The sequence below is a fragment of the Variovorax sp. CF079 genome (genome assembly GCF_900101545.1).
In the GTDB taxonomy this organism is placed as follows: Bacteria; Pseudomonadota; Gammaproteobacteria; order Burkholderiales; family Burkholderiaceae_C; genus Variovorax.
Genome location: NZ_FMZU01000003.1, coordinates 1 through 55,358, shown reverse-complemented (window position 1 = coordinate 55,358; position 55,358 = coordinate 1). Strand labels below are relative to the sequence as shown.

Here is a 55,358-nt window from a genome sequence, read left to right as displayed (position 1 = left end):
TCAGGCGCGCGACCCGCTGCTGGCCGATACGCTGGAGCGGCAGCTCAGGGCGGCGGATCTGGTGGTGATCAACAAGGTCGACAGCGTGACGGCGGAGGAGCTGGCGCGCATGCGCGAATGGGTGTCGTCGGTTGCGGGGCGGACGCCGCAGTACGAGACCTCGCAGGCGGAGTTGCCGAGGGTGTTGCGCGAGGGCTTGTCGTTGGCTGAGGCGCGCGAACGGCGTGGCTGCGTGCACGCGGGCTGCGGCCACGAGGATCATGCGCACCACGAGGCGCACGACCACGGCGAGATCTTCGACACCTGGTCCTGCCGGCCGGGGCAGGTCTTCGACGCGGGCGCGCTGCGCGCCTGGCTGCGCGATACGCCGCCCGGATTGCTGCGGCTCAAGGGGCTGCTGCGAACCGGCGAGGCCGAATGGTCGGAGATCCAGTTCGCGGGGCGGCACGGGGCGCTGCGCAAGGCTGACGCGCCGTTGGATGGGGCGGCTTTGGTGGCGATCGGCTTGCGGGGGCGCTTGGACGCGGCGGCGTTGGAGGCGGTTTTCGTTCGAGATACAACCCGCCGGCAGCGGCGCTTGATCTCAGGCGTGTTCGAGGGCTAATGCATTCTCTTCGCGCGATCGATTCGAGCGCGAGCAAATCGGGCGATCTGGCTGATATCACGATTTGGGATATTTCCAATTCAGATGCACTTTCGCCCGCGTGTTGCGCAGGCCCCTCACGCCACCGAGCATCGCGCAGCTGCATCGCATCGCGCTCGAACGCCTCCCCTTGATGAAGGCGCACTTGCGCGAAGAGATCAAGCGGTTGTTCGGCAGGAGGCCCAAAAACGGCCTGCCGTAGAAGAAGGCAAATCCGATACTGGCCACGAGGTCCGCTTGCCTCTGGCGGCTGCTCTCGGAGTCACAGATTTGCCGTCGCACGAAGGAAAGTCAATCTGTTACTTCGCAGCCATGCGAAGCAAATTCGATACTTCGCGAATCCAAAGCTCCGTGGGATGCGTAAGGGAGATGCTGATCAATGAACGACGCTGTGGGATCTGAGATCAACTCGAAGCGATGCGGTCGCGATTCCGGTCGACTTCGCGCCGAGCGGCTTGTCCGCCGCGCGCTTTGCGCCTATTGCGAGGCCACTTCAGATGTTCAAGACGAACCTCGACCATGAGCGGCCAGCAACGCTCTCTTGGCGATGACCAGATTGGCTAGCAGACTGAACAGCTGTGTCTGGTTCTTAATCAGGCCCTTGTAGCGGGTCTTACTGTGACGAAACAAGTTCTTGACCACGCGGAACGGGTGCTCGACCTTGGCCCGGACACTCGCCTTCAGCTGCTCGGCCTTCTCCAGCAGGCGCGCCCACTTGCGCTTCGGATCCAGCTGCCGGCGCTTGCCCGGCTGCATCACCACGTGCCACTGCGGACCTTGCGCTTCTTCGCGCTTGTGCACGCCCCGGCAGCCGGCATCGCCGAAGGCCCCCGACTCCTGGCTGCGCAGCAGCGCGCCGGCATGCGTCACATCGCTGACGTTGGCCGCGGTGCCCACCACTGTGGCACGAGCCCCGATTGCGCTTCAACGCCCACATGGGCCTTCATGCCAAAGTGCCATGCGTTGCCCTTCTTGGTCTGGTGCATCTCGGGATCGCGCGTGTTGCCCGCATTCTTGGTCGAGCTGGGCGCGGCGATGATGGTCGCGTCCACGATGGTGCCCGCGCGCATCAGAAGGCCTTGCTCGGCAAGATGGGCGTTGATCTCCTCGAACAGGGCCTTGGTGAGGTCGTTGTCCAGCAGCAGTCGCCTGAACTTCAGCAGCGTGGTGGCGTCGGGCACCGACTCGCGCGACAGATCAATGCCCACGAAGTCGCGCAATGCCTGGCTGTCATACAGCGCGTCCTCCAGCGCTTCGTCGGCCAGGCCGTACCACTGCTGGAGGCAGTACATGCGCAACATCCTGGGAACGCCGACCGGTTGTCGGCCGACGCGCCCGCTCGTGGGGTACAGCGGCTCGATCACGGCAATCAAGCGCGCCCAAGGCACGACGCGCTCCATGTCGGCCAAGAACTTCTCGCGCCGCGTGCGCTTCTTCTTCATCGCGTACTCAGCACTGGCAAAACTGCGTTGGTTCATCTCGGTGGTGCTGCGATTTGTGGTGTCTTCACGCATGCACGGGCCGTGCCCGCTGCAACCTATTGATCAGCATTTCCCTAGCACCTGCTCGTTCGCATGCAGCCAGTCCAGGATCCGGGCGGCCTTGAGTTCGCCCACACCCGTCACCTGCACCCACCAGCGCGCACCGATGCCGTTGATGCGGTCGACCAGGGCGACAAGCGTCGGCACGCCGGCGCGCTCGAGCCGGGCGGCGAGCGAAGGATGGAGCCAGGCCGCCACGCTGTCACTGGGCCGCGGATCCTGCACCACCAGGCCCTCGATCCATCGCAGCGCCTGCAGCTGGTGGTCGATGACGCGGGCGCGACGCGAGGGCCGTGCATCGCCACGCCCTCCCCCGCCACCAGCCGGGTAAGCCGCCTCATAGGCCTCGATTTGCTCGGCTTCGGAGAAGTCCTCCATGCCCCGGACGGCCGCGAATTCGGCCAGGCTCGGCAGCGCCGGCGCAGACGCGAAGCGATCGGGGTCCAGCAGGATCAGCCGTGCGGTGCCCGGCCTGTGCTCGCGTCTGGCGGCCGGCAATGCCCACACGCGACATTGAATGGCACGGAGCAAACATCGCCTGTGAAACTTCAACGACTGCTGACGCATCCAGTGCAATGCCAGTACCGCCTGCTGCGCTTTGGACCTGATTGCAGCGAAGCACTCGAGGAACCTATTGCGCCTGATGGCCCTTGTTGGTGATCTCACCGATTTCCCTGTCAACCCAATGAACCTGGATGACGCGGATATCAGCAAGGGTAATGTCCGTTGAGGGAGATACCGACATCGATGTTGGCGTCATGGAGTTCGCAACGGGCATGTTCGAACGGAACAAGGGCTTCTCCAGCAATGGGTTTTCCTATGTGCCCTTGCAGGCGTCCCGATACATGGCCATTGCGATGCTCACATCGGTCTTCTTCTCTTGCGCCGGAAGAACGTTTCCAAATTACCTGATTGACATAGTCGATAGGTCTATCTATAATCGGTGCTTTCTGGTCATCGATTTAGCAAACGGAGACGACACATGTGGAAACTCGCATTCACTTTGGCGGCAGCTGTGGGGCTACTGGCTCCCGCATTTGCGGACACCTTTCCCACGAAGCCGGTTCGCCTGATCGTGCCCTTCCAGGCCGGTGGCTCGGATCAGCTCTACCGGGCCCTGGCAATCGAACTGTCCGACAAGTGGAAGCAGCCGGTGATCGTCGAAAACCGGCCGGGTGCAGATTCGCTGATCGGTGCCGAGTTCGTCGCCCGCTCCCCAGCTGACGGCTACACGCTGCTCGCGACCGTCGACACAACCACGGTCATCAACCGGTTTCTCTTCAAGAAACTGCCCTACGATCCCGACAAGAGCTTCGCGCCGATTTCACTCCTGGCGCAGACCGACTTTTTCATCGTGGCGCACCCGAAGTTTCCGGCTTCGAACCTGCGCGAACTGATCGCCTACGCAAAGGCGAACCCCGGCAAGGTCTCGTTCGGCTCGTTCGCTCGCGGTAGCCAGGCCGATCTCATGATCCATGCCATCAACAAGCGTGAGCGGATCGACATCCTGACTGTTCCGTACAAGGGTGTTTCGCTCTCCATCGGCGCAGCGATCGCGGGCGACGTGCAGTTGGCAAGCGGGGGATATGGCGTCGTCGGCCAGCACTTCAAAGCCGGGAAGCTGAAACCTTTGGCGATGGCTGGCAAGGCCAGGGATAGCTTCTTCCCCGATGTCAGCACGACTGCGGAACAAGGCGCCCCGTATGCGCTCGCCAGCATCTGGTACGGCTTGTATGCTCCCGCCGGCACACCTGAAGTGGTCGTGCGCCAGATCAGCCAAGACGTCAGAGCTGTACTTCAAGACCGAGAGTTCGCGCAGAAGCACATGCTCGCCCACGGCCTGACTCCGGTCGCGAGCACGCCGCGGGAACTGGCCGACCGGATCGCGGCCGATGTCAAGCTCACTGCTGATCTGGTTGAGGCTGCCGGCATCAAGCCGGAATGAGAGCCGGACATTAGTTGGGCCTAGGCGCGACACCCACCACGCCTTCACCAGGAGACTTCCATGAGCACCCGTTTCGCAATGTGCGAGTCGATCGCAGACCTGTATGTGCGCAACTGCCGCTGGAAAGGACAGCGACAGTTTTTCGTCGATGACCAGGGCGGCAGCATCGGCGGCGCCCAGGCCCTCGACCAGTCGCTGCGATTCGCCTCCGCGTTGCGCGATGCGTCGCTTGCTCCGGGTGATGTGGTCGCCTTTCTCTGCCTGGGCTCGGTGTCGCACATGGTTGCCTGGTTCGGCACGTTCACCGGCGGCTACGTCGCTGCCAACCTGCACACGCGGAACAACTCTGTCGCGCAAATCGCCGAAGCGCTGCAATGGCTGGGCGCGAAGTTCGTCGTGCACGACGCCGAATTCACCTCGGCCGTCGCGGCAGCCGTGCATGAGAGCGGTCTTCCCATGCAGACGCTTGCACTCGACGACGGCACAAGCTGGAAGGCGCTCCTTGATGCCGCCACACCCCTGGATTACGGGCGCGAACGCCCCGACCCAGGCGCAGTGGCTGCAGTCATTCTTTCATCGGGCAGCACGGGAAAGCCCAAGGGTGTCATGCACAGCCAGGCCACGTTGCTGGCCTGCGCTCTAGCGGGTCAGGCACTCCTGGAGGGCATCCACAGGCACGACACGATCCTGATCCCCATGAACCCGTCATTTGCCGGTTGGGTCATGTTCATTCTGCCGGCCGTGGCCGGCCGCGCGAGGCTCGTGCTCGTTCGGCGCTTCGAAGCCGCCAGTGTCGTCGATCTTTCCGAGCGAGAGCGTGTCACCATCCTGAACATGGTGCCCACGATGTGGCGCATGGTATTCGACGTCATGACGCCGGAGCGGGACTTCACGTGCGTGCGACTGACCTGCGTGGGCGGAGAACTCCCGACCGCTGACGACATCTCCCGCATCACAGCACGCTTCTGCCCTCGGGTGACGACGATCTACATGGCAGGCGAATCAGGCAACGCCTGCGCAGTCACGGTCACGGCAGAAGACATGGCGGACGGCTCAAAGGTCGGTTCGACCGGTTTGCCCACCATAGGTGCCGACATGCGCATCGTGGACCTGGACGGTTCGATCGACGATATGCTGCCGCCCGGCCAGCGGGGTGAGGTCGTTGTCACCGGCTCCACTGTGGCGCTCGGCTACTGGCGCGAGCCAGCCTTGACCGCGAAGAAATTCGTGGATGGCTGGTGGCGCAGTGGCGACATGGGGCACCTGGACGAGGACGGCTACCTCTGGATGAGCGGCCGGGCCGACAACGTCATCAATACCGGCGGCATCAAGGTTCACGCGGAAGAAATCGAGGCCGCCATCATGTCCCTAGAGGGCGTGTCCTCCTGCGTGGTGGTCGGCTGCAAGGATGCGAAGTTCGGGCAGAGGGTCGAGGCGTATATCGTCGCGACCCGTCCGGACGTGACAGCCGATTCGGTCAGGGCTCACCTGAAGGACGTGCGGCAGTTGAGCGCATACAAGGTGCCGAAGGCCTTCCACTTCCTCACCACCATGCCCACCGGCCTGACCGGCAAGGTCGATCGCCGCGCGCTGCAACGTCGAAGCGAGTCGCAATGAGCGGGCCGTTGACCGACCTCACCATCGTCGAGTTCGCGGGGCTCGGCCCAGGCCCCTATGCGGCCATGCTGCTCGCGGACATGGGTGCAACCGTGATCCGGATCGAACGACCCGACGCGCAGCCCCCGCGAGCGACGGCGATCTCGCAGCGAGGCCGTGCGAAGCGCTATGCGGCAGACCTCAAGAACCCGGATGATCTCGCGTGCGTCCGTAAGCTCGTCAGCGGCGCCGACGCACTGATCGAAGGCTTTCGTCCGGGCACGATGGAGCGCTTGGGTCTGGGGCCCGAAGTCCTGATCGCGGACAACCCGCGTCTCGTGTACGGGAGGGTTACCGGCTGGGGACAGGCCGGCCCGCTCAGGTCGACCGCGGGTCACGACATCAACTTCATCGCCGTGACGGGTGCGCTCGCGGCAATCGGGCCACCAGAACGCCCCGTCCTGCCATTGAACCTGATCGGGGATTTTGCCGGTGGATCGATGTTCGTCGTCAGCGGCATCCTGGCAGCGCTGATGGCTGCGCGCCGCACCGGCAGGGGCCAAGTAGTCGATGCCGCAATGTGTGACGGGATCGTTTCGCTGATGACGGCGATCCATGAGCAGATCGCCGATGGCGAATGGACAGACGCGCGCGAATCGAACCTGTTCGATGGCGGCCTGCCCGACTACAGCGTCTACGAGTGCGCCGACGGCAAGTTCGTTGCTGTCGGTCCGCTGGAAGAGCCCTTCTACACCAGGCTCTGCGGCGCGGTGGGCCTTGCCTCGCCGCCGAAGCGTCATGCGCCGGCGGATCGCAAGATCCTGCGTGAGACGTTCTCACGAATTTTCAGGACGCGCACCCGCGACGAGTGGAGCGCGCTGCTCGAGCAGGGCGACCACTGCGTGTCGCCCGTCCTGAGTTATCGCGAGGCGCCGCGCCATGCGCATCTCGCCGCGCGCGGCTCGATGATCGAGATCGACGGTGTCTCCCAATCGGGTCCGGCGCCGCGTTTCTCCGTGGATGTCACCCATCCTTCATCGGGCACACGCCATCGAGTGCCCATCACGTCGGCATTGGTTGCCGATGTGACCGACTGAACTCCAGCGGCCGCAACCGGCCGCCATGTGTATTTCTTCAACCAAGCAGGAGCTGCAAATGAGCAAATCGCGCAACGCAAAATACTGGCACGACTTCGAAGTCGGAGAAGTGATCGAGACTGGGGGCCGCACGATCGAGAGCGGCGACGTGAACCTTTTTGCCGGGCTGTCCGGTGACTTCAACCCCGTCCACGTGAACCAGGTGTATGCAGAAAAAGGCATGTTCGGCGTGCGCATCGGCCACGGCCTCCTGACGCTCGCCGTCACCTCCGGCCAGATGAACCAGACCGGGATGTTCGAAGGAACGACCATCGGGTTCCTCGGCATGGACAACGTGCGCTTCTCCAGCCCGGTGCGATTTGGCGACACGGTGCTCACGACTGCCACCGTTACCAGCACGCGCGAGTCGAACAAGCCGGGCCGCGGTATCGTGGCAATGACCATCACCACAAAAAACCAGCGCGGCGAAACCGTGCTGACATACGACCAGGCACTGCTGATGGCAGGCAAGCCCGCCTGAGAGGTCCGGCCCCGATGACCACCGACCGCCCCCTGCCCGTACCCACGCCCGAAACCGCCCATTTCTGGGAAGGCACGCGCGTCGGTGAACTTCGGCTGCAAGCCTGCCGCGACTGCGGCAAGACCTACTTCCCTCCCAGGCCCTTCTGTCCCGCGTGCACGTCCAGGCACGTGGAAGTGGTCCGGGCCAGCGGGCGAGGAACGCTTCACAGCTACGTCATTTCCCACTTGCCGGCGCCCGGGTTCCAGCCCCCCTACACCATTGCAGTGGTCAAACTGGATGAAGGACCGAAGATGATGACCAACATCGTGGGAACTCCTTGTGACCCCGCGTTGTTGCCGCTGGACCACCCCGTGGAGGTCACCTTCGAGGCCTTCAACGACAAGATTTCCCTGCCGCTTTTCAAACTTGCCGGGGATGCGCGATGAACCGGGCCCGCGCAGCGGTCATCGGCGCCGCCGAAACGACCGAGATGGGAAAGCTGCCGCACATGTCGCAGCTCCAGCTGCATGCGGACGCTGCGTTGAACGCGCTCGCGGATGCGGGGCTGAAGCCGTCCGACATCGACGGGATTGCGACAGCGGGCGAAACCCCCGAGTCGCTCGCGCTCTACCTGGGTATCACCCCGACCTGGATCGACGCCACGGGCGTCGGCGGATGCTCCTTCATGATGCACGTGCGCCATGCGATGGCGGCCATCGAGTCGGGGCTGTGCCGCCACGTCCTGATCACCCACGGCGAGAGCGGACGCTCGCGCATCGCCGCAGCGGGGTTTCCCCACCCGATGCCAGGAAGCCTGCCGCAGCAGTTCGAGACCCCGTTCGGCACCTACGGCCCGCCAACGATGTTCACGCTCCCTGTGCTGCGCTACCTGAAGGACCGCGGCTACGAACAGGAAGACCTGGCCCGTGTCGCCGTCGTCCAGCGCGAATGGGCCGCCCTCAACCCGCGCGCCAGCCAGAAGGCGCCGATCACCGTCGACGACGTGATGGCCTCGAAGATGATCGCATACCCGTTCCGGATGCTGATGTGCTGCCTGGTCACCGACGGCGGCGGTGCGATCGTGCTGTCTTCCGCCGAGCGTGCGGCGGACCTTCACGACCGGCCCGTCTATGTGATCGGCACGGGCGAAAGCGTAGAGGGCAACATGATCAGCCAGATGGAGGACTTCAGCTCCTCCAAGGCGTTCCGCGTGTCGGGACGCAACGCATTCGCACATGCCGGTATCACTCATGCGGACGTGGACCACCTGATGATCTACGACGCGTTCGCTCATCTGCCGCTGTACGGACTGGAAGACCTTGGGTTCTGCCAACCCGGCGAGGCGGCCGCGTTCATTCGTGAAGAGCACACGCGCCCCGGCGGCAAGCTGCCGCTGAATACCAACGGCGGTGGCCTCAGCTACATGCATTCCGGCATGTATGGCATGTATGCACTGCAGGAAAGCATCCGACAAATGCGCGGCGTCGCGCCTGCGCAGGTTCAGGGCGCGAAGATTTCAGTGGCTCATGGCGTCGGCGGCATGTTTGCGGCGAGCTCGACGATCATCTTCTCCAACGAAAGCACCTGAACGATGTCTACCTTCGAGATGCGTTTCACCCGAGGCAAATTTCCTGCTGGCGGCGGCTACCCGGGTCGCCGGCCCGGGACGAGGACCGACGAGAAGCTCGGCATGGTTTGCGAATACGACGTGCCGGTCACGATGCGCGACGGCGTGAAGATCTACGTCGACATCTTTCGCCCCGCGAAGGAGGGACACTACCCCGTCGTCCTGGCCTGGGCGCCCTATGGCAAGCATGCCGCGGCGGAAGACTACTACGCGATGCTTCCTGGCTGCGGCCAGGCGAAGGTCCTGCACTCCGAATACGGCATGTTCGAAGGGCCGGACCCAGCGCACTGGTGCCCGCACGGTTATGTCATCGTGAAGGTCGACCCGCGCGGGGCGTGGGGATCGGAAGGCGACCTGACCTTCATGAGCCCGCAGGAGGCGCTGGATGGCTACGACGTTGTCGAATGGGCCGGCACGCAGGCATGGAGCAACGGCAAGGTGGGCATGAACGGTGTGTCCTACCTGGGCTGGACCCAGTGGAAGATCGCCTCCATGAACCCCCCGCACCTGGCGGCGATCAACCCATGGGAAGGTGCAAGCGACTTCTATCGTGAGCTGTGCTTCCACGGCGGGATCCGCAGCAACTTCACGGCAATGTTTCCGGGGACGATGTGCAGGCCGACAAGGCGCGCAGAAGACCTGCTCGCGATGTGCAAGGAACATCCGTTGTTCGATGACTACTGGGCCAGCAAGAATGCCGACCTCGAGAAGATCACGGTGCCTGCGTTCGTCGTGGCGAGCTGGTCCGACCACGGACTCCATACCCGCGGGACTTTCGAGGGCTACAAGAAGATCTCCTCGAAGGAAAAGTGGCTGCGGGTGCACGGCCGCAAGAAGTGGGTGGACTACTACGCGCACGTCGAGATGCAGCGGCAGTTCTACGACCGGTTCCTGAAGGGCATCGACAACGAGGTCAAGTATTGGCCCAGGGTCAACCTGGAGATCAGGGAGCGATCGCACGTCGGCAACTTTCGGCCGGAAAACGAGTGGCCCCTGGCGCGCACGGTCTATGCGCCATTGTTCCTCGGCGCGGCGCGCGGCGAACTCAGCACGGAGCCATTCGGGGAGGCGGGAACAGCCAGCTACTGCGTCGACAACCCGAAGGACAAGAGCCAGAACGCCACGTTCGGAATGACGTTCCCCCGGAAGACGGAGCTGACCGGCCACGCAAAGCTCAAGCTATGGGTCGAAGCCGAAGGCAGCGACGACATGGACTTGTATGTGGTGCTCGACAAGATCGACCGCAGCGGAAACAGGGTTCCGCTGCCCTCGCAGAGCGCGTATGACCTTGGGCCGGTCGCCTATGGCTGGTTGCGCGTGTCGCACCGCGAACTCGACGAAGAGCGCTCCACGCCCTTCCAGCCCGTGTTGCTGCACCGCCGGGAGATCAAGCTCGCGGCCGGCGAAATCGTCCCGGTGGAGATCGAACTGTGGGCCGCGAGCATGCTGTTCGAAGCCGGCGAGGGCTTGCGCGTCACGGTGATCGGCAGCGACCTGCACGCGCAGGAAGCCTGGGAGCATGACGCCGTGCGCACTGTCAACCGCGGCATGCACGTGATCCACGCGGGCGGCCCGTACGACTCGCACCTGCTCGTGCCGGTGATTCCGGCCCGGTAGCAGTTTCAGGGCCTGGGTTTCGCTTCCAGGCCCTTGAACAACACTTCGAGCAGGGTGTCGCTGAGCGAGGAAACGGCTTCCGGCGTCGTGGGCATTTCGCCATACACCTCGTTGAGCAACCGGCTCAGCGTAAAGGTGAGCACGCAAGCGCCGACAATGACGTTGGTGACGTCCCGCGGCGGCAGCTTGCGCACCACCCCCGCGGCGATCGCCGATTCGATGGCGGCGTTGAAAGTCGCGTAGCCGCGGACCATGAAGCGCTTCGCGAGCCACTTCAGGCGTGGCGAATCGTTCATGCCCTCATGAATGAGGATGCGAGTCAGGTCAGGGTCCGCCGCATTGGCGGAGATGAATCGGCGCAGCATCACCTTCAGACGTGAAAGATGATCCACGTCGCGCAGGTCTTCCATGTTCAAGGAAAACATGTTCCCGCGGGAATGCATGAGGTGCTCCACTGCCGCCTTCCAGAGCTTTTCCTTCGTCCCGAAATGGTAGTGCACCATCGACTGAGTGAGTCCGGCAGCGGCTGCCACTGCCCCCGTACTGACAGCATCGAAGCCGTGCTGCGCGAACAGCGCTACCGCAGCCTCGAGCAGGCGCTCGGCAGGCATCTCGGGCATGGGCGTCGCAGCAGGCGCGGCCCGGCGCGGTGCGGACTTCGGCTTAACGGGAACAGGTGCGTCAGGGATCCGTTTCATTGGTAGGTATTGTAGATTGGCAAATTGAAGTTCCAGATAGATCTATCTCGAGGTGCAAGCTTCCGAGTTCACCCTTTGCACATCCCGCGCTCCACTTCGCCGAAGCTTCGTCCGCAACGGCCCCCGCGCGCCAAGCACCGGTGAAACACGAAAGAAGGCATCGTCTTCGGCCGGCGCTTCACCTCGATAGGCTTGAGCATGAACCGCTCCCCCAGCGATGGAGCAAGGCACATGACTTGTTCGAGACGCATGAGAGGGTCGATGGCTTGCGACCGCATTTCCTTCAGCGGCTTGCGCCACGCGGCTGAGAGGCGAGCTGCCGGACAGCTGCAAGAACACTGCGGTTCTTGCACGGTGGCGCAGCAGGGCTTCTTAAAAGGTGGAGAAGAGCTGGCCGCCGTCGATCACGATGCTTTGTCCGATGATGAAGCTCGCGTACTGGCTGCACAACAGCGCGCAGAGTGCACCCACGTCCTTGGCGTCGCCAAGCTTGAGGGCCGGAATGCCCACCTGGGCGATCCACTTGTCCTCTTCTTGCTTGTATGTCGTTCCGTTCTTCTTGGACTGGGCCTCGAACCTTTGCTGCATGGCAGCGGTATCGAACATGCCAGGCAGAATGTTGTTGATGGCGACGTTGCTCTTCGCAAGCCCGCTGGAGATCGCGGCCGTATAGTTGCACAAGGCGGCGCGGGGCGGCCCTGAAAGAAGGCGGCTCTCGTGCGGCCGTTTTGCCGCAATCGTGCCGATGTTGACGACGCGGCCGAAGCCGCGTTTCGCCATACCACCGACAGTCGCCCGCATGAGTTCGACGGGGCCTAGCAACGTGGTCGAAAGCGCGTCCATCCATTCTTCGGGCTCTGGCTCCATATAGCTCTGTAGGAACCGCGGCGGCGAACAGGTGATGACGAGGATATCGGGCTCAGGGCATGCCGCGAGCAGGCGGGCGCGGCCCTCGGTGGTGCCATGGTCGGCTACAACGGGAACGACGCGGACGCCCGTCGTCTGCGCAAGTTCCTGAGCCGTCGCTTGCAGGCGCGCCTCGCCCCTCGCCGAGATGCAGACCTCTACGCCCTCCCTCGCAAGCGCCAGGGCGCTTTCTTTTCCCATCCCGGCACTGCCGCCCGCGACGATGGCCCTTTTTCCCTTGATCCCGAGTTCCATTTCCTATCCTTTTGGTGCGTTGCGTTGGGCCCTCGCTACTCAGGCTTGATGCCAGCTTCCTTGAAGGCCTGCTCGCCACGCGCTACGTCCTCCGCGATTCGCCTGGCGAGATCTTCCGCATTGCCGCTCAACGGCCTGATGCCGCGGGACGCGATTTTTGTTTCGACAAATTCCTTGTTGGCGAGGACCGCCTGGACGTCGGCACTGATCTTGTTCACGACGGCACTGGGCGTACCGGCAGGTGCAAAAACGCCGTACCACAGCCTCGAGATGAGATAGGGGAAACCTTGCTCCGTGGCCGTCTTGACATTGGGGAAATGCGGATGGCGTGAAGAGCCCGTCATGGCGAGCACCTTGAGCTTCTTCGCCTGGATGAGCGGTTCGGCGACGTTGGTGCCCCCCATCCCCAACTGGATTTCCCCGCCCGCCATCCCGGCCAACACGGGCCCGATGCCCTTATACGGAACGGCCAGCAAGTCGATTCCTTCCCGCTTGTTCAACATCAGAAAAGCAAGGTCGGCCTGGCTGCCCTTCGAAAACGAACCGAAGCTGAGCTGCTTCGGGTGCGCGCGAGCGTATGCCACGAGTTCCCGAAGGTCGTTCACCGGCAAGCTCTGGCTCGCGAGGAGGAACATCTCCGTCTGTGCCACGAGCGACACCGGCACAAAACTCTTGTCAGGGTCGTACGGCAGCTTCGCAAAGAGAAATCGATTGGCGACGAACGTAAAGTCGCCCGTTGCCAAAATCGTGTACCCGTCTGGCGCGGCGTTGGCCACTGCCTCGGCTCCTATCCGCGAATCCGCACCTGCACGGTTCTCCACGATGACTGGCTGCCCCCATTTGTTCGATAGCTCAACGGCCAGCGCTCGATACAGGATGTCCATGCCGCCGGGCGGATACGGCACGATGATCTTCACCGGCTTCTGGGGAAACCGTTGCGTCTGTGCCTGCGCGCCAACGCATGTAAACACCAACCCGATCAAGACAAGCATCCATTTCATATCGTCTCCTTGGTTCTCACACCGGTCAACTGGTCTTTGACTGGTGTCAATAGACTCTTGTTTCTGCAGCTCTCAGGTAGCTTTCCATCCAGCAGGGCCAAGATGTTGGCGACCGCGGTCCGCGGGATCTGCTCAATCATTTGCACCGTATGGCCGACCGAGTGCGGGGTCAGGATGACGTTGGGAAGCTGCCGGAACGGGTGCCTGGCGGGCAGCGGTTCAATTTCGAACACGTCGAGCGCGGCAGCGCCCACCTGGCCGGATTGCAAAGCTTCGACCAATGCGTCCTCGTCCACCAGGCCGCCCCGGGCTGTATTGACAAGGAGCACTCCACGCTTCATCAGTTGCATACGGCTTCTATCCAGCCAATGCCTGCTGCCATCGTCCAGCCGGGTCATCAGCAGCACCACGTCGCTGGCGGCCAGAAGATGTTCGCTCGAAACGAAAGAAATGCCTTCCTCGTTCTCCTGCGCCTGGCGGGTGTGCACCAGGATCGTGGCCTGCCAGCCCTTGAGGCGGTGAACGATCTCCCGCGCGATGCCGCCATAGCCCACGATGCCAACGGTGCGACCCTTCAGCATATTGCGATGCTGGACACGTTCGCCACCCACCCGAAGCTGGGCTTCCGTTTCACGCAACCGGTACAGCAACGCCAGCACGAGCATGATGGTGGCTTCGGCCATGCTCTCCCTGCTCTCGCGAATCTCCCCGTTGACCACGGGGATGGACCTGCGTGTGGCCTCCTCTACATCAATCCATTCGTAGCCGAGTAGCGGCGAAACGATTCCTCGCAGCTCCGGCATCGCCTCCATTTCCCTCGCCCCGCAGGGTGTCATCATGCAGACGAGTACGGTGGCTTGCGCCAACTGCGGGAAGTCCAGCAGTTGGTGGCCTTCGGTCGCAATCACGGACGCCGGACGACCGGCGTCCTCGAGCAAGGATGCGATCTTTTTCATGAGCGGCCCGGTCCGCGCCGGCCCAATGATGAAGAGCATAGGCTTGCCGGGTGGTGCTAATTTCGGAAAGAAGGATCGATCCGGTCCAGCATTCGCAGCAGGGGCGGCCAGTCGCGTTGATCGGCTTTTCCACGGTTCTCGTGAAACAGGTTCGAAGTCTTTTCGATCGCGTCGCGCGATGGCATCAATGGCTTGACACCGCCGCCGAGCGCCGCGACCTGTGCCTGGCAGGCACGTTCGAGGTAGTACATCGTTCCGAAGGCCTCGGCAACTGTGCGGCCGCAGGCCAGCAGACCGTGGTTCTCGAGAATCATGGCGTTATGCTCACCCAGGTCTCTCGCCAGTCGTTCCCGCTCGGCCAGATCGATGGCGATGCCCTCATACGCATGCCGCGCAATGCGATTGTGGAATCGCATCGCATGCTGGGTGATCGGCAGCAGGCCATCCGGGTGCGTCGACACGGCCATGCCGGCCGCGGTATGGGTGTGCATCACACATTTGATGTCCGGACGCGCGGCGTGCACCGCGCTGTGGATCACGAAGCCGGCGGCATTGATGCCGACGCCCGCCGGGTCGTCCAGGATTTCTCCGGAGGCGCTGACCTTGACCAGGTTGGAGGCGCAGACTTCTTCGAACAAGAGCCCGAAAGCGTTCAGCAAAAACTCTTCCCTGCCGTCAAGCCGCGCGGAGATGTGCGTGTAGGTCATGTCGGTCATGCGGAAATGCGCAGCCAACCGGTAGCACGCCGCCAGGTCCGTGCGTATGGCTTGTTCACTTGCCGCGTGGGACGGCGTCGAGTCGGCGTAGGAGGCAACTTCTTTCGGCATGTCTGGGTTCCTTGTCGCTGCGGGATTCGATCGCTCAGAGACCAAACAGGCGGCGCGCGTTCCCGGATGCCACCTGTCGCTTGTCGTTCGGGCTGATCGGGCAGTTGTCAAACCATTCGGTGATTTCGCTCATCGACTCGTAGGGATAGTCGACCGCGAAGAGCACGCGGTCGACGCCGATCTCGCTGATCGTATGGAGCAGCCCCTGGGTGCGAAACGTCCCGGAAGTCGTCACATAGAAGTTGTCGCAGAAGTACTGCATCGGCGTGCGCAGATGCGTGCCGTGCGAGCCCGGCAATTGGTGGCGAAACCGATGCTCGACCCGGGGCAGCGAGAGCGCCAGACCTTCGCCGAGGTGTCCAAGCACCACGTTCAGTTTCGGAAAACGGTCGAAAAGCCCGCTCAACATCAGCCGGAGCGCGTGGGTGGCAGTTTCGTGGCCGAATCCCCAGGCAGATCCGACGAGGCCCGGGTAGCCTTTGTAGGCTTTGCGCTGACTCGCGAGCGGCATGCGTGGATGGAGGTACACCGGCACGCCCAGCTCGCTGACGGCCTCCCAGAAGGTCAAGACTTCCGGCTCGTCCAGGTATCGCGCGTTGTCGTCGCCCAGGTCGGTGAATCCATTGACGAGAATTCCGATGCAACCCAATTCCCTGCACGCCCTCTGCGCTTCCAGTGCCGCCTGTTCGGGATCTTGCAGCGGGACGCAAGCAAAAGTCTTGAGGCGCGAAGGGTCCCTCCTCGCCAATGTCTCGGCCGCGTAGTCGTTCATGCGCCGCGCAAAGTCGACGGCCTTTCGCGTGTCCTGGATGCCTTGCGCGCCAGGCTGCGTCAGGGAGAGCACCGAGATGGAAATGCCGGCGGCATCCATTTCCTCCAGCCGGCGATCGACGTCCTGCAGCCGCTGGTTCAAGTGGGCCAGGTAGCCGGCGTCGATAAAACCAAAGGTGGCGGGCGTATCGGCTTCCGGCGATTCCCAATGCTCTTCTATCGCTATCTTTCCTTGCATCTCAGTCCTTCACTCAGGTTTGATTCCGGGGGGAGCGTATGAACTTCGCGGCTGCGTTGACGTCTATTGTGAATAGGTCAATCTATAATGTCAATCGATCTATCTATAAAGGCCTTGACGCCCGCGCGGAAACGCAGCCATGACAAGTTCTTCGCGCAGGCGACCATCGTTGGAAAATGATCAAGAAACAAGGAGCACCGCATGGCGGATGAGTTGAAATACCAATCGGGCTGGGGGAACGAGTTCGCAACCGAGAGCCTGCCGGGCGCGTTACCTGCCGGCCGCAACTCGCCTCAGCGCTGTCCCTATGGGCTCTACGCGGAGCAACTGTCCGGCACGGCGTTCGCTGCGCCGCGCGCCGACAACCGCCGCTCGTGGCTCTACCGCATGCGCCCTGCCGCGTGCACGCCGCGTCACTCTGTGCGCCAGGGTCGCCATTGCCCGCCATGATGACTAAGCCCTGCACGAGATACTTTGTGGAGATGTTCTATGCCTGTCGTCGCGTTCGACCACGTCGCTGTACCTTCGAGTCAGCCCGAGCAAATGCTGCGCTTCTATCGAGACCTGGGCTTTACAGCACCGACCCCGGAGGAGTGGCGCTCGCTGAATGTGCCGGTCTTTTCTGTCCACTTCGGTGACAACAAGATCAATTTCCACGCGCCGGCCTTGTGGGAAAGGGGTGACTTCACCCTGCGAGGCCATTCTGCGCGCCCTGGCTGTGGAGACTTCTGCTTCGTCTGGTCCGGTACCGTGGCGGAGTTGACCACCACATTGGAAGCGGCTGGAGCAACGGTCGAAGAGGGGCCTGTGCAACGGCTCGGTGGACGTCGGGGAGGCCTCGACGAAGGGGTTAGCTTGTACACCAGGGACCCCGATGCGAACTTGCTTGAGTTCATCGTGTACCCCCCAAAGGGTGAACAGGAGAGTCTTGTGACGATCGTGCAACGCTAGTCGTTACCGCCACAGCGTCGCTCCTCAGCGAGAGTTTGATCCAGCAGCTGACGAGCTCGGTTTCAGGTCACGACACTGATCTGCCAGGGCACGAATTCATTCTGGCCATAGCCATGCAGTTCGCTGCGCGAGCGCTGGCCCGAAGCGGTATCGAGCAGCAGCTGGAACAGTTCGGCGCCGAGTTCGTCGATGGTCTTGCTGCCGTCGAGAACCGCGCCGCAGTTCAGATCCATGTCGTCGGACTGACGTTGCCACAGCGCAGTGTTGGTCGCGAGCTTCACCGAAGGCGAAGGCGCGCAGCCGTAGGCCGACCCGCGTCCGGTGGTGAAGCAGATCAGGTTCGCGCCACCGGCCACTTGTCCCGTCGCAGAAACCGGGTCGTAGCCCGGTGTATCCATGAATACAAGGCCGGGCGTCTTGACCGGCCGCGCGTATTCATAGACTTCGGTCAGGTTGGTCGATCCTCCTTTGGCAATGCCGCCCAAGGACTTCTCCAACACCGTCGTCAGGCCGCCGGCCTTGTTGCCGGCCGACGGGTTGTTGTCCATCGAGGCGCCGTTGCGGGCACAGAAGTCCTCCCACCAGCGAATGCGCTGGACCAGCTTGCGGCCCACCTCCGGTGTGGCGGCCCGCCGCGTCAACAGGTGTTCGGCGCCGTAGATCTCGGGAGTTTCCGAGAGGATCGCGGTGCCGCCGTGCGCCACCAGCAAGTCCACCGCCGCGCCAAGCACCGGGTTCGCCGAGATACCCGAATAGCCGTCCGAGCCGCCGCACTGGAGGCCCACGACCAGATGGGCCGCCGGCACCCGCTTGCGCTCGACCTGGTTCGCACGCGGCAGCATTTGGCGGATCCGCTCGATGCCGCTGGCAATCGCCTTGGTTGTGCCGCCGCTGTCCTGGATCGTGTACGCCTGCAGGCCCGCGCTCTCGCTCAGGCCCTGGGTGGCGAGCAGCCTGGGGATCTGATTCGTTTCGCAGCCCAGGCCCACCATCAACACGCTGGCGAAGTTGGGATGGCACGCGTAACCTCCCAGCGTGCGCTGCAGGATCGCCAGGCCTTCGCCCTGGGGATCGACCGCACAGCCCGAACCGTGCGTCAGCGCCACAACGCCATCGACGTTCGGAAACGCGGCCAGGGCTTCGGGATGGATGTCGCGACGGAAGTGATCGGCAATCGCGCGCGCAACCGTCGCCGAGCAATTCACCGAGGTCAGTATGCCGATGTAGTTGCGCGTCGCGATGCGGCCGTCGGCGCGCACGATCCCGCTGAAGGTGGCCGGCCGCGTCACGGCCGGCGTCACGCGCGCGTCGGTGCCGAAGGCGTAGTCGCGCGTGAACTGGCCGATCGCCAGGTTGTGGGAGTGAACGTGCTGGCCGGCGCGGATCGACTGGCTGGCGAAGCCGATGATCTGGCCGTAGCGCCGGACCGGGCTGCCGGCCTCGATCGCGCGGGTCGCCATCTTGTGGCCGGGTGGGATCAGCCCCAGCGCGGTGACGTTCTCGCTCGCGATGAAAGCGCCCGACACGAGCTGGTCCAACGAGATCACTACATCGTCTTCAGGATGAAGGCGAATCACGCGTGCGCCGGTTGGCGCGAGCGATGTCGTAGCGGCTTCTTCGATCGGGCTCAGCATGGTCGTGACTCTTTTTCAGCAAGCAGGCCGCGCGTCGCAAGGTTGCGCATCAGCGCACCGATACCGAACTGCCACGGCGCGATGCGGTCACTCCGGTCCACGCGATTGACGAGCATGCCGAGCTTCGGGGTTGCGATGCTCACCACATCTCCCACTTCGTGCGTGAAGCCCAGTCCCGGGCCATGGCGGTCCTGGGTCGGTGCGAACATCGTGCCCAGGAACAGCATGAAGCCGTCTGGATACTGATGGTGCGCACCGATGGCCTGCGACACGATGTCCAGCGGGTCGCGGCTGATCTTCGCGAGCGAGCTGGAGCCGTGCATGGTGAAGCCTTCGAGACCTTCGACGCGCATCGCCAGCTCGACGCGCCGAACGTCGGCAATGCCGAACCCGGCGTCGAACAGCCGCACGAACGGCCCGATCGCGCACGAGCCGTTGTTGTCCTTGGCTTTGCCGAGCAGCAAGGCGCTGCGCCCTTCGAAGTCGCGCAGGTTGATGTCGTTGCCCAGAGATGCGCCCACGACCAGGCCTCGGCTGTTGACCGCCAGCACGACCTCGGGCTCGGGGTTGTTCCAGGACGATCCAGGGTGCAGGCCCACGGTGCTGCCGGTCCCCAGCGAGGACAGCACCGGCGCCTTGGTGAAGAGTTCGGCATCGGGGCCGATGCCGACTTCGAGGTACTGCGACCAGGCCCCTTGGGCGATTAGCACCCGCTTGACGCGCTCGGCTTCGGCCGAGCCCGGCACGATGCCGGCCAGGTTGGCGCCCAGGATGCCGGTGAGCGCCTGACGGATGCCTTCGGCCTTGCTCGCATCGCCGCGCGCCTGTTCTTCGATGACGCGTTCGAGCAGGCTTTCGATAAAGGTCACGCCGCTGGCCTTGACCACCTGCAAGTCGTTGGGCGCCAGCAGCCAGGCCTGGTCGGACTTGCGCAAGGCTTCGTCGCTGTTGGCAAGGACGGCAGCGAACTCCGCGACGCGGGGGGCGCCTGCCACCGCGGCATGGACCGCCGCGGCCGGGTCGTCCAGTTCGAACAGTTCGCTGGTGGTTGCCGCCAGGCGCGACAGGTCGTGCAGTGCGCCCGCGTGATAGGCCACCACGACCGGGCCGACGCCGGGTTGCCAGAGTCGGCCCACCAGCAGTGCGTTGTCGCTGTCCTCGGGCAGCGTGGCTGCCAGGTCAAGAATCTCGGTGCAGGCATTCATGGGCGGCATTCGATCGTTACATAGTCAGCAGGCATGTTGATCTCGATGAGCTCAAGGTCGTCGGACTGTCCGATGACGTTGTGCGCCACTCCAGCGGGCTGACTGAGACAGGAGCCGGCCACGACGGTCACCGGCTCGCTGATCCCGTCGAACCGGAATTGGACCCAGCCTCTCAACACATACACGAAATGCCCGGTCATGTCGTGCCAATGCCAACCGGTCTCTTCGCCGAAAGGCTGGATGGCGCGGATGTGCCTGGCGCTGATGCGACCGTCCGACGCATCCGCCATGCCGAGATCCCGATACTCGACATTGGCGCGAGGACCATCGCGGTGAAAACGGCTGTCTTCGAGGGGGGTGAGAACAAGCTTTGATTTCGCTTCGGCAAGCGACAACGGACCTGGGTATCGCGCGGATTTGCTCATGGATTGCTTTCAGCCGATCGGTACAAGTGTCTGTGGCGCGCCCCCTTGCCGGGCGGACGCGTAGGCCGCGTCCATGACCTGCATCATTGCCTCGGCATCGCGCAATGACGCGATCGGCTTTGCATCTGTGCGGCATTCAGCAAGCACCCGCTTGACGAACAAGGGGTAGTAGACGTCGGTTTCCAGCCGCAGACGAAGACTTCGGGTGCCGGCCGCCAGACTGTTCCGGTCCCGAATCTCGATACGGTCAGGGCCCGATTTCGCGTACATGCGATCCGATGAGAAGGTGAACGAGAACTCTCGCTGCTCGTCTGGCGTGCTGGGAAAGCTGTATCCGGTCTCCACGAGCCCGGTCACGCCATCTTCGGTTTGCATCGTCAGCAGGGAATAGTCCTCGACGGCACGTCGGTGCGTTCGCGAGTTCATGGTGGCCGAGACTCGAGCGATTTCCTTGCCGGTCAGCAACCTGAAGAGGTCGATGAAATGCGTGGCGACGTTGATCGTCGATCCCCCACCGGAGAACATCGGATCGAGCGCCCAGCCTGCGCCTGCAGCTTCATAGCGGTCCGGTGGACCCACAATGAAACGGAAGGACATGTAGTTGAAGTCCGAGGGGATGCGGCCCTCTGCACCTTCGAGGGCGCTGAGCAGGTCGCTCATGCGAAAGATGAACGGCACGGCGCAATAGACGTTGGCTTCCTCGGTCAGTTTCCGCAGTTCGGTGACTTGCGACATGCTGACCCCGCAGGGTTTTTCCAGCGCGAATGGAATCCTTCGTGCGATCACGGCTTCGGCGAGCGCCGGCATTTCAGAGTGCCGACCGAACACAAACGCAAAATCGACTTCTTCGCGATCGAGCAGATCATTGCTCGATGAATACAGCGTACTTCCGAACCGCGCTGCAATGGCCTGCCCCTTTGCTTGCTCCGCATCGGAAACGGCCACCACCTCGATCCCGCTCGCCTCGAGCGGGTCGAGATACAGGGGGACATGCCAATGGCTGGCCTCGAGCAACGCGATCTTCATCCGTTTTTCCCCATGTCTGGTGCGGACCTCCCCTCGGGGAGATAGTCGAAGCCCAAGAAGCGCAGAGCATGCACCGCCTGTCCTTCGTGCATCGGGCGGCCATCCTGAGTGCGACAACCACGCTCACTGGCGGCGCGGCAAAGCGGCGTCGGGTCCGGCGCATTGATGATGTCCACGACGATGCTGCCAGGCTCGAGCCGATCAGGATCGACGGGCATGGCGTCGGTGGGCTTCATGCCCAGCGCCGTGGCATTGATGACGATCTCGCATCCGCGTGGATCGGGTGCGCCAAAGCGTGTCGCGCAACCGGTCGCAGCGGCGACGGACTTGGCGAGTTCGTCGGCGCGACGCTCGTCGACGTCGAATATCGTCAGTGTCCGGGCACCCGCGGAAGCGACCGCGAACGCGATGGCTCTGCCTGCGCCTCCCGCTCCGACGAGAAGAACGGATTTGTTCGCCGGGTGATGGCCTTCCCATTGCATTCCCAGCACACAGCCGAGCCCGTCGAACATGGCACCGACCCAGCGTCCATCGTCATCGCAACGGATGACGTTGAGTGCGCCAACCTCACGAGCGGTCGGATGCAGTTCGTCGACAAATGCCAGCATCTTTTGCTTGTGAGGCATCGTGACCAGCATGCCCGAGAGATTGCCCATCGCGCGTGCACCGGTGACGAATGCGGACAGGTCATCCGGCTTCACCACAAACGGGACGCAAGCCGCATCTGCGCGCCCGTCCATAAAGATCCGGTTCAACAATTCGGGCGACTTGGCTTTGGTCAGTGGATCGCCCACCAACCCATAGAGTCGCGTTGTTCCTGTGATTTGCGGAGCAGGATGCATTGCGGCGCGATGTTGACGTGCGGGCAGCGTGCGCGTGGTCCAGCTGTGGCATCAGGCCTTGGCCAGCGCATCGGTGTAGCGGGTGCGCACCTCCTGCGCCACGGCCGCCGGCGCCAGGTCCTTCAGGATCATGCGCTGGAAGGCTTCGCCGCAGATCTGATTGAAGGTTGTCTGGATGATGGAGTAGTTCACCATGCGGCCGCGCTTTTCCACCAGCGACTTCCAGCCCAGCTGGTCCTCAGCTTCCGGCGTCTTGAAGTACGCGTCCTTGTACGCGCTGGCGCGCGCTACCACTTCGCCGCCGCGCGCGGCGAGCGCCTGCGCCGCCGGGCTGGTCATGAACTTGACCAGCTCCCATGCGCCGCCCTGGCGCGGCGAATGGCGGTTGATGCACAGCTGGAAGCCGTACACCGCGTGCTTGTCGCCAGGCTCCACCGAAGGCGCAGGTGCCCAGGCCAGGTCGTTGGCCACGGCCGCCTTCAGGCCGCGGTAGCGGTACAGCGCGAACGTGGCGGAGGCAACGGTGCCCGCGCGCAGCGCGTCCTGCAGCTCGTTGTAGGCGAACTGCAGGCTGACGGGTGTCGCGGCCTTCTTTTGGAACAATTCCTTGACGATGCTGGCCGCCAGCAGCAGCCGCTTCTCGCTGAAACCGATCTCGCGGCCGGTGGGCACGAAGAAGGGGTCGCTGTTGCCCGCGACGATGGAGCTCACGATGAATTCCATGAAGGCCTGCGCGCCGCCGATGCCGCCGCTCAGGCCGATAGGGATGGCGTAGGCCATCTGGTTCTGCTTGGTCAAGACGGGTCCGAGTGCGGCCACTTCCTGGTAAGTCCGCGGCGGTGTGGCGATTTTCGCCTCGTCGAACTTGCTCTTGCGGTAGACGAAGATCGGGATCCGATAGTCTTGCTGCAGCCCCCAGAGCTTGCCGTTGACGCGAGTCTGGTCCAGGCCGATCAGCCAGTCCGTGGTGTCCACCTTGTCGCGCGCGATCAACTCGTCGATGGCCAGCACGGAGCCGGTGGCCACGAACTCGGGCATCTGGAAGTTGTTCACGCGGATCACGTCGGGGCTGTCCGACTTGGCGCGTGCCGCGCGGACGCCGTTTTGGCCGGCGGGGTCCACGACCACGCGCACCTTCACGCGCGGTTGGCTGGCCTCGAAGGCCGCGATCATCTGCGTCTGCGCCGCCGCGCGCGGATCGGTGGTGTTGGCCGGGTCGAGGAAGCTGTTGTAAGTGACGGTCTCAGTGGTCTGCGCGAAGGCCCGGCCTGCGGGTGCGCCCAGCACGGCTGCCACGCCGGCCACGAAGGTGCGCCGCGTCGTGCGGGGCGTTGGATTTCTCTCGTTCATGCTTGTCTCCTGACTTGAGTAAATGGTGGCCTGCGGTTAGCCCTTGACGGCGCCTGCGGTCAGACCGCTGATGAACCATCGCTGCGCGAGCAGGAAGATGGCGACGATGGGAAGGGAAGACACCACGGCAAAGGCCATGACGTAGGACCAAGTGATGCCGATGCTGTCAAACACCTGGTTGACCAGGGCCACCTGCAGCGTGCGGTGCCCCACTTCGGGCGCGAACGCGGCCACGGTGATGTAGTCGTTCCAGGTGGTGATCACGCCGATGACGGCGCTGGCCGCGATGCCGGGTCGCACCAGCGGCAGGATGACGCGGGTGAAGGTCTGCCAGTGGTTGGCGCCGTCCACCTGGGTGGCCTCGTCCAGCTCGCGTGGCACGGCGTCCACGAAGTTCTGCATGAACCACACGGTCTGCGGAACCAGGCGCGCGGCCTGTACCACGATGATGACCGCGGCGTTGTTCAGCAGGCCCAGCGCATCCAGCAGGAAGTAAGTCGGCACCAGCAGCGCGACACCGGGGATCATGGACGTGGACAGGATCAGCAGCATCACGGTGCGCTTGCCGCGGAACTCGAAGCGCGAAGCCGCGTAGCCGGCAGGCGCGGCCAGCACCACCGCGAGCATCACGGCGCCGAGCGCGTACAGCACCGAGTTGAACAGGTCGGATGCGAAGGTCTGATGCCGGAACACCGCCTTGTACGCCGCGATGCTGGGCTCGGTGGGCAGGAAGCTGGGCGGGTACGCCATGACGCTGGCCTCGCTCTTGAACGAGGTTAGTACCGCCCACAACAGCGGGATGAGCACGACCAGGGCCAGGGCGGTCAGTACGGCCCAGGACAGCACTTTTTCGGAACGGCGGATGTGCATGACGTTCAACCCGAAACGCGGCCGGTGAGCCGCGTGTAGATATAGCCAAGGAAGAGGTTGACCACCAGCACGACGACGGAGATAACCGACGACGGCGACAGGTCCACCGAGCGGAAAGCGCTGGAGAACACCTCGAAGCTCCACGTGGCGGTCGAGCCCAGCGGCCCGCCGCCCGTGAGCACCAGAATCATCGTAATGAGCGTGAGATAGAGGATGCCCAGCGCCAGCGCGGTGCTGCCCAGCGTGGGCGCGATGTGCGGCCACACCGCGTGACGCAGGCGATCGCGCAGCCCGCCGCCGTCCATGTCGATCGCCTCGTACAGCTCCGCCGGGACGCTTTGCAGCGAGGCGCTCATCATCACCATCACGTAGGGGAAGGACCACCACGCCGTGACCAGGATCACGAGAATGAGCGCCAGCGAAGGTTCGCCCAGCATCAGCCCGGGCTCTATGCCCAGGGACCGCAGCAGATAGCTGATGGGCCCATAGGAGGGGTTCAGCAGCCACAGCCAGAAGCACCCGACCACGCCCATGGACAGCGTCCAGGGCAGCAACAGCAGGGTGCGCGCCAGCGCCGCGCCACGCGCGATGTTCTGCAGCGCAAGCGCGCTGGCCAGGCCCATGGGCAGCACCACGGCCAGTGCGCCGAACACGTAGAGCAGCGAGTTCAGGCTGAGCTCGAGGAAGGCGGGAGAAGTGATCACCGAGACGTAGTTCGCCAGGCCCACGCCATGCACCACCTCATAGAGGCGCGTGCGGTGGACGCTCAGCCACAGCACCACGGCCGTGGGGTAGAGGGTGACGGCCAGCAGGACGGCGACGGCCGGCGCGAACCAGACGAAGCGAGCCCAGAAGCCCGGCGGCCGCGGGTCGCCGGGCACCGCACTCGCGGTCTGTGTGATGGAAATGGTATTCATCGAAACAACGGCTTCATGTAGAACAGTGTTCCACTTTAGACGCCGTCATCGCCGCGAGTCACCAGGGTAATCCCTGAATTTTTGCCTGATATCCGATGATAAAGTGGAACACTGTTCTAAATACATCGGAGATTTTCGTGGCCACTGGCGACATGATCGAGCGCGTGCTGGACATCCTCACACTGCTGGCCGATCACCCTCAAGGCCTGCCCATCAGCGATGTCTCACGCCGGCTGGGCCTGCCCAAGAGCGCCGTGCACCGGTTGCTGTCCATCCTGGTGAGACGGGGGATGGCGATGCAGGACGAGTACAGCCAGCGGTACCGCATGACGGTGAAGCTGGCCGCGCTCGGCTTTCGCTTCCTTGCGGCTTCCGGCATCACGGATATCTGCCAGCCCTCCCTGGATCGGCTGGCCGCACGCACCAGCGAACTGGTTCGCCTGGCACTGGTGGAAGACGATGCGCTGATCTGGGTCGCCAAGGCCCAAGGCGCCCTCTCCGGTCTGCGGTACGACCCCGACATGGGTCAGGCGGTCGTGCTGCATGCTACGGCGACGGGCAAAGCCTGGCTCGCGACTCTGGACGATGCGCAGGCCGTGGCCCTGGTCAAGGCGCGCGGCTTCGTGGTGCCGTCCCGGTTCGGCCGGCCCATCGTGCGCGACGAGGCCAGCCTGCTTGCCGAACTCGCGCTGACGCGCAAGCGCGGCTGGGGCACCTCCATCGAGGAAGGCGAGCCCGGCACCTGCGCGTTGAGTTGCGCCATCGTGGACCCGCAAACCCGGCGCGCTATCGGCACGGTCAGCGTGGCCGGTCCCGCGGCGCGACTCACGCCGGAGCGCATCCCCGCCATCGCGCCCGACGTGCAGGCCACCGCGGCCGAGATCGCCGACCTGTGGCCCAGCCGCAAGGTGATGGAGGCCATGATGGGGCAGACGCCGCTGAAGGTGTCCAATGGCTGAAGACATCACCAACCGCGGGACCATGGTGGCGGACGGCGCGAAGCGCATGACCAAAGTTGTGGTGGTCGAGAGCACACACTGGCACGCGCCTCTCTACTACGGCGCGCTGCGGAAGCGCGAGGACGTGCGGGTCGTAGGCGTGTCCGACAGCGCCCGGCTGACGGGCGAGGAAGTGGCGCGCCAATTTGGCTGCACCGCCTATGCCTCCACGCCAGAGATGCTGGACCGCGAACGGCCGGATTTCGCTTTCGTGTTCGGACGGCACGTGGACATGCCGGCTTTGGCCGCCGCGCTCATCGAGCGGCGCATACCCTTCGCCATTGAAAAGCCTTGCGGGCTGCGCGCTGCCGACGTGCTCGCGCTGCGCCAGCGGGCGGAGGCTGCCGGCCTGTACGTGGCGGTGCCCCTCATCTTCCGCCTGAGCGACACGCTGGCCATACTTCGCCAGGCCGGCGGCGCACTGGAGCACGGCAGCTTCCGCTTCATCGCCGGCCCGCCGCAGCGCTATTTGCGCGCCGGCGTCCCCTGGATGCTGGACCCCGCGCTCGCCGGCGGCGGCCCGCTCATCAACCTGGGCGTGCACTTCATCGACCTGTTTGCGCTGCTGGCCAACGAGCCCATCGTATCCGTCAGCGCGGGCGCCAGCTCGCGCATGAACGGCCTGCCCATAGAGGATGTGATCAGCGTGCGGCTGCTGACGGCCGGCGGGCGCCTGGGCACCATCGAATGCGGCTACCTCTTCCCCAGCGATGCGGCCCTGCAGCGCGACTTCGAGTTCGCCTGCCGGTTGGAGCGCAGCTACTGCGTCTCGCGCGAGGATGGCATCCTCGTGCGGCGTTGGCAAGAAGACGGCAGCATTGCCTCGCAGCGCATTCCCGCCCGCTTCGAGACCGACCTTTACTACCCCGAGTTCGTGCGGCGGGTGCTGGACGAATCGGCGTCGGGTGCCGCGCCCATCGCGGGATTGGCCGACGCCCAGCGTGCGCTGGGCGTCGTCGAGGCGGCTTACAGGTCCGCCGCGCAAGGCGGGGTTCCCGTCGATCCGAGGAACTTCGACGCATGAATGAAATTGTCCAGCGCAACGTGGCGCGCGACTTCGCTGCGGCGCGCCGCACCCATGGGGTCATGACGGCGCAAGCTCTCGAGAACCTGCATGACTTCGAGGACGCCTATCGCCTGCAGGAGAGCGTACGCGCCGAACTCGGCGCCACGGTCGTGGGCTGGAAGCTCGCGGCGCCGCCGGCCGCCGAGGTGATCTCGGCGCCCCTGTTCGACATCGGATGCATGGCTTCCGGCACGGTCCTCGCCGACACCGCGCTGCTGCGCGATGGTGTCGAATGCGAACTGGCCCTGCGCATCGACCACCCCTTGCCCTTTGGCGAATGCACGCGCGACGACGTGATGGCGGCCGTGGGCGCCGTCATGCCCGCCTTCGAGCTGCTGTGCAGCCGGCTACCGGCCAAGTTCGCCTCGCCGCGCGAACACATCGTGGCGGACGGCATGGGCCATGGCGCGGTGGTGCTCGGTGCGCCGTGCGGCGACTGGCGAACGCTGAATCTCGCCGATCTGCGAGTGACGTTGTGGGCCGACGACGCGCCCGTGGTGGACAAACAGGGCGGCAATCCCTTTGGAGACCCACTCCTGGCGGTCGCCTTGCTCGCCAACCACCTGGCGCGGCGCGGCCAGCAACTGGCGGCGGGGACTTTCGTGCTGGCCGGATCGCATACCGGCGTCCATCGTGCGCGGCCCGGCGAGCGGCTGCGCTGTGTTTTCGAAGGGGTCGGCCAAGTCGCGCTCAATCTGCGCGAGACGTCCCCACAACATTCAAAGGAACATGACTATGCTGGCAGGTGAAGGGGCGGTGGCCATCTGGAACGATATTTCTGAGGCCGGGCGCGCGGAGTTTTACGCCTGGCATCTGCACGAGCACATGCCCGAGCGCGTAGGCATTCCCGGCTTTTTGCGCGGGCGCCGCTATCGCGCTGCCGATGCGGCGACGCAGCCGGAGTTCTTCACCCTGTACGAAACCTCGAGCTTCCAGGTTCTCCAGGGCAGCGACTACCTCGCGCGTTTGAATGACCCCACGGATTGGACGCGAGCGGCCACCGCACATTTCCAGACGACCACGCGCTCGCTGACGCGCGTGGTGGCCAGCCACGGCGTGGGCTCAGGTGGCGCGATGCTGACCGTGCGCTTCGACATCGCGGACGACGCGGTGGACGACGTGGTGCCGCGCCTCACCTCGGCGCTGGAAGCCGCTGCGCGGCAGCCGCGCATCAGCGGTGCGCACCTGCTGGGCTCCGACGCCGGCATGTCGGGCCAGTCCACCGCCGAAAGCAAGGATCGCAAGGACCTGCAGGCCCCGGCTCGCTGGGTGCTGGTGCTGGAGGCATGCGACACCGACGCCTTTGGCCCGGCCCTGGCGCAACTCCGCGAATCCGCCGAACTGCGCGATGCCGCCGTGGGCCGCTACCTGCATGAATACACGCGGCTGAAGACCGCCTGGCAAGCGGGATGAGCGAGCACAACGTCCCTGGTTGCCGACTTCGCGCGACCACAACATTCCTTTCGAACGTGGAGACCCAAAATGGCAACCGTTGAGATCCAGGACGCAGCCAAGTCCTTCGGCAGCACGCGGGTGATCCGCGGCGTGAGCATCGACATCCGTGACGGCGAATTCGTGGTGCTGGTCGGCCCTTCGGGCTGCGGCAAGTCCACGCTGCTGCGCATGATCGCGGGGCTGGAGGGCATCGATTCCGGCGAGATCCGCATCGGCGGGCGTCGCGTGAACGGCCTGCCGCCCAAGGAGCGCGACATCGCCATGGTGTTCCAGAACTACGCACTGTACCCGCACCTGACCGTGGCGGACAATCTCGCGTTCTCGCTGAAGCTGCGTCAGGCGCCGCAGCAGGAGATCGAGCAGCGCGTCGCGAAAGCGGCCAAGATCCTGGGGCTGGAGCCGCTGCTGGCGCGCCTGCCCAAGCAGCTCTCCGGCGGCCAGCGTCAACGCGTCGCCATGGGCCGCGCCATCGTGCGCGACCCGCAGGTCTTCCTGTTCGACGAACCGCTGTCCAACCTGGACGCCAAGCTTCGCGTGCAGATGCGCACGGAGATCCGCGAACTGCACCAGCGCCTAAAGGCCACCACCGTCTACGTCACGCACGACCAGATCGAGGCCATGACCATGGCGGACAAGATTGTCGCCATGCACGACGGCGTGGTGGAACAGGTGGGCACGCCGCTGGACCTGTACGACCGGCCGCGCAACGTCTTCGTCGCCAGCTTCATCGGCTCGCCGGCGATGAATCTGCTGCCCGTGAAGGCCAACGGCCAGGGTGTCGTGGACAACGCGGGCAACCGCTGGACCGTGCCGGGCGTGCCGACCACCAGCGGCCAGGCCCTCACGCTGGGCGTCCGGCCCGAGCACCTGCGGCTGGACGACGCGGGCCTGGAGGCCCGCGTGAAAGTGGTGGAGACCACCGGCTCCGAAACGCACCTCGTCGCCGATGCGGGCGGCACCAGGCTGAACTGCGTGCTGCGCGAACGTGTCAGCGTGCGACCGGGCGACCAGGTGCGCCTGGGCGTGGACAGCACCTATTTGCATCTTTTCCGCGCGGACTCGGGCGAGCGGCTCGAGCCGGCGCACTGAATTCGAAAGGAACACAAGACATGAAACTCGTCCGATTTGGCGCTCGCGGCAACGAGAAGCCCGGGGTGATCGACTCTCAAGGAGTGGTGCGGGATCTCTCGGGCGTGGTGCCGGACATCGATGCCCGTACGCTGGCGCCGGCGGACTTGGCGCGCCTGCGCGAGATCGACCCCACCACACTGCCGGCTGCGCCCGCCGGCGTGCGGCTGGGCGCGTGCGTGGGCAGCATCCCCAACCTGGTTTGCATCGGCCTCAACTACTCCGACCACGCGGCCGAAACCAACACGCCCATCCCTTCGCAGCCTGTCGTGTTCAACAAGCACACCAGCGCCGCGGCCGGCCCCAACGATGCGCTGATCCTCGCGCCCGGGTCGGCCAAGCTCGACTGGGAGGTGGAGTTGGCGGTGGTGATAGGCACGCCGGCCTGGCAAGTGCGCGAAGAGGATGCCTTGCGCCACGTCGCGGGCTACTGCCTGTGCAACGATGTGTCGGAGCGCGCCTGGCAGCTCGAATACGAAGGACAGTGGACCAAGGGCAAGAGCTACTACGGCTATGCACCTCTGGGCCCGTGGCTGGTGACCGCCGACGAAGTACCTGACCCGCAGGACGTGGACCTGTGGCTGGAGGTCAATGGCGTGCGGCGCCAGAACGGCAACACGCGCACGCAGATCTTCGGCGTCGCGCACGTCGTGTCCTATCTGAGCCGCTTCATGGCCTTGCAGGCCGGCGACGTGATCGCCACCGGTACGCCGCCAGGCGTGGGACTGGGTCACAAGCCGCCGCTGTTCCTGAAGGCGGGTGACCGCGTCGCGCTGGGCAGTCGGCTGCTGGGCGAGCAGCGCCAGAGCGTGTTGGCTTACGACGATGAAACCATGGGCGCGCGATGGCGCGAAGCGCGCTTGCCGCAGCTTTGATGCCGCAAGTGGGCGAGCCCGCCCCACCGGCCTGCGCTTCGAGCAACGCCCGCGTGACGCATCAGCGCATTGAAGCCCTGCGGAAGTTTTCGACCGGCTAGCTCGTTTTCAAGGAGAAGCAGATGAGAGTTTTGGTGAGCGGCGGAAGCCGCGGGATCGGAGCAGCGGTTTGCATGCGGATCACAGAGGCCGCACTCGCAAGGGGCGAGCGCCCGAGGATCGCAATCTGCGGCCAGGAGGCCACTGAACCGCAGGAGCAGATCGCCCGCGCGGTGAGAGAAATGGGCGGAGAGGCCATCGCTTTGTACGGAGATTTGGCCGACGCCAACGTGCCCGGGAAACTGGTGGATGCGGCCGTTGCGGAGTTCGGCGGCCTCGACGCGCTCGTTTCCAACGCTGGCATAGCGAGCCCGGCGAAACTCTGTGACGTTTCGCTCGCGGAATGGACCAGGATGTTCGACGTCAACCTTCGCGGCCCCTGGTTGCTCGCCAAAAGTTGCTATCGGCATCTGAAGGAGAGTCGTGGCACAGCCTGCTTCACGTCTTCAATGTCTGGGCAACTGCCACACGAAGGGTCGGGGGCGTACAGCCCGACAAAAGCGGCGCTTACCATGCTTGCGCAGACACTCGCCCTGGAGTGGGCGGCTGACGGCATCCGGGTCAATGTCGTTTCTCCCGGCATGACCCACACTCCAATGTCCGCCAAAATGTACGCTGACCCAGCTATCAAACGGGCGCGGGAAGCTCTTATTCCATTGGCAAGGATCGGCGAGCCGAGAGACATCGCCAATGCGATCGAGTTCATGATCAGCCCGCTGTCTAGCTTTGTTACTGGCCAAGACCTCTGCGTGGACGGTGGCTTCACCAAGTCCATCCTGAGCCATATTCCTGGTCGGCCGAGTTCCAAAGCTTAGGCGTAGACGGGAATTCTTTGTCTATGCGCTGACAGCCTCAGGGCTATTCGACCCTGAGTCAGGTCGCACATCGCTTTCAAGACCGTATGTCATTGCCGGAGATTGCCAAATGATGCTTTCAACGTTCTCGTACCTGTGGTCGCACTCTGCGATCGATGCGATAGCTGAACTGAGTCGAGCTGGGTACAGCGAATTTGAGGTGCCCATCAGCTCGCCGCATTGTTGGCCGGCTGACATGTCGCCCTCCGTGCGGTCCGAAGCAAAGCAACGATTGCAGGACTGTGCTGCCAGCGTGAGGTCACTCAACGCAGGTGGATATGACATCAATTTGGCGAGTCCCGCGGAAAGTATGAGGCGCAAGAGCATCGATCACATCAAGGATGTGATGGATCTCGCCTTCGAATGGGGTTCGACCGAAGTGGTGATTTCGCCGGGAACCCGACGTCCAATGATCTCGCCGCCGCTTTCGAAGGCGCATGACTGGCTGAACGAGAGTTTGGAAGTCCTACTGCCTAGAGCGGAGCAGGCTGGCGTTCGATTGCTGCTGGAAAATACGCCGTACTGCTTCCTGCCAACCTTGGATGAGATGATGGGCGTCGTCAAGCAGTTCCGTAGTGACAAGCTAAAGATTGTCTACGACGTTGCCAACGCGGCATACATCAACGAAGATCCCGTCGAGGCTCTGTTGGCAGGCAGCTCGGAAATCGTACTCGTGCACATCTCCGACACGGGCCGTGAAGAGTGGGGCCATGATCCGATTGGCACGGGGGTCATCGATTTCGAAGCGCTCGGCAAGGCGGTCGAAGCTACTTGCAAGACCGAGAATGCCGTCCTCGAAATTATTCGAGAGAAGGACCCTTTGACGGAAATGCACAATGGTATTTTTGAGCTCAAGAAGCGAGGGTGGAGCATCACCTCCTAACTTTGACGGATGGTTGCCCACTACAGTACAGTCTCCCGCGTCACAATAGTAGTCGCCGCGATGGAGGGCGGCCTCAAGTCTGAAGCGCAACACCTTCACCCGTGTAAGGTGCTGCGATGCTCGAATACGAAGGCCAGTGGACCAAGGGCAAGAGCTACTACGGCTATGCACCTCTGGGCCCGTGGCTGGTGACCGCCGACGAAGTACCTGACCCGCAGGACGTGGACCTGTGGCTGGAGGTCAATGGCGTGCGGCGCCAGAACGGCAACACGCGCACGCAGATCTTCGGCGTCGCGCACGTCGTGTCCTATCTGAGCCGCTTCATGGCCTTGCAAGCTGGCGACGTCATCGCCACCGGCACGCCGCCGGGCGTGGGCCTGGGCCACAAGCCGCCGCTGTTCCTGAAGGCGGGTGACCACGTCGCGCTGGGCAGCTCGTTACTAGGCGAACAGCGAAAGAGTGTGGTGGCTTACGACGACGAAATCATGGGCGCGCGGTGGCGCGAAGCGCGTTTGCCACAGCTTTGATGCCGCAAGCGGGCGCGCCCGCTGTCCGCGCATTGACCCGGCTCAAGATTCCGTTTTTGCAATCCCGGCCGCCGGCCACGCCAGCATTGCCACGGCGATCATCCGGTCCAATTCGCCTCTGCTAGCACCCGCCTGCGGCAAATTCAAGATCGCTTGCATCACCCCGAGAAAGTACCAAGCCAGCGCAGCGACGTCAGCACCAGCCGACAGTTCGCCAACTGCAATCGCTTCTCGAAGCAGATCTTCGACGAAATCGCGCTGCTGATTCATTCCCGAGAGCGCAGCCTTTTGCCCTGCTGCGGGTAGGTCGACCAGCTCGGCACAACTTCTTGCCAGCAGGCAACCCGCCGGGCGACGCCCCCCCTTCGACAGCAGCCCCCGCAGCAGCGCCTCAAGCCGCGCACGCGCACTGCCACCCTCCGATGACTTCATCCTGCGGAGCACCCGATCCGTATAGGTTGCGAGTGCGATCTGGAACAGGCCGTCCTTGTCCTGAAAGCGCTGGTACAGGCTTGAACGCGATAGCCCGGTCGCTTCCGTCAAAACGCTGATTGACGTGGCTGCGTATCCGTGACGCCAAAAGGCATCCAGGGCAGCATCAATGACAGCAGCTTCGTCGTATTGCGGCTTTCCACTCATTCAGATGTCCGTTGACAAGTATGAACGATCGGTCCAAGATAGTTGGACCGATCGTTCCATGATACACCCAGGCGTACCGGCATGCTCAACCACTCGAAGCCCAATATCAAAAGACCGCGAATCGCCATCGCGGGCGCAACAGGACGCGTCGGCGCCGCGCTGACCGCCTTACTCGCCGCTGACCCGATCGATCTCGTCGCGCTGACGCGTGAATCCAGCACCGCGCGACTGCCCGAAGGTCTGGCCGCATTCAAGATCGACTTCAAAAGGGCGGATACGCTTGAGGAGGCTCTGCGCGGCATTGATCGGCTCTTCATCGCGCATGGCACCTCGCTTGAACAGGTTCCCAACGAAATCGCCTTGATCAACGCGGCAGTTGCGTCAGGCGTTCGGCACATCGTGAAACTGTCCGCCCTTGGCCCGGCGACGCGACTTCTCCCCCTTGCCTGGCACATGCAGATCGAAGCGCATTTGGCGCAGCAGCCGATCGCATCCACGGTCTTGCGCCCTACGACCTTCACCCATGTGCTGAAGCGTCTGGGACCGCAAATCGCGGCGGGTTCCTGGGCTGGCGCTGCTGGTAACGGGCGGGTGAACTTCATCGATATTCGCGACGTTGCTGAAGTAGCCCGCATTGCATTGCTCGAGAACGTCGAGCCGACGTCACAACGTGCGTACCACCTGTCGGGTCCACGTGCGTGGACCATGAGCCAGGTGGCGGAGGAGTTGGCCCGCCTGCTTGGGCATCCTGTGACTTACGTCGACCGTTCACCTGCCGAGCAGCGAGAGGCTCTGCTCGGCGCCGGACTTTCTCCGCTGGTAGCCGACGTCCTGGTTGGACTGGACCAAATGTTCCGCGAGTCTGTGATAGCCGAAACGACGTCAACCGTCGAGGAACTTACCGGAAAGGCCCCGCGTTCGTTGACGGAATGGTTAACCGACAACCTGAACGTGTTCCGCGCGTGAACTCTCCCTGAATTTGTGCCCACGAGACTCCGGGCGCACAATGAGGTCGGGCACAAGGTCGAAGCCGGAGGTAAGCAATGCATAACCTGGACCCACAAGCTGAATACCGCGAAGTTGGGGGTGAACTCGTCTCCGGCACCATCGCTGACTCGCGCACCACACATGTTGAGGTCCTCACGCGCCGAGCCACTGGGCCCATCTCCTGGCGTTTCCGTCAACCGCGGCTTGCGCTGTTCTGGTTTCGCAGCGGCCTCAAAGAGTTGCATCTGGAACTTGACGGCCGCCGCATCGACTCGGAAATAAGACACGGAACTAACCTGACGCTGCTCCCGGCCTCGACCTCCGTCATGGGCGAGTTCGAGGTTGCCCCGTCGTTCGACTACACGGTAGCCTTCCTGGACCCGACCGTCGCGTCCGACGCCGGCTGCCATTTCGATCGGCCCCTGATTGGGTTCGGTAGCGAAGATTTGCAACGCAGCCTTTCGGTGCTTTGCCGTGAGGCGCGCAATGCAGATAGCCTTTACGGGTTGTTCGCGGAGGGCTGGGCAATGCAGGCGCTCGCCCTTCTTGCGCGGATTGACGGCAGTCAGGCAGCCACCGACCGTCCGAGCGGTGGCCTTGCCCCCGGCAGCTTCCGGCGCGTTGTCGACTACATCGAGGCCGACTTGTCCAGGCCCTTCGCGATCGAGGACTTGGCGCAAGTTGCCGGTGTCAGTCCCCGGCATTTCATCCGGGCTTTTCGCGAGAGTTCCGGGCAGACACCCCTGCGCTTTGTTTACGGTCTGCGTCTCGAGCGGGCCAAGGAGTTTCTCCTGGATCCCCGTCGCACCGCAACTGAAGTGGCGCTGGATTGCGGCTTCAGCCATGCTCAGCACTTCAGCACCGCGTTCAAGAAGGCGACCGGACTGACACCGTCCGATTTTCGCAGGGCTGCGATGCGCTAATCGCGTCGCCGAATCGTGAAGGAAGGAGTGCTCTCAGAAGTTGACCTTCCACATGCCCTTCAACTGCAGGATCTCCCGGGCTTCGTTCGGGTTGGCGATTTCGAGTCCAAGCCCCTCGACAATCTGTCGTGCCTGCCGCACCTGCGCTGCGTTGCTCTCGGCCAGCCTGCCGCGTCCAAGCCACAGGCTGTCTTCCAATCCGACGCGCACATTGCCGCCCATACTCGCAGACATTGCTGCAAGGCGAAGCTGGTCCTTGCCTGCCCCCAGCACTGACCAGCGATAGTCATTGCCGAACAGCCGGTCGGCAGTCCGCTTCATGTGCAACACGTCTTCAGGGTGCGTTCCGATACCTCCGAGGATGCCGAACACGGTCTGAACAAAGAATGGCGGCTTGACCAGACCACGCTCGACAAAGTGCGCCAGGTTGTAGAGATGGCTGACGTCGTAGCACTCGAATTCAAAGCGCGTGTCGTTAGCGGCACATCGCGCCAAGGCGTATTCGATATCTTGGAAGGTGTTGCGGAAAATCAGGTCTCGACTGGCTTCGAGCGCTTCGCGCTCCCAGGCATGTTTGAATTCCTTGAACCGCGCCAACATCGGGAACAGCGCGAAGTTCATGGAGCCCATGTTGAGCGAGGCCACCTCGGGCGCAAAGCGCATCGACGGCTGAATGCGCTCCTCGATCGTCATGTAGGGCGAGCCGCCACTGGTGATGTTCAACACTGCATCGGTGCGAGCCTTGATCTGCGGCAGGAATCGCCCAAATGCCTCGGGGCTCTGGTCCGGCTTGCCCGTGATCGGATCGCGTGCGTGAAGGTGAATGATCGCAGCGCCCGCCTCGGCGGCGCCCACGGAGGCTTCGATGATCTCTTCCGGTGTGACCGGGAGATAGGGTGACATCGAGGGCGTATGAATCGCACCCGTGACAGCGCATGTGATGATGACTTTGCTCATGATCTGCTTCTCTCGCTTGCTGCGCACTCAGATCTGGGCTTTGCCGCCGTCCACGAACAGCTCAATGCCATTGACAAAGCTCGAATCGTCGGAGGCAAGAAAGACAGCCGCCTTGGCAATTTCGTCCGGTTCGCCGACGCGGCCCATTGGGATCCGCGAGGCCATAGCATCGAGCATTCCCTGTTGCCGTGCGGCGTCGGGCCCGGCCAGGTCAAAGAAGCCTGGTGTTTTGGTAGGTCCAGGGCTGAGCGTGTTGACCCGGATGCCGCGGCCTTTTAGATCGAGAATCCAATTGCGGGCGAATGAGCGTACGGCGGCCTTTGAGGCGGCGTAGACACTGAATGCCTCGGTACCGCCGCTGGCGGCGGTGGAGCCAGTCAGGATGACTGATGCGCCGTCCGCCAGCAACGGCAGCGCCTTCTGTACAGTAAACAGTACGCCTTTGACGTTGCGGCCAAATGTGTCGTCATACTGCTCCTCTGTAATGGTCCCGAGCGGCAGCCGCGAGCCGCCGCCGGCATTGACGAACAATACGTCGATCCGACCCTTATCCCCCTTCACCCGATCGAACAGCGTGTCGAGTTCGGCCATGTTCGATGAGTCGACCCGGATGCCGATAGCGTTACCAATCGTGGAGACCGCAGCGTCGAGTTCGGCTTGTCGGCGACCGGTGATAGTGACGTGGGCTCCTTCGCTAGCGAACCGCTGGGCGGTAGCGAGCCCGATTCCCGTGGATCCACCGGTAACGATTGCGATTTTGCCTTCAAGTTTGCGTGACATGGACTTTTCCTTGGTTGGTCGTAGGTCGGAGCGTGTCCGACGATCTATGCCTGATCAGTGCAACCGCGACACCTCCGATCACGGCGGCCAGTGCAATGGCAAGAAAGTTGTGCGCCAGCGGCAGCTTCATGGAGACCAACAGGCCGATCACGATGGGCGCTGCGATCGCGCCGATGCGTCCGACGCCTGAGGCGAAACCAAGGCCCGTCGAACGGATCGACGTCGGGTAGAACTGCCCCGCATACGCGTACAGCAGAATCTGGGTGCCCAGCGTCGATGCGCCCACGATGGCAACGATCGGGAACAGTGGCTGCGCGCCGTAGCCGAGAAAAGTCAGCGAGACCGCGGCAACCGCGAAGAATGCGGTCGTCACCCACTTGATGTTCAACTTGTCGGCGAGCCATCCGCCACCGACGGCGCCGACGACTGCACCGGTGTTGTAGGCGAGCAGGAAGTTCAGTGCCGAACCCAGGCTATAGCCGGCCATGCCCATCAGCTTGACCAGCCACGAACTGAGCGCATAGAGCATGAACAGGCAGGTCATAAAGGCGACCCAGAACATCACCGAACTGAAGCCGCGGCCGTCCAGGAATAGCCTGGCTACGCTCGGACCTTCGGCCTTGTCCTCGGCAGGAACGAGGAACTCCTCGTGCGGCTCGAACCGCATGTCCGGCCGGATCTTCCGGACCACTTCGCGCAGATGCGCGTCGTCGTGCTGCTTGATCAGGAACGGCAGCGACTCAGGCATGTACTTCAGGATGAACGGGATCAGCACCACTGGGGCTCCTGCGGCGATGAACACCGATTGCCAGCCGTAGGTCTCGATGAACTGCTTGCCGAGCAGCGCGGCGAGGATGCTGCCGACCGCGTAGCCGCAGCACATCAGTGTGACCATCAAGCCGCGCACCTTCTTCGGTGAATATTCGGTCATCTGCGCGGCCGCAGTAGGGATCGCGCCGCCGATGCCGAGCCCGGCGAAGAAGCGCATCATGCTGAAGGTGATCGGGTCACTGGTGAACCCGGCGGCCGCAGTGAACGCGCTGAACAGGAACACGCAGATCGCAATCGCCCAGCGGCGGCCGATCCTGTCGGCGAGCGCGCCGAGCCCGATCGCACCGAACATCATGCCGAACAGCGCAGAACTGGCCATGAAGCCCGCGGTCGCTGCGTCGACATTCATTGCCTTCATGATCGACGGAAGCGCGGTGCCGGCGACCGCCAGGTCGTAGCCATCGAGGACCAGGATGACGGAACACCAGATCAGCACGGACCGGTGAAAGCTGTTGAACTTCGCCTCGTCGGCCAGTTTGTGAACATCTATCGGGCGGGTTGATTTCATTGACTTGTCTCCTTTGATTTTTGGCGCGACGTTCAGGTGCGGCGCTACAGGCCGCACCACCCTCAGACGCGAGGGGCTTCGGGCAGGCGTTCGCCGCCGCGCACGACGTATTTGGCGGGATACAGTGCGACGAGAACCTCGACCTCGTCCTCGGATGCGCCGGTGCATGCGCTCCAGATCGCGCTCACCTTTTTGGCCAGCGACAGCACGGCACCATCGCTGCGCCCGTCACGTATGTGGCAGAAGATCAAGGTTTCGGAAGTGGGCTCTCCCGAACGGTAGGTGTTCTCGGGCGTGGCTTCATGGAATACGACGCTGATCAAGTCGAGCGGCGAAAGGATGATTTCCCTGATCGCGCTCGTGATTTCGGTGGCGATCTTGGCCTTGACGCCGGGTTGGATTCCGACCTTGCATTCGCAAACAATGACGGGCATGTTGTGTCTCCGTGAAGATGGGTTGCTGAGGCCCTCAGTCTCTCGGAACGTCGCCCTTAGCGATTGCAGCGCAGCGCCAACCTTGCTTCGAAGTGCCACTGCATGGATCTCCGCCTGGTAAGGCTTGCGCGTGCGTGAAAGACATCGCCGGCGGCGTCCAAACCCGCGCATACGCCCAGGGTTTCCCCGGATCTCATGGAAGAGCTTCTTGTTGACAGGTGGCTGGCGGTGACATAGTCTTCGTTTACTAAACGATCGTTCTACAAACGCCGCAAGTGCCCCGCTCCGTGCCCGCAGCAGTTATCCCTTTGCCCGCGCAACAGTCGGCCGGTTGATGCGCCACCGGAAGTCATTGCTGCGCCCCAGTGCGATTGGAGACGTCTTGATGGGTTCGAAGCTGTCCACGCCATCACCGATGTGTACGCATGAATCTTTTATTCACAACACTTAGCCGGCTTTCTGACCGGCGCACGGAGACAAACATGAAAACTCTGACTCGCAGATTCTTTGATGCCGCTCTTGTCGCGGTCGCGCTTTGCGGCTGCGCTGCCGCGACCGCGCAGCCCTATCCGAACAAAGCCATCCTGGTTAAGGTCGCTTACCCGGCTGGGTTCGGCGTCGACGCTTCGGTACGGCCATCCACACCCGTTCTGCAGCGCGCCCTCGGGCAGACCCTCGTGGTCGAAAACATGCCTGGGGCGAACGGCTCCATCGCAGCGATGAACGTGTTGAACGCCGCACCCGACGGATATACGCTGCTCGCCACTGCCGGTCCGGATCTGGTGGTGGCGCCGCTCACTCTCGCTTCGGCGAAGTACGCGTCCGACAGCTTCAAGCTCATCGGTTCATTCGGGAGCGCGGACATGGTCCTCGTCAGCCATCCCGACCGCCCTTTCAACAACCTCGGCGCGCTCCTCGAGCAGATGCAAAAGCCGGGCGCGAAGGAGTTGTCCATTGCGCACTGGGGCCAGGGCACGCTCGCTCATCTTGCGGCCGCCGAATTGCAGGGGCGCGTCGGTGTCAAGTTGCTGGAGATTCCGTACAAAGGCATCGCACCCATCGCCACGGCCGTGGGCGGCGGCGAAGTCGACCTCGCATTTGTTCCTCTCGCGGGACCGATCCTGGGAATGATTCAGACGGGGCGGATCAAGGCCATCGCCATCGCGAGCACGAAGCGACATCCGCTCCTGCCGGACCTCGCGACGCTGAGCGAGCACGCACGGTTCAAGAACTTCGAATTCGGCATCTGGACGGGCTTGTTCGCGCCCGCGCGCGCACCCGATGCCGTCGTCGCACGCCTGAGCAAGGCCTTCCACGAGTGGAACGAGAGTCCGGAATTCGTCGCGCTTGCGACGGCACAGGGCTTGCGCAAGCTGGACTCCATGACGCCGCAGCAGGCAGCGGCCTTCTTGCGTACAGAGAGCGACAAGTTCGTCAGCATCGCGAAGACCCTCAATCTGGTGGCGCAATAGCGCTGCCGCGCGGAATAGCAGGCCCATACGATGACAGTTCGAGACTTTCACTACTACGAGCCCGCCAAGGGCCATGGGTTGAGCCACAACCCGCTCAATGCGCTGGTGGCCCCGCGGCCCATCGGCTGGATCTCGTCGCGCGACGCGCAGGGGCGGGTCAATCTCGCGCCCTACAGTTTCTTCAACGCGTTCAACTACGACCCACCGATCATCGGGTTTTCTTCGATCGCCTGGAAAGACAGCGTTCAAAACGCGTCGGAAACGCGGGAGTTCACCTGGAACCTGGTCACCCGCGAGCTGGGTGATCAGATGAACCAGACCTCAGCACCGCTTCCGCACGGCGAGGACGAGTTTCCGCTCGCCGGCCTCACGGCCGTGCCGGGTCGCATGGTCAACGTCCCGCGGGTGGGCGAAAGCCGCGCAGCCATGGAATGCAAGGTGATCGACATCGTGCAGTTCCGGAACACCGATGGCGAAAAGGTCAGTGGCTGGCTCGTATTGGGCGAGGTGGTGGCCGTATACATCGACAAGGCACTCCTCAAAGACGGCGTATATCAGACAGCCGAAGCCTATCCGATCATGCGGTCCGGCGGACTGAATGACTATGTCCAGGTCTCGCCAGACAGTGTTTTTCAGATCGCGCGGCTCGCCGGCGCCAGCAGCCCGTCGTCACACGGCAAGGGATAGCAATACTCGAAGACGGCACAGGCGTCGCGGTAGGGACGGGGATTACTCCCCGCCCCCCGCACAGATCCGTACGTGCGGCACTACCGCATACGGCTCCTGCCTTGAGTCATGACGCAAAGCGTTCATGCGGATATGGGTGGAGCACCCGAGCCCGCGGTAGGTAGCGCTCGACCAGACGCCCGAACCGGGCCCAGGGCATTCGTCCACGCTGCCCTCGCCGTCGTAGCGCATGTAGCCACGCCCGAGACACGTCCTTGCGGAACGCATCCAAGCGGTCAACGTTGCCCGGTACGGCGTGGTAGTTGAAGTAGCCCTGGACCACGCGCCGCAGCCAGCGACCGACCACGGGGATCGGTTCGTGCATACGGCGCATCAGCGCCTCTCGAATTGCCTTGAGGCGGGCACGCATTCGCTTCGCCGAGGTCAGCCGCTTCAGTTGGAACCAGCCGTTCGACCGGGACTTCCCACAGATGTGGGTGAACCCGAGGAAGTCGAACGTCGGCGGCTTTGCAAGCCCTTGCTTGGCGCGCGCCTGAGCCGCGAAGCGGCCGAACTGCAGCACACGCGTCTTGTCCTCGTTCAGCGTCAGCCCGAACTGGGCGAACCGCACCTTCATGTCCTCAATGAATCGGTCAACGTCGCTCTTGCTCTCAAACCCGAGTACGCTGTCGTCGGCGTACCGAACGATCATCACGTCCCCTCTTGCATGGCGGCCTCGCCAGCGATGTGCCACAGGTCGAAGACGTAGTGCAGGTAAATGTTCGCCAATAGCGGCGAGATCACTGCCCCTTGCGGGGTACCCACCCGCACGTCGGTCCTGTTCCCGTTTTCGACAACGCCGGCCGTCAGCCACTTGCGGATCAATCGCAAGACTCTCGTGTCGCCGATCCGGTGCTCGAGGAATCGCATCATCCAGGCGTGATCGACGGTGTCGAAGAATGCCTTGATGTCAGCGTCGAGCACCCAGTTCACGCGCTTCGTCTGCATGCCCACCACCACGGCGTCCAGCGCTTGATGCTGGTTGCGCCCTGGCCGGAAGCCATACGAGAAGCCGAGGAAGTTCGCTTCATAGATCGGCGTGAGCACCGTCACCACAGCCTGCTGGACGATCTTGTCCTCCAGCGCCGCGATGCCCAGCGGGCGCTGCTTGCCGTCCGCCTTGGGGATGTACACCCTGCGGGAGGGCAACGCCCGGTAGCGGCCAGAATGCACCGCATCCCACAATTTGCCGATCCGCTCGTCGAGTCCTTCCTCGTACTCGCGCCACCTCACCCCATCGACGCCGGCTGCCGCATTGCGCTTCAATTGCATGAAGCTGTCGTGCAGCAGCTGGGGCGTGATGTGGTGCAGCGACCCGAGCGCACGACGAACCATCCGATGGTTCCCGAGATCACCATGGCGGCGGTCATCTCGATCGAGCCGCGGGTCTTGTTGTTCATTGCTGAGAGTGCCACTGGAGACGACGCTATCGCAGCTTTTCGATGTAGAAGCCGCTGAGTTCACCCGTCGAATGCCGTATCAATTGGTACGCGACGCCTTGCTTCTTGCACCAGGCAAGGACAACCCACACTGTGGCTCCAGCGGCCGAGTGAGCGGATCCGCCCCTCTTGACAAACGAGTCAATGATTTGCCGTGCAACTGCAGGAGTCACCGCCACTGGATGGGTGTCAGGTGGCGGATCAATCGGGTCCAACAGTCGGCGGCTGCGGCCGTCAAATGGATCGTAGTTCATAACCCTGGTAGACGCTGAGGTTGAGCCCTTGGCAGTGGCGGTACTGGTTGTGCGACCTTGCCGCTCTGCCATTGAGCTACCCCACTGGCGCAGCAGCCCGATGCCGTACGCGGTGGCGAGGCTCATTGCAAACAGCTCTCCTCCGTCTTCGATCACGTTCATGCCGCGAAATCCGATGCCAGCGGAAACCAGCGCGACATGACCCATGTCGACAACGACACCGAAGAACAACAGCACGGCGAACATCCACAGCAACTGAAGGGAATGCGATTGCGCAAGCGGTTTGCTGCGGCGATGCGCCCACCAGCACAGCGCAATCAACGGCACGCCGAAAAACGCCGAAACCATTAGTTCGCCGAAGTCCTGCCCGCGCAGCCCGATGGCACCTACGAAGCCGAGGAAATGGGCAAGCCTGAAGCCGCCGCGTTCATGAATCATCAAGGAGTCGTCGAGTAGCGCGTACGCGAACACCAGCGCCCACGCGGCGTAGACAGGCTGGCGGGAACGCGCGGACATGATCGCCAGCGCAACGGCAACAGCGCTCGCCTTCAGGTATTGCCACCACTCCGCAGCGCCACGATCGACGTTGAGCAGCAGCAGGTCGCTTTCCAGGACCTCCAGCCAGCGAGCGACGTGGAGGGTACAGAACACGAGGTCGACCAAAAGCAGCGGCACGAGGCCGCCGCGAAGCATCACCAAAACGAGTTCGCGGCGGCCTGCCACCGGCGCCCTGGGCGAAGCGGCCGTCATTCGGCCTCCATCGACGACTTCGGGTTGTCCATTTACTGATTCGCTTGGTTCTCGAGGATCGATCGTGCGATCCCCCGCTCAGTGCGCTGCCGGCACCACGTCGCCGGAGGTCGCTTCGTTCGAGCGCCTCTCGCGGGGCGCCATGGCCGTAACGTCCGCGTCGTGTCGCTCCGACAAGCGGGTGGAGGGATGCAACTGAATGACCCGATCGCACGAGCGGATGGTAGGCCGTTTCCTGCTCTCCAGCCTGCCGAGCTGGTCGTGGAATCGCTGCGTTGCATCGCGCGCCCGGACATCCGTTTCGTGGCGCTCGAGGACGAGGCGCCGAGCCTGGCCTATTCGCTCTGCCACCGCCCGGACCTGCCCGTGGAGCTACAGCGCACCGTGCTGGGCGCGGTCAGGGCGGCCGTGAACGGGCCAGGGCGAGAGGTTCGGTCGATGCCCTCGTGAGGGCGTCCGACGCGTCGTCAGGCCGAAGCTCCTCGCGCCCCGAGCCTACCGTCCGCTAGCTCGCCAGCGCCCGCGTTTCGGAGATGAGATCGGCCTTGCCCTCGAAGCCGATACCCGGCAGCGGCGGCAGCGTGACATGGCCGTTCCGCACCTTCACGCCGTCGGGGAAGTCGCCGTAGAGATGGAACAGGTCGATGCCGCGGTGCGCTTCATCGTGCAGTACTACAACGCCATCGGCAAGCCGACCAAGAAGCAGGTCATCGCGCTGGAGCGCGGCTACCACGGCTCTTCCTCCACAGGCGCGGGCCTGACCGCGGTGCTCCAGGCGCACGGCGTCCAGGAGGGACCGATCTTCCGGCGCATCCGCAAGGGCGGACACCTGGGCGAGCCCCTCGCCCCCGCGGCCGTGCGCGACATCGTCAAGGAGCGCTGCGCGCTGGCGGGCATCGAAGGCCGATTCAGCGCGCATTCGCTCCGGGCCGGCTTCGTCACCGAGGCGGGCAAACAGAACATGCCGCTGCCCGAGACCATGGCCATGACGGGGCATCAGAGCGTGGCGACGGTGGTGGGGTATTTCAGGGCGGAAAGCGCGCTCGGGAGCAAGGTCAGCCGGATGCTCGACGAGGATGAACGGCCCGCGAAACCATAAAGATCGCCGGCGTGCCTATGACCGCCTCCCGCCGTGCCTCCCAAACGCAGTGAAGTCTGTCACAGATCGGTCGCTTGACAGGATATGGTGACGTAGATACATTAATATCTACATGTGCCCTCCGCTGAAAACCACCTGGGAGCCCACCATGCAGCAACCCACCGCCAAACTCTTCGCCACCGGCGGCAGCCAGGCCGTGCGCCTGCCCGCCGAGTTCCGCTTCGAAGGCACCAGCGAGGTCTATATCCGCCGCGACGAGAACACCGGCGACATCATTCTGTCCAAGCGCTCGCCCGTGGACTGGCAGGCGTTCATGCAGCTGCGCGAGCAACTCGGCCCGGTACCGGAGGAGTTCCTGGCCGATCGCGAGCAAGGCGAGCAACAGCGCGACCCCTTCGCGGACTGGAAGGAATGACCCTCTCCATGCTCGACACCAACGCGGCGAGCGAGGCGCTGCGCGGGCATCCCGCCTTCGATGCCCGCCTGCAGGCAGTGCCGCCCGGCCAGTGGTGCATCTCAGCCGTGACCTGTTCCGAAATCCGCTACGGCGTGGCCAGACGGCCCGAGGCGGTGCGTCTGCACCGCCTGGTGGACGAGTTCCTGCGCATCGTGCCGATCCTGCCCTGGGACGCCAAGGCGGCACACCGGCACGGCGCGCTGCGCGCCGACCTGAAGGCGCGCGGCACACCCATCGGCGACTTCGACGAAATGATCGCAGCGCATGCGCTCGCGCTCGGCGCCGTGGTGGTCACGGACAACACCCGGCACTTCGCGCGTGTCCCGGGCCTCGTGATCGAGAACTGGCTGCGGCCTTCGGGCGACCATTGAAAAAAAAGTCCTTCAGGATTTGGAGTGGGTCGCCCGCGTAGCTGATACGCTGTCACGCAGTCTCCGAACGGAGGTGACTCGATGGACAGCACCATCCCTTGCGTGAAACGACGCGACGCCCCGCCGAAAGCCTGCGCACCTCCGACGCATGCCACCTGATCAGCCAAGGGGACAGGAACGCACCGAGGCCTTCGGCCGCAGGAGACGGAACGCGCAATGCCGAGCGATACAGGCAGACCTTGCGAACCGTCTCCGGATCGGTCACCCGCCGCATCTCCAGGCCGAAGGACTTGGCCAGCGCGCCGACATAGGCCGGCGCGAGCGTCGCTCGTCGAGGAACTGCGCGTCGAGTGCAAACGAACTATCCCCATGTGCCCGTGGTTGGTACCGCGGCGCATTCGGCCAGAGCTCGGCTTGGGCAAAGGCGCGCACTGCGTCGCGGATCGCTTCCTGGTCCGGGGGTGAGCAGCATGGATTCAGACCAGTTCGATCGCGACCGCCGTGCCCTCGCCGCCGCCGATGCACAGCGTGGCGACGCCGCGCTTCTTGCCCTTCTGCTGCAGCGCGTGGATGAGCGTGACCATGATGCGCGCGCCGCTGGCGCCGATCGGATGGCCCAGGGCGCAGGCGCCGCCGTGCACGTTGACCGCGGCATGCGGCACGTCGAGCTCGTGCATCAGCGCCATCGGCACCACCGCGAAGGCCTCGTTGACCTCCCACAGGTCCACGTCCTTCACGCCCCAGCCGGTCTTCTTGAAGAGCTTGGCCACCGCCCCCACCGGCGCGGTCGAGAACCACTCGGGCTGCTGCGCGTGGGTGGCGTGGCCGAGGATGCGCGCGATGGGCTTGGCCCCCAGCTTCTTCGCGCTGCTCTCGGTCATCATCACCAGCGCCGCGGCGCCGTCGTTGATGGAGGAGCTGGAGGCGGCGGTGATGGTGCCGCCCTCCTTCTTGAAAGCCGGCTTGAGGCTGGGGATCTTGTCGAGCTTGACCTTGCCCGGGCCCTCGTCGATCTCGATCACGGTGTCGCCGCCGCGACCCTTGACCGTGACCGGCGCGATCTCGGCCTTGAAGGCGCCCGAGGTGGTGGCGGCCTTGGCGCGCTCCACGCTGGCGATCGCGAAGGCGTCCTGCTGCTCCCGCGTGAACTTGTACTTGGCCGCGCAGTCCTCGCCGAAGGTGCCCATGGAACGGCCGGGCTGGTAGGCGTCTTCGAGGCCGTCGAGCATCATGTGGTCGAAGATGCGGTCGTGGCCCATGCGGTAGCCGCCGCGGCCCTTGAGCATCAGGTAGGGCGCGTTCGTCATGCTCTCCATGCCGCCGGCCACCATCACCTCGTGCGTGCCGGCCAGCAGCAGGTCGTGCGCCAGCATCGCGGCCTTCATGGCCGAGCCGCACATCTTGCTGAGCGTGACGGCGCCTGCGCTGTCGGGCAGGCCGCCCTTGTAGGCCGCCTGGCGCGCCGGCGCCTGGCCCTGGCCGGCCATCAGGCAGTTGCCGAACAGCACCTCGCCAACCGTGTCGGGCGCAATGCCCGCACGCTCGACGGCCGCCTTGATGACCACGCCGCCCAGGTCGTGCGCAGCCAGGGAAGAGAAGTCGCCCTGGAAGCCGCCCATAGGGGTGCGGGCAGCGCCGACGATGACGATGGATTCGGACATGAGTTGCTCCTTCGTGGATGTCGAGCTCTGGTCTATTTCGGCGGCAGCCTGATCGCACCGTCGAGCCGGATCACCTCGCCGTTGAGCATGTCGTTCTCGATGATGTGCTTCGCCAGCTTCGCGTAGTCCTCGGGCGTGCCCAGGCGCGAGGGGAAGGGCACGCTGGCGGCCAGCGCGTCCTGGACTTCCTGGGGCATGCCGAACAGCATCGGCGTGCCGAAGATGCCGGGCGCGATCGTCATGTTGCGGATGCCGTTGCGCGCCAGGTCGCGCGCGATCGGCAGCGTCATGCCGACCACGCCGCCCTTCGAGGCGCTGTAGGCGGCCTGGCCGATCTGGCCATCGTAGGCTGCCACCGAGGCGGTGGAGATCAGCACGCCGCGCTCCCCGGTGGCTTCCGGCTCGTTCCTGCTCATGGCGTCGGCCGCGAGGCGGATCATGTTGAAGCTGCCGACCAGATTGACGGTGACGGTCTTGCTGAACACGGCCAGCGCGTGCGGGCCGTTCTTGCCCACGGTCTTCTCGGCGGGCGCGATGCCGGCGCAGTTGACCAGGCCGACCAGCTTGCCTAGCTTCTGCGCGGCGGCCACCGCGGCCTGGCCGTCGGCCTCCTGGCTCACGTCGCATTTGACGAAGATGCCGCCGATGTCCTTGGCGACCGCTTCGCCCTTGTCCGCCTGCATGTCGGCGATCACGACCTTGCCGCCGGCGGCGGCGAGCATCCGCGCGGTGCCTTCGCCCAGGCCCGATGCGCCGCCGGTGACGATGAATACATTTGCTTCGATTCTCAATGCATGCTCCTCAGGTTTCAGGGTGCACACGGGCGCAACCGTTCTTCAAAGGCAGTCTAGGGTCTTGCATTCAGGAACGCGATGTCCTTGCGCCTCAAAATCCTTGAGGCAATCGGACACCTGAGCAAGCTACGATTCAACAGAAGGGCTTGCCCGATAACGAGACCCACTGCAGCTATGGCGAATTTTGGTCCGAAGGGAACCATCTCGATCGGCCTGCAACGGCCGAGTTAACTGACCAGAAGTGGACGCACTGGCGCGCGATCTGAAACTGCCTGCCACGACCATGCAACGACGCCTGCAGAACGAAGGCACGGCTTACCAGAAAATCAGGGACGAACTACGGTGTGACATCGCCATCGGGTTGCTCAGCGAATCCAATCCGCAACCGATGCTGGCAGCATGTCGCAGTCTCTCGACCTGCCGGCCTGAATTACTGTTATGCGCCGCAATGCACCCATTGAGCGGGTGTGAATAAGACGGTGCCATGTGCGAGGACGCGGGTCCGGTCGTCGCGCCCCTTCATTGAGCCCTGCAACTCGACGATGTAGCCGCCTCGCGAACGCGCCGCGATCGAAGTCACGCTCCACTCCATACGAACCGTCTCGGTCGCCAGTACTGGGCTCAGCAGGTCGATCGAGAAGCCGAGGCCCAGAACAGTCCCCCGCCGGGCGAAGTGGGTAGCGGTCAGCCCCATCAAGAGCGACGTGGTGTGCGTACCGCTTGCTATCAACCCGCCGAAATGCGTGCCTCGTGCAAACTCCGAGTCGTGGTGCATCGGGTTCTCGTCCCCGGCCGCCAGCGCGAAGCTCCTGACTTGTGCTTCGTCGAACGTGTGGGTTCGCGAGAACCGGTAGCCTGGCTCGATCGCGGCGCAGGCAGCGGGTCTGACCTCAGCCATGACTCGCCAGTCTCGTGATCGCCTCCTGGCTTCCAGCCAGTTGACGCAAGCGGAATTTTTGAATCTTTCCTGTCGCCGTCTTTGGCAAGCTGCTGAATATCACCCGGCGCGGACACTTGAAATGGGCCAGGCGTTCCCGACAGAATGCGATGAGCTCTTGCTCGGAGGGAACCGCAACATTCGCCTTGAGCTCGATGAACGCGCACGGCACCTCTCCCCACTTCTCGTCGGGCTGAGCGACCACTGCGGCATGCAGTACTGCGGGGTGCCCGTGAACCACATCCTCCACTTCCACGGAGGAAATGTTCTCTCCGCCGGAGATGATCACGTCCTTCGAGCGGTCCGTGATCTGGGCATATCCGTTGTCATGGACGACCGCCACGTCACCGGTACGAAACCAGCCATCTGCGAGTGCTTTGCGAGTGGCTGCTTCGTTCTTGAAGTAGCCCATCATCACCGTATTCCCACGCAGCATCAGCTCACCCGCGGTTCTCCCGTCCTGTGGGACGGGTGCGAGCGTGTCCGCGTCACCCACCATGAGGCCTTCGAACATGGCCGCTCGAACGCCCTGGCGTACCCGGAGCTTCCCTTGTTCTGCCTGCGGCAAGTCATCCCAGCCGTCTTGCCATGCGCAGCTTACCGGCGTGCCGCAAACTTCGGTGATGCCGAAGACGTGCTCCACGTCGAAACCCATGGCCAGGACGGCATTCAGCACCGCGAGAGGCGGAGGAGATCCTGCGGTCAGCACACGCACAGAGCGAGACAGCTTGGTATGCCGCGCTGAATCTGCCAGCATCGCCATGACGATCGGCGCCGCGCACAGATGATCGACATGGTGCTTGTCGATCGCCTCCAGCACCGCTTCGGCGGAAACGCGGCGCAGGCAGACATGGGTGCCTGCCGCCGCCGCGATGGCCCAGGTGAAGCACCACCCGTTCGCGTGGAACATAGGCAGCGTCCACAGGTACTTTGGCGCCCGCGGCATTGCCCAGTTCGTGACTTGCAGCAGGCTCATCAGGTACGTGCCGCGGTGGCTTGCGACCACCCCCTTTGGATCTCCCGTCGTGCCGGAGGTGTAGTTCAGGGCGATTGGCTGCCACTCGTCGTCCGGCCAACGGCCTGCGAAGTCCGGATCGCCGCTCGCCAGCAGCGACTCATAGTCGGTCTCGCCGATGCTTTCGCCAGGTGGCGCGAGGTGATCGTTAATGTCAACAACCCGAGGCGGTTGCTCGAGGTGCGTCAATGCAGCGGCAACAACCGCGGAGAACTCACGGTCTACCATCAGCAGCTTGCACTCACCGTGACGCAGGATGAACGCGATCCCCTCGGCATCCAGACGGTGATTGATCGCGTTGAGCACTGCGCCTGCCAGGGGTACTCCGAAATGCGACTCCAGCATGGCGGGGGTGTTGGGGGCCAGGACCGACACCGTGTCACCGGGGCGAATTCCTCGGAGCGCCAGCGCCGATGCAAGGCGATGGCAGCGTTCACGGGTTTGCTTCCACGTTCGAGTCAGATCCCCGTGCACCACCGCCACGCGATCCGGATGTGCCATGGCAGCGCGATCAAGGAAGCCAAGGGGCGTCAACGGCACATGATTCGCCTCGCAGCGATCGAGGCCTCTTTCATAGGATTGCGCGCTCATACTCTTGTCTCCTTTGCGATATCGTGGAACGTCGTGAAGGTGCAAACCGGCTCTCGCTCGGTGACGAGCGTGTTTTCAACGCAGGATTCGTCGGCATAGCCCAGGCTCATGCCACAGACAAGCATCTGGCCAAGGGGGAATTTCAGCAGATCGGCGATCTGTCGGTGGAACTTCAAGAAGGCAGCTTGAGGGCAGGTGTGAAGACCACGGGCTCGCGCAGCAACCATCACGCTCTGCAAGAACATGCCGTAGTCCAGCAAGCTTCCTTCCTGGAGCTCGCGGTCCACGGTAAAGAAAAGGCCCACGGGCGCATCGAAGAATCGATAGTTGCGCCCATGCTGCACATGCATGCGTTGCTTGTCACCCTTGGAAATTCCGAGCAGTCCATATAGATCCCAACCCACCTTGCGGCGCCGCTCCAGGTACGGAGAGACCCATTCGCGCGGGTAGTAGTCGTAAGGCTCGGACAGCTCCGGCAATCTGCTGGGATCGTCGTCAAGCTCTGCAATCGCCGCGGATAGACGCGCCTTCGCTTCCCCGGTCAGGACATGCACATGCCAAGGTTGCATGTTCATGCCGGAAGCACTGAAGCGGGCCATCGAGAGAATTGATTCGATTTCTTCCTGTGGGACGGGTCTGGGCAAATACGCCCTGACGCTGCGCCGCGTCGCGATCGCCCAATCGACTGCCTCTCTAAGCGCATCTGTACTCAACGGCGGCGCCTTCAAACGGTTCATTCCATGATTCCTTGCTTCGAATCGATTCGTTCTGTCCTGCCCCGGCTCGATCACAGGACACGTGACCGTTGGCCGCCAGCTCTTGGGTGGTTCAACGAAGACTGCAGTTCAACCTGGCGCACCGCACTTCCATCGTGCACAGCACCAGCGCCTGGCTGCAGTCAACGGGTTACAACCGCGACTTGCGACGGCTCGCTGTCGAGCGCGTGAGCGGCCTTGGCGCGGCTTGAATCAGCGCGCGACTGGTTCACGAAGGAAACCGCAAGCGCCCCGACAACGCCAGCCAGCGCGATTGCCATGAAGTTCTGCTCCATCGGAAGCTTCAGGGAAACGAGCCAGCCGATAAGAACCGGGGCAACGATGGCGCCGATTCGGCCAACACCGGAAGCGAAACCGACCCCCGTTGAGCGCACAGCGGGTGAATAGAAGTCGCCCGCGTAGGCATAGGCCAGCAGTTGTGTTCCGAGTGTGGACGCACCCACGACGAAGACGGCGAGGAAGAGCAGTTCGGTTGATTTCGTGTACGCGAGCGCCATCAGAGATACCGCCCCGACCGCATAGAACGCGATCAGCACGTGCTTGATGTTGAACTTGTCGCTCAGCATTCCGCCCCCGATCGCACCAACGATGGCACCGACGTTGAAGACGATCACGAAGTTCAAGGCTGAACCCAGGCTATATCCCGCCATCGCCATCAGCTTGGTCAGCCAGGAATTCAATGCGTAGACCATGAACAGTCCGGTCATGAAGGCCATCCAGATCATTACGGTGCTGAGCCCCCGCCCGGACTCGAACAGGCTTCGAACAGGCGCTCCACGCAGCTTGTCGGCAGAAGATCCGACAAAGACCGCGCCGCTCGTGCTTCGCTGGTCCGGCGCAATCTTGGCTGCGATGATGCCGAGTTGCCGCTGGTCTCCCTTCTTGATGAGGAACGACAACGATTCCGGCATTGTCATCAGGATGAACGGGATCAGAAGCACGGGCAACCCGGCCACGTAGAACACCCACTGCCATCCGTGGCTCTCGATGAGTTGCTTGGCGGTCAGCGCGACAAGAATGCCACCGACGGAGTACCCCGCAAAGACCATTGTCACCAAGCGCGTGCGCAAGTTCAGGGGGGCGAACTCACCCATCTGCGCAGTGACGATGGGCAGTACACCGCCAATGCCGAGACCTGCAATGAAACGGGTTACGCTGAAGCTGACGGGGTCACGGGTCAGCCCCGCCAGTGCAGTGAAGAGACTGAAGAGCGCCACACACACCGCGATCATGCGCGGGCGGCCGATGCGATCAGCCAGGGTGCCGAGGAAGATTGCGCCCAGCATGGTTCCGAACAACGCCGAGCCCGCCATGACTCCCGCGCTGGTGGCGTCCACCCCCATGTCTTTCATGATGGACGGGAGTGCGGCCCCGACGACGGCCAGGTCATATCCGTCGATGATCAGTATGAGCACGCACCAGAAGAGCACGAGCCCGTGAAAACCATTGAGCCGCGATTGGCCAGCCAGCGCGTGGACATCGATCTGTTGCATTTTGTCTCCTGCCTTGAAGCATCGCTGTGTGCGACTGCGAGAGGAGGTTAGTTCTGCAAGCGACAGAGGCCCATGCCCGAATGCCCCGATCTGGCCGGGGCGTTAGGGCATGCTCCTGGCGAGCGTAGAAGGTTGGTTGCGGCTATTCTCGCGTATGCGGCGAGGTTCTATAGGCTCCTGGGCTGACGCCTGTCCATTTCTTGAACGCGCGATGGAAAGCGCTTGTCTCCTGGAATCCCGTCCGTGCGGCGACTTCGGCTACCGTCAACGACGCGCTCGATAGGAGATCGATGGCAATGTCCCGTCGCAGATCGTCTTTCACTCGCTGGTAGCTCTGCCCCTCCTGTTGCAGCCGGCGTTGGAGCGTGGTGCCGGACACACAGAGTTCTTGCGCGAGCTTCTCCAGTTCAGGCCACGCATCCGGCACCAGGCTGCGCAACTTGTTGCGGACTTGTGCGCTCGTGCTCGCGTCATTGCGGTACTTGACCAACAAGTTGGCAGGCGCTGCTCGCAAGAAGCTGTCGACTGTCTCTGGCGACTCTGCGATCTTCAGATCCAGCAGGTCGCTTGCGAACGTGATGTGCGTTGTCTCTCCGTTGAAGTGCACGTTCTCGCAGAAGCGCGTGCGATAGTGGCTGTCATCGCCAGGAGGCGGACATCGGAACTGCATCTCGCGCAGAGGGATCCGCCGATGGACGAGCCAGCATGCCAATCCGTGAACGAGGATGAACCAGGTGCCGTAGCCGAATAGCCGGCGCAGCACACCACCGTCATGCAGGATCACGCGCGCCTCATCTGCCGATCGGACCAACTCCCCTTGAAAATCGTCCAATGTGGCTCGCAGGAACCTGAGGATTCGGCGAAGGGCGTGCTCAAGGTTTTCCGAGTTGACCGCGGCACGTGTCATGAGCGCATAGCTTCCCCGGCGTAGTCCGTGGCTATCGAGGCCGAAGAATTCGTCGTCCATCAGATCAGCCAAGGCCACCCACATTCGTGAGTACGCGGCGGCAGATATGCGCGCGCGCGGCGCATTCAGCAGGTCGCGGTCCAGCTTCGCGATGTCGAGGACACTGCTGATATCCATGTTCCTGAGCGCGGCGGCATGAATGGCTTCGTGCACCAACTCAATGGAAACCGTTCCCTTCAACCCCGCTGATTTCATGCGAACTCTCTGCACAATTGTTGATCAGTACCGGCCTCGACAAACGCGTTCTGGCCGTGTGCGGCAGCGGAACTCAGTCAAGGCCCTCGAAAACCGACAGTTCGGAGACACGTGCACGGCATCCTCTAATCCAGTGGAAGAGATTGCGAGGAAGACCCAACCTTCTCCTAACATCCAGTTTGACGCACCCAATGGAGCGAGCGTTCCGCCCACGCTCCCATCGCGGACGGCCATACCGTGGAAATTCATGGTGCACACGGCTATCTCATCGACCAGTTCTTCTGGTCCGGCACCAACAGGCGCACCGATCGGTATGGCGGCGCCACACTCAAGGAGCGTTCGCGGTTCGCCAGCGAGATCGTGGCCGCCACCCGCAAGGCGGTGGGTCCCGACTTTCCGATCATCATGCGCGTCAGCCAATGGAAGCAGCAGGACCTGACCGTGCGTCTCGCACCCACGCCCAAGGAAATGACGGATTGGCTGCTGCCGCTCGTGGAAGCTGGCGTGGACGTGTTGCATTGCTCGCAGCGGCGTTTCTGGGAGCCGGAATTTCCGGAGCTCGACGGCGAAAACGGCCTGAACTGCGCGGGCTGGGCCAAGAAGCTGACCGGCGCGACCACGATCAGCGTGGGCTCTGTTGGCCTGGACGGCGACGTCCTGAACGCCTTTGCCGGCAAGGGATCGAAAGCGGCGAGCGTGCAGCGATTGGTCGAGCGCATGGAACGCAACGAGTTCGACCTGATTGCCGTCGGCCGTGCATTGCTCGGCGACCCGCACTGGGTTTCGAAAATTCAATCGGGGGATCACAAGAACCTGAAGGGCTTTGATGCCGCCGCACTGGGTGCGCTCGTCTGATGCAACTGCGACGCTGATCACAGATCGCTAGTGTCCTGTCCCGCTGATACGTGAGCAAAGTCGATGCAACTTCTCAAGAATGGAATCTGCGGTGGCCGTCCATTTGAACGGTTGGCTGTTGG

At 63.5% G+C, this 55,358-nt stretch carries 57 protein-coding genes and 3 pseudogenes (1 of these 60 running past the window's edge); 28 read left to right on the top strand and 32 right to left on the bottom strand.

Going from position 1 to position 55,358, the window contains the following annotated elements:
* Positions 1-604, top strand: the 3' portion of a protein-coding gene (locus tag BLS74_RS04725) for a CobW family GTP-binding protein (protein WP_093103374.1). The gene continues 389 nt to the left of window position 1, outside the view; 604 of the gene's 993 nt are visible here — the last part of the coding sequence; its start codon lies off the left edge, out of view; it ends in the stop codon at positions 602-604.
* A gap of 540 nt (positions 605-1,144) precedes the next feature.
* On the opposite strand, the gene BLS74_RS04720 is transcribed toward BLS74_RS04725, so the two are convergent.
* Positions 1,145-2,121 (bottom strand): IS5 family transposase gene (locus BLS74_RS04720; protein WP_093103696.1). Its coding sequence is split into 2 segments (ribosomal slippage): positions 1,145-1,548 and positions 1,548-2,121, totalling 978 coding nucleotides; the frame shifts between segments, so codons are not numbered across the junction.
* 66 nt (positions 2,122-2,187) lie between these two features.
* A complete protein-coding gene (locus tag BLS74_RS04715) occupies positions 2,188-2,682 on the bottom strand; it encodes a phage integrase family protein (protein ID WP_244503755.1) in 495 nt (164 codons plus the stop codon).
* 484 nt (positions 2,683-3,166) lie between these two features.
* Here BLS74_RS04715 and BLS74_RS04710 point away from each other — a divergent pair, with 484 nt between their 5' ends.
* Genes BLS74_RS04710 through BLS74_RS04680 form a run of 7 tightly spaced genes read left to right on the top strand, consistent with a single transcriptional unit; the run spans position 3,167 to position 10,568 of the window.
* Complete coding sequence (locus tag BLS74_RS04710) at positions 3,167-4,129, top strand: Bug family tripartite tricarboxylate transporter substrate binding protein (protein WP_093103371.1); 963 nt, start codon at positions 3,167-3,169, stop codon at positions 4,127-4,129.
* Positions 4,130-4,189: 60 nt separating this feature from the next.
* Positions 4,190-5,746, top strand: a complete 1,557-nt coding sequence (locus tag BLS74_RS04705; protein ID WP_093103369.1) for a class I adenylate-forming enzyme family protein — start codon at positions 4,190-4,192, stop codon at positions 5,744-5,746.
* 8 nt (positions 5,747-5,754) lie between these two features.
* Positions 5,755-6,822 carry a CaiB/BaiF CoA transferase family protein gene (locus BLS74_RS04700; RefSeq protein ID WP_212733623.1) on the top strand — a complete coding sequence of 356 codons (1,068 nt, stop codon included), beginning with the start codon at positions 5,755-5,757 and terminating at the stop codon, positions 6,820-6,822.
* 58 nt (positions 6,823-6,880) lie between these two features.
* Positions 6,881-7,342 carry a MaoC family dehydratase gene (locus BLS74_RS04695; protein ID WP_170855495.1) on the top strand — a complete coding sequence of 154 codons (462 nt, stop codon included), beginning with the start codon at positions 6,881-6,883 and terminating at the stop codon, positions 7,340-7,342.
* A gap of 14 nt (positions 7,343-7,356) precedes the next feature.
* On the top strand, positions 7,357-7,770 hold the full coding sequence (locus BLS74_RS04690) for a Zn-ribbon domain-containing OB-fold protein (RefSeq protein WP_093103365.1): 414 nt from the start codon (positions 7,357-7,359) through the stop codon (positions 7,768-7,770).
* Entirely contained in the window at positions 7,767-8,912 is a 1,146-nt protein-coding gene (locus tag BLS74_RS04685) for a thiolase C-terminal domain-containing protein (RefSeq protein WP_093103363.1), read from the top strand. The genes BLS74_RS04690 and BLS74_RS04685 overlap by 4 nt, the downstream gene beginning before the upstream one ends.
* 3 nt (positions 8,913-8,915) lie before the next feature.
* A complete protein-coding gene (locus tag BLS74_RS04680; protein WP_093103362.1) occupies positions 8,916-10,568 on the top strand; it encodes a CocE/NonD family hydrolase in 1,653 nt (550 codons plus the stop codon).
* Positions 10,569-10,573: 5 nt separating this feature from the next.
* On the opposite strand, the gene BLS74_RS04675 is transcribed toward BLS74_RS04680, so the two are convergent.
* From BLS74_RS04675 to BLS74_RS04645, 6 genes are all read right to left on the bottom strand, one after another.
* Entirely contained in the window at positions 10,574-11,266 is a 693-nt protein-coding gene (locus BLS74_RS04675; RefSeq protein ID WP_093103360.1) for a TetR/AcrR family transcriptional regulator, read from the bottom strand.
* Between the two features lie 372 nt (positions 11,267-11,638).
* Positions 11,639-12,427: an SDR family oxidoreductase gene (locus BLS74_RS04665; protein ID WP_093103357.1), complete on the bottom strand. Its 789-nt coding sequence runs from the start codon at positions 12,425-12,427 to the stop codon at positions 11,639-11,641.
* A 35-nt stretch (positions 12,428-12,462) separates the two neighbouring features.
* A complete protein-coding gene (locus BLS74_RS04660) occupies positions 12,463-13,428 on the bottom strand; it encodes a Bug family tripartite tricarboxylate transporter substrate binding protein (protein ID WP_093103356.1) in 966 nt (321 codons plus the stop codon).
* A complete protein-coding gene (locus BLS74_RS04655) occupies positions 13,425-14,384 on the bottom strand; it encodes an NAD(P)-dependent oxidoreductase (RefSeq protein WP_170855494.1) in 960 nt (319 codons plus the stop codon). The genes BLS74_RS04660 and BLS74_RS04655 overlap by 4 nt, the downstream gene beginning before the upstream one ends.
* A gap of 56 nt (positions 14,385-14,440) precedes the next feature.
* Complete coding sequence (locus BLS74_RS04650; RefSeq protein WP_093103353.1) at positions 14,441-15,211, bottom strand: class II aldolase/adducin family protein; 771 nt, start codon at positions 15,209-15,211, stop codon at positions 14,441-14,443.
* 34 nt (positions 15,212-15,245) lie between these two features.
* Positions 15,246-16,220 (bottom strand): amidohydrolase family protein, encoded by a 975-nt coding sequence (locus tag BLS74_RS04645; RefSeq protein ID WP_093103351.1) that lies wholly within the window; start codon positions 16,218-16,220, stop codon positions 15,246-15,248.
* A gap of 201 nt (positions 16,221-16,421) precedes the next feature.
* Here BLS74_RS04645 and BLS74_RS04640 point away from each other — a divergent pair, with 201 nt between their 5' ends.
* Together BLS74_RS04640 and BLS74_RS04635 are read left to right on the top strand one after the other, a co-directional pair.
* The gene (locus BLS74_RS04640; RefSeq protein ID WP_280142605.1) at positions 16,422-16,670 is read left to right on the top strand and encodes a homogentisate 1,2-dioxygenase; all 249 of its coding nucleotides are present in this window, start codon (positions 16,422-16,424) and stop codon (positions 16,668-16,670) included.
* A gap of 39 nt (positions 16,671-16,709) precedes the next feature.
* Positions 16,710-17,171, top strand: coding sequence for a VOC family protein (locus BLS74_RS04635; protein ID WP_093103349.1), 462 nt, complete (start codon positions 16,710-16,712; stop codon positions 17,169-17,171).
* Positions 17,172-17,233: 62 nt separating this feature from the next.
* Here the strand turns inward: BLS74_RS04635 and BLS74_RS04630 are convergent, their stop codons facing one another.
* From BLS74_RS04630 to BLS74_RS04595, 8 genes are read right to left on the bottom strand one after another with little or no spacing between them, the layout of a single operon-like run.
* Entirely contained in the window at positions 17,234-18,805 is a 1,572-nt protein-coding gene (locus BLS74_RS04630) for a UxaA family hydrolase (protein ID WP_093103348.1), read from the bottom strand.
* The gene (locus BLS74_RS04625; RefSeq protein ID WP_093103346.1) at positions 18,799-20,010 is read right to left on the bottom strand and encodes a fumarylacetoacetate hydrolase family protein; all 1,212 of its coding nucleotides are present in this window, start codon (positions 20,008-20,010) and stop codon (positions 18,799-18,801) included. The genes BLS74_RS04630 and BLS74_RS04625 overlap by 7 nt, the downstream gene beginning before the upstream one ends.
* Positions 20,007-20,435 (bottom strand): cupin domain-containing protein, encoded by a 429-nt coding sequence (locus tag BLS74_RS04620; RefSeq protein ID WP_093103345.1) that lies wholly within the window; start codon positions 20,433-20,435, stop codon positions 20,007-20,009. The genes BLS74_RS04625 and BLS74_RS04620 overlap by 4 nt, the downstream gene beginning before the upstream one ends.
* A 9-nt stretch (positions 20,436-20,444) precedes the next feature.
* Positions 20,445-21,461 carry a Gfo/Idh/MocA family protein gene (locus tag BLS74_RS04615; protein ID WP_093103343.1) on the bottom strand — a complete coding sequence of 339 codons (1,017 nt, stop codon included), beginning with the start codon at positions 21,459-21,461 and terminating at the stop codon, positions 20,445-20,447.
* Positions 21,458-22,303, bottom strand: a complete 846-nt coding sequence (locus BLS74_RS04610; protein ID WP_093103342.1) for a shikimate dehydrogenase family protein — start codon at positions 22,301-22,303, stop codon at positions 21,458-21,460. Before BLS74_RS04610 ends, BLS74_RS04615 begins: the two co-directional genes overlap by 4 nt.
* Before the next feature lie 51 nt (positions 22,304-22,354).
* Positions 22,355-23,653, bottom strand: a complete 1,299-nt coding sequence (locus BLS74_RS04605) for an ABC transporter substrate-binding protein (protein WP_093103340.1) — start codon at positions 23,651-23,653, stop codon at positions 22,355-22,357.
* Between the two features lie 36 nt (positions 23,654-23,689).
* Positions 23,690-24,523, bottom strand: a complete 834-nt coding sequence (locus BLS74_RS04600; protein WP_093103339.1) for a carbohydrate ABC transporter permease — start codon at positions 24,521-24,523, stop codon at positions 23,690-23,692.
* A 5-nt stretch (positions 24,524-24,528) separates the two neighbouring features.
* Positions 24,529-25,440, bottom strand: a complete 912-nt coding sequence (locus tag BLS74_RS04595) for a carbohydrate ABC transporter permease (RefSeq protein WP_093103337.1) — start codon at positions 25,438-25,440, stop codon at positions 24,529-24,531.
* A gap of 137 nt (positions 25,441-25,577) precedes the next feature.
* On the opposite strand from BLS74_RS04595, the gene BLS74_RS04590 reads away from it, so the two are divergent.
* From BLS74_RS04590 to BLS74_RS04550, 9 genes and pseudogenes are all read left to right on the top strand, one after another.
* Complete coding sequence (locus BLS74_RS04590; RefSeq protein WP_170855493.1) at positions 25,578-26,399, top strand: IclR family transcriptional regulator; 822 nt, start codon at positions 25,578-25,580, stop codon at positions 26,397-26,399.
* A 22-nt stretch (positions 26,400-26,421) separates the two neighbouring features.
* Positions 26,422-27,462 (top strand): Gfo/Idh/MocA family protein, encoded by a 1,041-nt coding sequence (locus BLS74_RS04585; RefSeq protein WP_244503754.1) that lies wholly within the window; start codon positions 26,422-26,424, stop codon positions 27,460-27,462.
* A 20-nt stretch (positions 27,463-27,482) separates the two neighbouring features.
* Positions 27,483-28,253, top strand: coding sequence for a 2-keto-4-pentenoate hydratase (locus tag BLS74_RS04580; protein ID WP_139191622.1), 771 nt, complete (start codon positions 27,483-27,485; stop codon positions 28,251-28,253).
* Complete coding sequence (locus BLS74_RS04575) at positions 28,240-28,917, top strand: hypothetical protein (RefSeq protein WP_093103332.1); 678 nt, start codon at positions 28,240-28,242, stop codon at positions 28,915-28,917. Before BLS74_RS04580 ends, BLS74_RS04575 begins: the two co-directional genes overlap by 14 nt.
* Positions 28,918-28,986: 69 nt before the next feature.
* The gene (gene ugpC / locus BLS74_RS04570; protein WP_093103331.1) at positions 28,987-30,048 is read left to right on the top strand and encodes an ABC transporter ATP-binding protein; all 1,062 of its coding nucleotides are present in this window, start codon (positions 28,987-28,989) and stop codon (positions 30,046-30,048) included.
* A 20-nt stretch (positions 30,049-30,068) separates the two neighbouring features.
* A complete protein-coding gene (locus tag BLS74_RS04565; RefSeq protein WP_093103329.1) occupies positions 30,069-30,962 on the top strand; it encodes a fumarylacetoacetate hydrolase family protein in 894 nt (297 codons plus the stop codon).
* Between the two features lie 122 nt (positions 30,963-31,084).
* Positions 31,085-31,876, top strand: a complete 792-nt coding sequence (locus tag BLS74_RS04560; protein WP_093103328.1) for an SDR family NAD(P)-dependent oxidoreductase — start codon at positions 31,085-31,087, stop codon at positions 31,874-31,876.
* Between the two features lie 109 nt (positions 31,877-31,985).
* Entirely contained in the window at positions 31,986-32,798 is an 813-nt protein-coding gene (locus tag BLS74_RS04555) for a sugar phosphate isomerase/epimerase family protein (protein ID WP_093103326.1), read from the top strand.
* A 119-nt stretch (positions 32,799-32,917) separates the two neighbouring features.
* Positions 32,918-33,325: pseudogene (locus BLS74_RS04550) on the top strand (fumarylacetoacetate hydrolase family protein); the annotation flags it as partial.
* A gap of 42 nt (positions 33,326-33,367) precedes the next feature.
* Here the strand turns inward: BLS74_RS04550 and BLS74_RS04545 are convergent.
* Positions 33,368-33,964 (bottom strand): TetR/AcrR family transcriptional regulator, encoded by a 597-nt coding sequence (locus BLS74_RS04545; protein ID WP_093103323.1) that lies wholly within the window; start codon positions 33,962-33,964, stop codon positions 33,368-33,370.
* A gap of 81 nt (positions 33,965-34,045) precedes the next feature.
* Here BLS74_RS04545 and BLS74_RS04540 point away from each other — a divergent pair, with 81 nt between their 5' ends.
* Both BLS74_RS04540 and BLS74_RS04535 read left to right on the top strand, forming a co-directional pair.
* On the top strand, positions 34,046-34,930 hold the full coding sequence (locus BLS74_RS04540; protein ID WP_093103322.1) for an NAD(P)H-binding protein: 885 nt from the start codon (positions 34,046-34,048) through the stop codon (positions 34,928-34,930).
* Positions 34,931-35,007: 77 nt separating this feature from the next.
* Positions 35,008-35,874 carry an AraC family transcriptional regulator gene (locus BLS74_RS04535; protein ID WP_093103320.1) on the top strand — a complete coding sequence of 289 codons (867 nt, stop codon included), beginning with the start codon at positions 35,008-35,010 and terminating at the stop codon, positions 35,872-35,874.
* 33 nt (positions 35,875-35,907) lie between these two features.
* Here BLS74_RS04535 and BLS74_RS04530 read toward each other — a convergent pair whose 3' ends face one another.
* The 4 genes from BLS74_RS04530 to BLS74_RS04515 all read right to left on the bottom strand — a co-directional run bounded on the left by BLS74_RS04530 (position 35,908) and on the right by BLS74_RS04515 (position 39,384).
* The gene (locus tag BLS74_RS04530; protein WP_093103693.1) at positions 35,908-36,831 is read right to left on the bottom strand and encodes a 3,5-dioxohexanoate:acetyl-CoA acetone transferase; all 924 of its coding nucleotides are present in this window, start codon (positions 36,829-36,831) and stop codon (positions 35,908-35,910) included.
* A 27-nt stretch (positions 36,832-36,858) separates the two neighbouring features.
* A complete protein-coding gene (locus BLS74_RS04525; RefSeq protein ID WP_093103318.1) occupies positions 36,859-37,611 on the bottom strand; it encodes an SDR family oxidoreductase in 753 nt (250 codons plus the stop codon).
* A complete protein-coding gene (locus BLS74_RS04520) occupies positions 37,595-38,950 on the bottom strand; it encodes an MFS transporter (RefSeq protein WP_093103317.1) in 1,356 nt (451 codons plus the stop codon). Before BLS74_RS04520 ends, BLS74_RS04525 begins: the two co-directional genes overlap by 17 nt.
* Positions 38,951-39,012: 62 nt before the next feature.
* The gene (locus tag BLS74_RS04515; RefSeq protein ID WP_093103315.1) at positions 39,013-39,384 is read right to left on the bottom strand and encodes a tautomerase family protein; all 372 of its coding nucleotides are present in this window, start codon (positions 39,382-39,384) and stop codon (positions 39,013-39,015) included.
* A 482-nt stretch (positions 39,385-39,866) separates the two neighbouring features.
* Between BLS74_RS04515 and BLS74_RS04510 the strand changes: the two genes are divergently transcribed.
* Both BLS74_RS04510 and BLS74_RS04505 read left to right on the top strand, forming a co-directional pair.
* Positions 39,867-40,856, top strand: coding sequence for a tripartite tricarboxylate transporter substrate binding protein (locus BLS74_RS04510; protein ID WP_093103313.1), 990 nt, complete (start codon positions 39,867-39,869; stop codon positions 40,854-40,856).
* Between the two features lie 30 nt (positions 40,857-40,886).
* Positions 40,887-41,543 (top strand): flavin reductase family protein, encoded by a 657-nt coding sequence (locus BLS74_RS04505; RefSeq protein ID WP_093103311.1) that lies wholly within the window; start codon positions 40,887-40,889, stop codon positions 41,541-41,543.
* A 106-nt stretch (positions 41,544-41,649) separates the two neighbouring features.
* Here BLS74_RS04505 and BLS74_RS35510 read toward each other — a convergent pair whose 3' ends face one another.
* From BLS74_RS35510 to BLS74_RS04495, 3 genes are all read right to left on the bottom strand, one after another.
* Positions 41,650-42,234, bottom strand: a complete 585-nt coding sequence (locus BLS74_RS35510) for a reverse transcriptase domain-containing protein (RefSeq protein ID WP_280142604.1) — start codon at positions 42,232-42,234, stop codon at positions 41,650-41,652.
* A complete protein-coding gene (locus BLS74_RS35505; protein WP_280142603.1) occupies positions 42,234-42,917 on the bottom strand; it encodes a reverse transcriptase domain-containing protein in 684 nt (227 codons plus the stop codon). Before BLS74_RS35505 ends, BLS74_RS35510 begins: the two co-directional genes overlap by 1 nt.
* A 91-nt stretch (positions 42,918-43,008) precedes the next feature.
* Entirely contained in the window at positions 43,009-44,025 is a 1,017-nt protein-coding gene (locus BLS74_RS04495) for a hypothetical protein (protein WP_093103309.1), read from the bottom strand.
* 189 nt (positions 44,026-44,214) lie between these two features.
* Here BLS74_RS04495 and BLS74_RS34990 point away from each other — a divergent pair, with 189 nt between their 5' ends.
* Positions 44,215-44,475 carry a type 2 periplasmic-binding domain-containing protein gene (locus BLS74_RS34990; RefSeq protein WP_093103307.1) on the top strand — a complete coding sequence of 87 codons (261 nt, stop codon included), beginning with the start codon at positions 44,215-44,217 and terminating at the stop codon, positions 44,473-44,475.
* Between the two features lie 55 nt (positions 44,476-44,530).
* Here BLS74_RS34990 and BLS74_RS34985 read toward each other — a convergent pair.
* Positions 44,531-44,716 (bottom strand): annotated as a pseudogene (locus tag BLS74_RS34985) (hypothetical protein); the annotation flags it as partial.
* Positions 44,717-44,806: 90 nt separating this feature from the next.
* On the opposite strand from BLS74_RS34985, the pseudogene BLS74_RS34980 reads away from it, so the two are divergent.
* From BLS74_RS34980 to BLS74_RS04475, 3 genes and pseudogenes are all read left to right on the top strand, one after another.
* A pseudogene (locus BLS74_RS34980) lies at positions 44,807-45,124 on the top strand (tyrosine-type recombinase/integrase); the annotation flags it as partial.
* A gap of 148 nt (positions 45,125-45,272) precedes the next feature.
* Positions 45,273-45,539 carry an antitoxin gene (locus BLS74_RS04480; RefSeq protein WP_093103692.1) on the top strand — a complete coding sequence of 89 codons (267 nt, stop codon included), beginning with the start codon at positions 45,273-45,275 and terminating at the stop codon, positions 45,537-45,539.
* Complete coding sequence (locus BLS74_RS04475; RefSeq protein ID WP_093103303.1) at positions 45,536-45,952, top strand: type II toxin-antitoxin system VapC family toxin; 417 nt, start codon at positions 45,536-45,538, stop codon at positions 45,950-45,952. The genes BLS74_RS04480 and BLS74_RS04475 overlap by 4 nt, the downstream gene beginning before the upstream one ends.
* Positions 45,953-46,428: 476 nt before the next feature.
* Here the strand turns inward: BLS74_RS04475 and BLS74_RS04465 are convergent, their stop codons facing one another.
* From BLS74_RS04465 to BLS74_RS04435, 7 genes are all read right to left on the bottom strand, one after another.
* Positions 46,429-47,613, bottom strand: a complete 1,185-nt coding sequence (locus BLS74_RS04465; RefSeq protein WP_093103299.1) for an acetyl-CoA C-acyltransferase — start codon at positions 47,611-47,613, stop codon at positions 46,429-46,431.
* Positions 47,614-47,645: 32 nt separating this feature from the next.
* On the bottom strand, positions 47,646-48,404 hold the full coding sequence (locus BLS74_RS04460; protein WP_093103298.1) for a 3-hydroxyacyl-CoA dehydrogenase: 759 nt from the start codon (positions 48,402-48,404) through the stop codon (positions 47,646-47,648).
* A gap of 439 nt (positions 48,405-48,843) precedes the next feature.
* Entirely contained in the window at positions 48,844-49,305 is a 462-nt protein-coding gene (locus tag BLS74_RS04455; protein ID WP_093103296.1) for a MaoC family dehydratase, read from the bottom strand.
* Positions 49,298-50,950 carry an AMP-binding protein gene (locus BLS74_RS04450; protein ID WP_093103294.1) on the bottom strand — a complete coding sequence of 551 codons (1,653 nt, stop codon included), beginning with the start codon at positions 50,948-50,950 and terminating at the stop codon, positions 49,298-49,300. The genes BLS74_RS04455 and BLS74_RS04450 overlap by 8 nt, the downstream gene beginning before the upstream one ends.
* A complete protein-coding gene (locus BLS74_RS04445; RefSeq protein WP_093103292.1) occupies positions 50,947-51,687 on the bottom strand; it encodes a nitroreductase in 741 nt (246 codons plus the stop codon). The genes BLS74_RS04450 and BLS74_RS04445 overlap by 4 nt, the downstream gene beginning before the upstream one ends.
* 161 nt (positions 51,688-51,848) lie before the next feature.
* Positions 51,849-53,219: an MFS transporter gene (locus BLS74_RS04440; protein ID WP_093103291.1), complete on the bottom strand. Its 1,371-nt coding sequence runs from the start codon at positions 53,217-53,219 to the stop codon at positions 51,849-51,851.
* 142 nt (positions 53,220-53,361) lie between these two features.
* The gene (locus BLS74_RS04435) at positions 53,362-54,381 is read right to left on the bottom strand and encodes an AraC family transcriptional regulator (protein WP_093103289.1); all 1,020 of its coding nucleotides are present in this window, start codon (positions 54,379-54,381) and stop codon (positions 53,362-53,364) included.
* Between the two features lie 237 nt (positions 54,382-54,618).
* Between BLS74_RS04435 and BLS74_RS04430 the strand changes: the two genes are divergently transcribed.
* Positions 54,619-55,236 carry an oxidoreductase gene (locus BLS74_RS04430; RefSeq protein ID WP_244503753.1) on the top strand — a complete coding sequence of 206 codons (618 nt, stop codon included), beginning with the start codon at positions 54,619-54,621 and terminating at the stop codon, positions 55,234-55,236.
* Positions 55,237-55,358 lie beyond the last annotated feature (122 nt).

Coding starts and splice junctions, on each gene's coding strand:
- BLS74_RS04695 (WP_170855495.1), top strand. CDS start 6,881: ATGAGCAAATCGCGCAACGCAAAATACTGGCACGACTTCGAAGTCGGA.
- BLS74_RS04690 (WP_093103365.1), top strand. CDS start 7,357: ATGACCACCGACCGCCCCCTGCCCGTACCCACGCCCGAAACCGCCCAT.
- BLS74_RS04465 (WP_093103299.1), bottom strand. CDS start 47,613: ATGTCCGAATCCATCGTCATCGTCGGCGCTGCCCGCACCCCTATGGGC.
- BLS74_RS04665 (WP_093103357.1), bottom strand. CDS start 12,427: ATGGAACTCGGGATCAAGGGAAAAAGGGCCATCGTCGCGGGCGGCAGT.
- BLS74_RS04525 (WP_093103318.1), bottom strand. CDS start 37,611: ATGTCACGCAAACTTGAAGGCAAAATCGCAATCGTTACCGGTGGATCC.
- BLS74_RS04675 (WP_093103360.1), bottom strand. CDS start 11,266: ATGAAACGGATCCCTGACGCACCTGTTCCCGTTAAGCCGAAGTCCGCA.
- BLS74_RS04530 (WP_093103693.1), bottom strand. CDS start 36,831: ATGAGCAAAGTCATCATCACATGCGCTGTCACGGGTGCGATTCATACG.
- BLS74_RS04645 (WP_093103351.1), bottom strand. CDS start 16,220: ATGCAAGGAAAGATAGCGATAGAAGAGCATTGGGAATCGCCGGAAGCC.
- BLS74_RS35510 (WP_280142604.1), bottom strand. CDS start 42,234: ATGATCGTTCGGTACGCCGACGACAGCGTACTCGGGTTTGAGAGCAAG.
- BLS74_RS04610 (WP_093103342.1), bottom strand. CDS start 22,303: ATGCATCCTGCTCCGCAAATCACAGGAACAACGCGACTCTATGGGTTG.
- BLS74_RS04560 (WP_093103328.1), top strand. CDS start 31,085: ATGAGAGTTTTGGTGAGCGGCGGAAGCCGCGGGATCGGAGCAGCGGTT.
- BLS74_RS04565 (WP_093103329.1), top strand. CDS start 30,069: ATGAAACTCGTCCGATTTGGCGCTCGCGGCAACGAGAAGCCCGGGGTG.
- BLS74_RS04705 (WP_093103369.1), top strand. CDS start 4,190: ATGAGCACCCGTTTCGCAATGTGCGAGTCGATCGCAGACCTGTATGTG.
- BLS74_RS04475 (WP_093103303.1), top strand. CDS start 45,536: ATGACCCTCTCCATGCTCGACACCAACGCGGCGAGCGAGGCGCTGCGC.
- BLS74_RS04685 (WP_093103363.1), top strand. CDS start 7,767: ATGAACCGGGCCCGCGCAGCGGTCATCGGCGCCGCCGAAACGACCGAG.
- BLS74_RS04620 (WP_093103345.1), bottom strand. CDS start 20,435: ATGAGCAAATCCGCGCGATACCCAGGTCCGTTGTCGCTTGCCGAAGCG.
- BLS74_RS04660 (WP_093103356.1), bottom strand. CDS start 13,428: ATGAAATGGATGCTTGTCTTGATCGGGTTGGTGTTTACATGCGTTGGC.
- BLS74_RS04655 (WP_170855494.1), bottom strand. CDS start 14,384: ATGAAAAAGATCGCATCCTTGCTCGAGGACGCCGGTCGTCCGGCGTCC.
- BLS74_RS04650 (WP_093103353.1), bottom strand. CDS start 15,211: ATGCCGAAAGAAGTTGCCTCCTACGCCGACTCGACGCCGTCCCACGCG.
- BLS74_RS04495 (WP_093103309.1), bottom strand. CDS start 44,025: ATGACGGCCGCTTCGCCCAGGGCGCCGGTGGCAGGCCGCCGCGAACTC.
- BLS74_RS04505 (WP_093103311.1), top strand. CDS start 40,887: ATGACAGTTCGAGACTTTCACTACTACGAGCCCGCCAAGGGCCATGGG.
- BLS74_RS04615 (WP_093103343.1), bottom strand. CDS start 21,461: ATGAAGATCGCGTTGCTCGAGGCCAGCCATTGGCATGTCCCCCTGTAT.
- BLS74_RS04595 (WP_093103337.1), bottom strand. CDS start 25,440: ATGAATACCATTTCCATCACACAGACCGCGAGTGCGGTGCCCGGCGAC.
- BLS74_RS04555 (WP_093103326.1), top strand. CDS start 31,986: ATGATGCTTTCAACGTTCTCGTACCTGTGGTCGCACTCTGCGATCGAT.
- BLS74_RS04600 (WP_093103339.1), bottom strand. CDS start 24,523: ATGCACATCCGCCGTTCCGAAAAAGTGCTGTCCTGGGCCGTACTGACC.
- BLS74_RS04455 (WP_093103296.1), bottom strand. CDS start 49,305: ATGGCTGAGGTCAGACCCGCTGCCTGCGCCGCGATCGAGCCAGGCTAC.
- BLS74_RS04545 (WP_093103323.1), bottom strand. CDS start 33,964: ATGAGTGGAAAGCCGCAATACGACGAAGCTGCTGTCATTGATGCTGCC.
- BLS74_RS04625 (WP_093103346.1), bottom strand. CDS start 20,010: ATGAATGCCTGCACCGAGATTCTTGACCTGGCAGCCACGCTGCCCGAG.
- BLS74_RS04680 (WP_093103362.1), top strand. CDS start 8,916: ATGTCTACCTTCGAGATGCGTTTCACCCGAGGCAAATTTCCTGCTGGC.
- BLS74_RS04640 (WP_280142605.1), top strand. CDS start 16,422: ATGGCGGATGAGTTGAAATACCAATCGGGCTGGGGGAACGAGTTCGCA.
- BLS74_RS04515 (WP_093103315.1), bottom strand. CDS start 39,384: ATGCCCGTCATTGTTTGCGAATGCAAGGTCGGAATCCAACCCGGCGTC.
- BLS74_RS04535 (WP_093103320.1), top strand. CDS start 35,008: ATGCATAACCTGGACCCACAAGCTGAATACCGCGAAGTTGGGGGTGAA.
- BLS74_RS04605 (WP_093103340.1), bottom strand. CDS start 23,653: ATGAACGAGAGAAATCCAACGCCCCGCACGACGCGGCGCACCTTCGTG.
- BLS74_RS35505 (WP_280142603.1), bottom strand. CDS start 42,917: ATGGTTCGTCGTGCGCTCGGGTCGCTGCACCACATCACGCCCCAGCTG.
- BLS74_RS04520 (WP_093103317.1), bottom strand. CDS start 38,950: ATGAAATCAACCCGCCCGATAGATGTTCACAAACTGGCCGACGAGGCG.
- BLS74_RS04450 (WP_093103294.1), bottom strand. CDS start 50,950: ATGAGCGCGCAATCCTATGAAAGAGGCCTCGATCGCTGCGAGGCGAAT.
- BLS74_RS04710 (WP_093103371.1), top strand. CDS start 3,167: ATGTGGAAACTCGCATTCACTTTGGCGGCAGCTGTGGGGCTACTGGCT.
- BLS74_RS04435 (WP_093103289.1), bottom strand. CDS start 54,381: ATGAAATCAGCGGGGTTGAAGGGAACGGTTTCCATTGAGTTGGTGCAC.
- BLS74_RS04440 (WP_093103291.1), bottom strand. CDS start 53,219: ATGCAACAGATCGATGTCCACGCGCTGGCTGGCCAATCGCGGCTCAAT.
- BLS74_RS04635 (WP_093103349.1), top strand. CDS start 16,710: ATGCCTGTCGTCGCGTTCGACCACGTCGCTGTACCTTCGAGTCAGCCC.
- BLS74_RS04585 (WP_244503754.1), top strand. CDS start 26,422: ATGGTGGCGGACGGCGCGAAGCGCATGACCAAAGTTGTGGTGGTCGAG.
- ugpC (WP_093103331.1), top strand. CDS start 28,987: ATGGCAACCGTTGAGATCCAGGACGCAGCCAAGTCCTTCGGCAGCACG.
- BLS74_RS34990 (WP_093103307.1), top strand. CDS start 44,215: ATGCAACTGAATGACCCGATCGCACGAGCGGATGGTAGGCCGTTTCCT.
- BLS74_RS04540 (WP_093103322.1), top strand. CDS start 34,046: ATGCTCAACCACTCGAAGCCCAATATCAAAAGACCGCGAATCGCCATC.
- BLS74_RS04510 (WP_093103313.1), top strand. CDS start 39,867: ATGAAAACTCTGACTCGCAGATTCTTTGATGCCGCTCTTGTCGCGGTC.
- BLS74_RS04480 (WP_093103692.1), top strand. CDS start 45,273: ATGCAGCAACCCACCGCCAAACTCTTCGCCACCGGCGGCAGCCAGGCC.
- BLS74_RS04575 (WP_093103332.1), top strand. CDS start 28,240: ATGCTGGCAGGTGAAGGGGCGGTGGCCATCTGGAACGATATTTCTGAG.
- BLS74_RS04630 (WP_093103348.1), bottom strand. CDS start 18,805: ATGCTGAGCCCGATCGAAGAAGCCGCTACGACATCGCTCGCGCCAACC.
- BLS74_RS04445 (WP_093103292.1), bottom strand. CDS start 51,687: ATGAACCGTTTGAAGGCGCCGCCGTTGAGTACAGATGCGCTTAGAGAG.